The 55333-nt window shown below is 61.8% G+C and carries 58 protein-coding genes (2 of these 58 cut by a window edge); 32 read left to right on the forward strand and 26 right to left on the reverse strand.

The window, feature by feature from the left end; all coding sequences use genetic code 11:
• Positions 1–36 carry the beginning of a prolyl aminopeptidase gene (pip, locus tag PR017_RS02200; RefSeq protein WP_111217701.1) on the reverse strand. Its footprint begins 918 nt before the window's first position, so 36 of the gene's 954 nt are visible here — the first part of the coding sequence; it begins with the start codon at positions 34–36; its stop codon lies off the left edge, out of view.
• A gap of 87 nt (positions 37–123) precedes the next feature.
• Positions 124–732: a DUF6656 family protein gene (locus tag PR017_RS02205; protein WP_111217703.1), complete on the reverse strand. Its 609-nt coding sequence runs from the start codon at positions 730–732 to the stop codon at positions 124–126.
• Positions 733–1345: 613 nt separating this feature from the next.
• On the opposite strand from PR017_RS02205, the gene PR017_RS02210 reads away from it, so the two are divergent.
• Both PR017_RS02210 and PR017_RS02215 read left to right on the forward strand, forming a co-directional pair.
• Positions 1346–2590, forward strand: a complete 1245-nt coding sequence (locus tag PR017_RS02210) for an aromatic ring-hydroxylating oxygenase subunit alpha (protein ID WP_111217705.1) — start codon at positions 1346–1348, stop codon at positions 2588–2590.
• 2 nt (positions 2591–2592) lie between these two features.
• Positions 2593–3678, forward strand: coding sequence for an FAD-binding oxidoreductase (locus PR017_RS02215; RefSeq protein ID WP_111217707.1), 1086 nt, complete (start codon positions 2593–2595; stop codon positions 3676–3678).
• A 12-nt stretch (positions 3679–3690) separates the two neighbouring features.
• Here PR017_RS02215 and PR017_RS02220 read toward each other — a convergent pair whose 3' ends face one another.
• The gene (locus PR017_RS02220; RefSeq protein ID WP_111217709.1) at positions 3691–4623 is read right to left on the reverse strand and encodes a glycoside hydrolase family 25 protein; all 933 of its coding nucleotides are present in this window, start codon (positions 4621–4623) and stop codon (positions 3691–3693) included.
• Positions 4624–4759: 136 nt separating this feature from the next.
• Between PR017_RS02220 and PR017_RS02225 the strand changes: the two genes are divergently transcribed.
• Positions 4760–5239 carry a BA14K family protein gene (locus PR017_RS02225; RefSeq protein WP_111217711.1) on the forward strand — a complete coding sequence of 160 codons (480 nt, stop codon included), beginning with the start codon at positions 4760–4762 and terminating at the stop codon, positions 5237–5239.
• Between the two features lie 56 nt (positions 5240–5295).
• Here PR017_RS02225 and PR017_RS02230 read toward each other — a convergent pair whose 3' ends face one another.
• Positions 5296–6294 carry a transporter gene (locus tag PR017_RS02230; RefSeq protein ID WP_111217713.1) on the reverse strand — a complete coding sequence of 333 codons (999 nt, stop codon included), beginning with the start codon at positions 6292–6294 and terminating at the stop codon, positions 5296–5298.
• A gap of 136 nt (positions 6295–6430) precedes the next feature.
• Here PR017_RS02230 and PR017_RS02235 point away from each other — a divergent pair, with 136 nt between their 5' ends.
• Positions 6431–8206 (forward strand): acyl-CoA dehydrogenase family protein, encoded by a 1776-nt coding sequence (locus PR017_RS02235; RefSeq protein ID WP_111217715.1) that lies wholly within the window; start codon positions 6431–6433, stop codon positions 8204–8206.
• 22 nt (positions 8207–8228) lie between these two features.
• Positions 8229–8981, forward strand: a complete 753-nt coding sequence (locus PR017_RS02240; RefSeq protein ID WP_111217717.1) for a crotonase/enoyl-CoA hydratase family protein — start codon at positions 8229–8231, stop codon at positions 8979–8981.
• 18 nt (positions 8982–8999) lie between these two features.
• On the opposite strand, the gene PR017_RS02245 is transcribed toward PR017_RS02240, so the two are convergent.
• Both PR017_RS02245 and PR017_RS02250 read right to left on the reverse strand, forming a co-directional pair.
• On the reverse strand, positions 9000–10250 hold the full coding sequence (locus tag PR017_RS02245) for a class I SAM-dependent RNA methyltransferase (protein ID WP_111217719.1): 1251 nt from the start codon (positions 10248–10250) through the stop codon (positions 9000–9002).
• Entirely contained in the window at positions 10247–11002 is a 756-nt protein-coding gene (locus tag PR017_RS02250; RefSeq protein WP_111217721.1) for a TlyA family RNA methyltransferase, read from the reverse strand. The genes PR017_RS02245 and PR017_RS02250 overlap by 4 nt, the downstream gene beginning before the upstream one ends.
• A gap of 430 nt (positions 11003–11432) precedes the next feature.
• On the opposite strand from PR017_RS02250, the gene PR017_RS02255 reads away from it, so the two are divergent.
• Entirely contained in the window at positions 11433–13433 is a 2001-nt protein-coding gene (locus PR017_RS02255) for a methyl-accepting chemotaxis protein (RefSeq protein ID WP_111217723.1), read from the forward strand.
• Positions 13434–13490: 57 nt separating this feature from the next.
• On the opposite strand, the gene PR017_RS02260 is transcribed toward PR017_RS02255, so the two are convergent.
• Positions 13491–14381 (reverse strand): AraC family transcriptional regulator, encoded by an 891-nt coding sequence (locus tag PR017_RS02260; RefSeq protein ID WP_111217725.1) that lies wholly within the window; start codon positions 14379–14381, stop codon positions 13491–13493.
• 167 nt (positions 14382–14548) lie between these two features.
• On the opposite strand from PR017_RS02260, the gene PR017_RS02265 reads away from it, so the two are divergent.
• Both PR017_RS02265 and PR017_RS02270 read left to right on the forward strand, forming a co-directional pair.
• Positions 14549–15280, forward strand: coding sequence for an SDR family oxidoreductase (locus PR017_RS02265; RefSeq protein WP_111217727.1), 732 nt, complete (start codon positions 14549–14551; stop codon positions 15278–15280).
• Positions 15213–15551 (forward strand): Atu4866 domain-containing protein, encoded by a 339-nt coding sequence (locus tag PR017_RS02270; protein ID WP_425070012.1) that lies wholly within the window; start codon positions 15213–15215, stop codon positions 15549–15551. The genes PR017_RS02265 and PR017_RS02270 overlap by 68 nt, the downstream gene beginning before the upstream one ends.
• A gap of 20 nt (positions 15552–15571) precedes the next feature.
• On the opposite strand, the gene dxs is transcribed toward PR017_RS02270, so the two are convergent.
• The 4 genes from dxs to PR017_RS02290 all read right to left on the reverse strand — a co-directional run bounded on the left by dxs (position 15572) and on the right by PR017_RS02290 (position 19930).
• Positions 15572–17488, reverse strand: coding sequence for a 1-deoxy-D-xylulose-5-phosphate synthase (gene dxs / locus PR017_RS02275; RefSeq protein WP_111217923.1), 1917 nt, complete (start codon positions 17486–17488; stop codon positions 15572–15574).
• 150 nt (positions 17489–17638) lie between these two features.
• Positions 17639–18562: a pirin family protein gene (locus tag PR017_RS02280; protein ID WP_111217731.1), complete on the reverse strand. Its 924-nt coding sequence runs from the start codon at positions 18560–18562 to the stop codon at positions 17639–17641.
• A gap of 169 nt (positions 18563–18731) precedes the next feature.
• On the reverse strand, positions 18732–18983 hold the full coding sequence (locus tag PR017_RS02285; RefSeq protein ID WP_111217733.1) for an exodeoxyribonuclease VII small subunit: 252 nt from the start codon (positions 18981–18983) through the stop codon (positions 18732–18734).
• 2 nt (positions 18984–18985) lie between these two features.
• Complete coding sequence (locus PR017_RS02290; protein ID WP_111217735.1) at positions 18986–19930, reverse strand: histone deacetylase family protein; 945 nt, start codon at positions 19928–19930, stop codon at positions 18986–18988.
• A 164-nt stretch (positions 19931–20094) separates the two neighbouring features.
• Here PR017_RS02290 and PR017_RS02295 point away from each other — a divergent pair, with 164 nt between their 5' ends.
• Positions 20095–20496 (forward strand): acyl-CoA thioesterase, encoded by a 402-nt coding sequence (locus PR017_RS02295; RefSeq protein ID WP_111217737.1) that lies wholly within the window; start codon positions 20095–20097, stop codon positions 20494–20496.
• On the opposite strand, the gene PR017_RS02300 is transcribed toward PR017_RS02295, so the two are convergent.
• Genes PR017_RS02300 through PR017_RS02310 form a run of 3 tightly spaced genes read right to left on the reverse strand, consistent with a single transcriptional unit; the run spans position 20497 to position 22369 of the window.
• Positions 20497–21060 (reverse strand): biotin transporter BioY, encoded by a 564-nt coding sequence (locus PR017_RS02300; protein ID WP_111217739.1) that lies wholly within the window; start codon positions 21058–21060, stop codon positions 20497–20499.
• 29 nt (positions 21061–21089) lie between these two features.
• Positions 21090–21692, reverse strand: a complete 603-nt coding sequence (locus PR017_RS02305) for an energy-coupling factor transporter transmembrane component T family protein (protein ID WP_111217741.1) — start codon at positions 21690–21692, stop codon at positions 21090–21092.
• A complete protein-coding gene (locus PR017_RS02310) occupies positions 21692–22369 on the reverse strand; it encodes an energy-coupling factor ABC transporter ATP-binding protein (RefSeq protein ID WP_111217743.1) in 678 nt (225 codons plus the stop codon). The genes PR017_RS02305 and PR017_RS02310 overlap by 1 nt, the downstream gene beginning before the upstream one ends.
• 109 nt (positions 22370–22478) lie before the next feature.
• Here PR017_RS02310 and PR017_RS02315 point away from each other — a divergent pair, with 109 nt between their 5' ends.
• Complete coding sequence (locus PR017_RS02315) at positions 22479–23669, forward strand: winged helix-turn-helix domain-containing protein (protein WP_111217925.1); 1191 nt, start codon at positions 22479–22481, stop codon at positions 23667–23669.
• 69 nt (positions 23670–23738) lie between these two features.
• On the opposite strand, the gene ribB is transcribed toward PR017_RS02315, so the two are convergent.
• Both ribB and aroC read right to left on the reverse strand, forming a co-directional pair.
• Positions 23739–24839: a 3,4-dihydroxy-2-butanone-4-phosphate synthase gene (gene ribB, locus PR017_RS02320; RefSeq protein ID WP_111217745.1), complete on the reverse strand. Its 1101-nt coding sequence runs from the start codon at positions 24837–24839 to the stop codon at positions 23739–23741.
• 10 nt (positions 24840–24849) lie between these two features.
• Entirely contained in the window at positions 24850–25947 is a 1098-nt protein-coding gene (aroC, locus tag PR017_RS02325; RefSeq protein ID WP_111217747.1) for a chorismate synthase, read from the reverse strand.
• A 436-nt stretch (positions 25948–26383) separates the two neighbouring features.
• On the opposite strand from aroC, the gene PR017_RS02330 reads away from it, so the two are divergent.
• Positions 26384–26641, forward strand: a complete 258-nt coding sequence (locus PR017_RS02330; protein ID WP_111217749.1) for a DUF1344 domain-containing protein — start codon at positions 26384–26386, stop codon at positions 26639–26641.
• 15 nt (positions 26642–26656) lie between these two features.
• Here PR017_RS02330 and PR017_RS02335 read toward each other — a convergent pair whose 3' ends face one another.
• The 3 genes from PR017_RS02335 to PR017_RS02345 all read right to left on the reverse strand — a co-directional run bounded on the left by PR017_RS02335 (position 26657) and on the right by PR017_RS02345 (position 29386).
• Positions 26657–27250 (reverse strand): histidine phosphatase family protein, encoded by a 594-nt coding sequence (locus tag PR017_RS02335; RefSeq protein ID WP_111217751.1) that lies wholly within the window; start codon positions 27248–27250, stop codon positions 26657–26659.
• Positions 27251–27270: 20 nt separating this feature from the next.
• Positions 27271–28089 (reverse strand): enoyl-ACP reductase FabI, encoded by an 819-nt coding sequence (gene fabI / locus PR017_RS02340; RefSeq protein WP_111217753.1) that lies wholly within the window; start codon positions 28087–28089, stop codon positions 27271–27273.
• Between the two features lie 121 nt (positions 28090–28210).
• Entirely contained in the window at positions 28211–29386 is a 1176-nt protein-coding gene (locus tag PR017_RS02345; RefSeq protein WP_111217927.1) for a DnaJ C-terminal domain-containing protein, read from the reverse strand.
• 303 nt (positions 29387–29689) lie between these two features.
• Here PR017_RS02345 and PR017_RS02350 point away from each other — a divergent pair, with 303 nt between their 5' ends.
• From PR017_RS02350 to PR017_RS02360, 3 genes are all read left to right on the forward strand, one after another.
• Positions 29690–30694, forward strand: coding sequence for an ornithine cyclodeaminase family protein (locus PR017_RS02350; protein WP_111217755.1), 1005 nt, complete (start codon positions 29690–29692; stop codon positions 30692–30694).
• Positions 30695–30706: 12 nt separating this feature from the next.
• Positions 30707–32245 carry an HAL/PAL/TAL family ammonia-lyase gene (locus PR017_RS02355; RefSeq protein ID WP_111217757.1) on the forward strand — a complete coding sequence of 513 codons (1539 nt, stop codon included), beginning with the start codon at positions 30707–30709 and terminating at the stop codon, positions 32243–32245.
• A 97-nt stretch (positions 32246–32342) separates the two neighbouring features.
• Positions 32343–34901 (forward strand): DUF1217 domain-containing protein, encoded by a 2559-nt coding sequence (locus tag PR017_RS02360; protein ID WP_111217759.1) that lies wholly within the window; start codon positions 32343–32345, stop codon positions 34899–34901.
• Between the two features lie 78 nt (positions 34902–34979).
• Here PR017_RS02360 and PR017_RS02365 read toward each other — a convergent pair whose 3' ends face one another.
• Positions 34980–35438, reverse strand: coding sequence for an RT0821/Lpp0805 family surface protein (locus PR017_RS02365; RefSeq protein WP_111217761.1), 459 nt, complete (start codon positions 35436–35438; stop codon positions 34980–34982).
• Between the two features lie 61 nt (positions 35439–35499).
• Between PR017_RS02365 and pdxH the strand changes: the two genes are divergently transcribed.
• On the forward strand, positions 35500–36120 hold the full coding sequence (pdxH, locus tag PR017_RS02370) for a pyridoxamine 5'-phosphate oxidase (protein ID WP_111217763.1): 621 nt from the start codon (positions 35500–35502) through the stop codon (positions 36118–36120).
• Positions 36121–36124: 4 nt separating this feature from the next.
• On the opposite strand, the gene PR017_RS02375 is transcribed toward pdxH, so the two are convergent.
• On the reverse strand, positions 36125–37171 hold the full coding sequence (locus PR017_RS02375) for a polysaccharide deacetylase family protein (protein WP_111217929.1): 1047 nt from the start codon (positions 37169–37171) through the stop codon (positions 36125–36127).
• Positions 37172–37426: 255 nt separating this feature from the next.
• On the opposite strand from PR017_RS02375, the gene PR017_RS02380 reads away from it, so the two are divergent.
• Both PR017_RS02380 and PR017_RS02385 read left to right on the forward strand, forming a co-directional pair.
• Positions 37427–38740, forward strand: a complete 1314-nt coding sequence (locus tag PR017_RS02380) for a D-alanyl-D-alanine carboxypeptidase (protein WP_111217765.1) — start codon at positions 37427–37429, stop codon at positions 38738–38740.
• Between the two features lie 90 nt (positions 38741–38830).
• Positions 38831–39139 carry a MazG nucleotide pyrophosphohydrolase domain-containing protein gene (locus tag PR017_RS02385; protein WP_111217767.1) on the forward strand — a complete coding sequence of 103 codons (309 nt, stop codon included), beginning with the start codon at positions 38831–38833 and terminating at the stop codon, positions 39137–39139.
• A gap of 55 nt (positions 39140–39194) precedes the next feature.
• On the opposite strand, the gene tldD is transcribed toward PR017_RS02385, so the two are convergent.
• The 3 genes from tldD to PR017_RS02400 form a co-directional block, all read right to left on the reverse strand.
• The gene (gene tldD, locus PR017_RS02390; protein ID WP_111217769.1) at positions 39195–40610 is read right to left on the reverse strand and encodes a metalloprotease TldD; all 1416 of its coding nucleotides are present in this window, start codon (positions 40608–40610) and stop codon (positions 39195–39197) included.
• 61 nt (positions 40611–40671) lie between these two features.
• Positions 40672–41289 carry an invasion associated locus B family protein gene (locus PR017_RS02395; protein ID WP_111217771.1) on the reverse strand — a complete coding sequence of 206 codons (618 nt, stop codon included), beginning with the start codon at positions 41287–41289 and terminating at the stop codon, positions 40672–40674.
• Between the two features lie 82 nt (positions 41290–41371).
• Positions 41372–41986: an invasion associated locus B family protein gene (locus PR017_RS02400; protein WP_111217773.1), complete on the reverse strand. Its 615-nt coding sequence runs from the start codon at positions 41984–41986 to the stop codon at positions 41372–41374.
• A gap of 340 nt (positions 41987–42326) precedes the next feature.
• Between PR017_RS02400 and coxB the strand changes: the two genes are divergently transcribed.
• The 12 genes from coxB (at position 42327) to PR017_RS02460 (ending at position 51873) form a co-directional block, all read left to right on the forward strand.
• On the forward strand, positions 42327–43217 hold the full coding sequence (coxB, locus tag PR017_RS02405) for a cytochrome c oxidase subunit II (RefSeq protein WP_111217775.1): 891 nt from the start codon (positions 42327–42329) through the stop codon (positions 43215–43217).
• A 20-nt stretch (positions 43218–43237) separates the two neighbouring features.
• Entirely contained in the window at positions 43238–44938 is a 1701-nt protein-coding gene (gene ctaD / locus PR017_RS02410; protein ID WP_111217777.1) for a cytochrome c oxidase subunit I, read from the forward strand.
• A gap of 60 nt (positions 44939–44998) precedes the next feature.
• Complete coding sequence (locus PR017_RS02415) at positions 44999–45955, forward strand: heme o synthase (protein WP_111217779.1); 957 nt, start codon at positions 44999–45001, stop codon at positions 45953–45955.
• Positions 45955–46089 carry a hypothetical protein gene (locus tag PR017_RS02420; protein WP_111217781.1) on the forward strand — a complete coding sequence of 45 codons (135 nt, stop codon included), beginning with the start codon at positions 45955–45957 and terminating at the stop codon, positions 46087–46089. Before PR017_RS02415 ends, PR017_RS02420 begins: the two co-directional genes overlap by 1 nt.
• Positions 46090–46101: 12 nt before the next feature.
• Positions 46102–46713 carry a cytochrome c oxidase assembly protein gene (locus PR017_RS02425; protein ID WP_111217783.1) on the forward strand — a complete coding sequence of 204 codons (612 nt, stop codon included), beginning with the start codon at positions 46102–46104 and terminating at the stop codon, positions 46711–46713.
• Between the two features lie 60 nt (positions 46714–46773).
• Positions 46774–47649, forward strand: a complete 876-nt coding sequence (locus PR017_RS02430; RefSeq protein WP_111217785.1) for a cytochrome c oxidase subunit 3 — start codon at positions 46774–46776, stop codon at positions 47647–47649.
• Between the two features lie 119 nt (positions 47650–47768).
• A complete protein-coding gene (locus PR017_RS02435; protein ID WP_111217932.1) occupies positions 47769–48152 on the forward strand; it encodes a DUF983 domain-containing protein in 384 nt (127 codons plus the stop codon).
• The gene (locus tag PR017_RS02440) at positions 48145–48909 is read left to right on the forward strand and encodes an SURF1 family protein (protein WP_240538891.1); all 765 of its coding nucleotides are present in this window, start codon (positions 48145–48147) and stop codon (positions 48907–48909) included. The genes PR017_RS02435 and PR017_RS02440 overlap by 8 nt, the downstream gene beginning before the upstream one ends.
• Positions 48910–49035: 126 nt before the next feature.
• Positions 49036–50043 carry a 4-hydroxy-3-methylbut-2-enyl diphosphate reductase gene (ispH, locus tag PR017_RS02445; RefSeq protein ID WP_111217789.1) on the forward strand — a complete coding sequence of 336 codons (1008 nt, stop codon included), beginning with the start codon at positions 49036–49038 and terminating at the stop codon, positions 50041–50043.
• 33 nt (positions 50044–50076) lie between these two features.
• Positions 50077–51045: a homoserine kinase gene (locus PR017_RS02450; protein WP_111217792.1), complete on the forward strand. Its 969-nt coding sequence runs from the start codon at positions 50077–50079 to the stop codon at positions 51043–51045.
• Complete coding sequence (gene rnhA, locus PR017_RS02455; RefSeq protein ID WP_111217794.1) at positions 51042–51482, forward strand: ribonuclease HI; 441 nt, start codon at positions 51042–51044, stop codon at positions 51480–51482. Before PR017_RS02450 ends, rnhA begins: the two co-directional genes overlap by 4 nt.
• Positions 51483–51564: 82 nt before the next feature.
• Entirely contained in the window at positions 51565–51873 is a 309-nt protein-coding gene (locus PR017_RS02460) for a Dabb family protein (RefSeq protein ID WP_111217796.1), read from the forward strand.
• A 58-nt stretch (positions 51874–51931) separates the two neighbouring features.
• Here PR017_RS02460 and PR017_RS02465 read toward each other — a convergent pair whose 3' ends face one another.
• Positions 51932–52417, reverse strand: a complete 486-nt coding sequence (locus PR017_RS02465) for a peroxiredoxin (protein ID WP_111217798.1) — start codon at positions 52415–52417, stop codon at positions 51932–51934.
• A 61-nt stretch (positions 52418–52478) separates the two neighbouring features.
• Positions 52479–53282 carry a protein-disulfide reductase DsbD domain-containing protein gene (locus PR017_RS02470; protein ID WP_111217800.1) on the reverse strand — a complete coding sequence of 268 codons (804 nt, stop codon included), beginning with the start codon at positions 53280–53282 and terminating at the stop codon, positions 52479–52481.
• A gap of 166 nt (positions 53283–53448) precedes the next feature.
• Between PR017_RS02470 and PR017_RS02475 the strand changes: the two genes are divergently transcribed.
• From PR017_RS02475 to PR017_RS02485, 3 genes are all read left to right on the forward strand, one after another.
• Positions 53449–54054, forward strand: a complete 606-nt coding sequence (locus PR017_RS02475) for a YqgE/AlgH family protein (RefSeq protein ID WP_111217802.1) — start codon at positions 53449–53451, stop codon at positions 54052–54054.
• A gap of 104 nt (positions 54055–54158) precedes the next feature.
• Entirely contained in the window at positions 54159–54350 is a 192-nt protein-coding gene (locus PR017_RS02480) for a CsbD family protein (RefSeq protein WP_111217804.1), read from the forward strand.
• Between the two features lie 87 nt (positions 54351–54437).
• Positions 54438–55333, forward strand: partial view of a zinc-binding metallopeptidase family protein gene (locus tag PR017_RS02485; RefSeq protein WP_111217806.1) — the 5' portion only. Its footprint extends 190 nt past the window's final position; the window shows 896 of its 1086 coding nt (coding positions 1–896); its start codon is at positions 54438–54440; its stop codon lies beyond the right edge, outside the window.

The following is a 55333-nucleotide window of genomic DNA, read 5'->3' on the forward strand; positions in this document are numbered from 1 at the left end:
GCCGTGAGCCAGCATATTATCTATCGGGTCGCTCATAACTTAGTAGTCCAGGGTTTTGAAGGGCTGTTTCCAATGTGCATTGGACAGCGCTGTCGCCCGCCCGATGCACCCCATCGCCTCCGCTCAAAGCTGGCGGATGATGTCGCGCACTTGTTCGTTGCGGGCCCCAAGCAGTAGGACGTTGCGGATTGCCGTTTGCGGATCGACGGTGCGAAATAGTACGCCGTTGCCGCGCACGGCGCGGTTGATGCCAAGAGCCTTGTCATCGCTGCTCTGCATCTGCTCGACGGCGACCGCGAAGTACATGCGTGGATGCCGCTGGTCGATCTTGACGAAGCTGGCCTCGCTGTCGTCGATCTCGGCGTAGAAATTGGCGATGTAAAAGGCCCAGCTGACATTCTTGTATTCGGCGAACTGGGTTCGCGCCGCCGTCACGTGGCAGTAGCCGAGGTGCGGCCTTTCGGCGAGTGTCCGGTGAAAGACCAGTTTTGGAAACTGGATCGATCGATGGAAGCCGTTAAGCCGCTCGTGCGTCTTCTCGCCGGCGGCCTGCAGGCGGAGTGCGGTGCGCTCGGCGACAGCATCGTAGCTGAGATATCGCCTGTCCTTTTCCCGCCGGTCTTTTTCGCGCGTGATGCGGCCGGTCCGCAGGAACTCGCTGTGGACGGCAGCCGGGGCTGGCGGCTGGACTGCGGCTTCTGCCTTGGCATCGAAATATCTGAGCTTGGCCATGCTGCGCGCTCGCGGTTCAAAATCGTGTCCGCAGGCTACGCTATCATCGTTAAGAACGCATGAAATTGCCTTGCCCACGGTGCTCCACCGAATGCATCCGAGTGAAACGTATCTGCGGCGCGCCGGGTGCCATTATGTCGCAAACAGGCATTTGCCATGACGGCGTTCTGAACGTGGAAGGAGCGCGTGTCTTTCCGCTATCCTCTATTGGTCGTAAACGCTTGTTCTGCAATGCATGCGGTGCCGACACATGCGGATCCCGGGCAGCTTTTTCTCTGTCGTCAATTTCCGTGCTTATGTCGCATAGAAGCCACGTCGCAATCGGGCGCGATGTTTATATGGGAAGGCATCGCAGGAAACTGTCCCCAAGAGCGTTTTGCGGGCAGTGTGGTCGAAAACGACAAAGGGTCGGGGTGTGCAATACGCCTCTGGTCGCAAGTCCGGAAAGGCGGCATGATGTCTCGTCAGGCGAATCTCGTGCTGGCGCGGTGTTTGAGGCAATGCGTTTTGAAATGGGCCGCAGTCGGCGGTCGCAAGGTCACAGGGCAGGCCGGTCTCGGCTCGTTAAGTTCATTTTATCCCGCTGGTCGGCGATAGGCACGAGGACATCAGGATGGATATTCGCAACACGATGCTGCGTCAGCTGAAGAACCGCCGCGAAGGCTTCAGCCTCGAACAGCCTTTCTATATCGACAACGACTATTTCAAGATCGATATGGAGATGATCTATTATCGTGACTGGCTGTTCATGGGCCACGATTGCGAAGTGCCGCGCGCCGGCAACTACATCACCGCCCAGGTCGGCGAGTATCCGATCGTCATCGTCCGTGGCCGCGACAAGATCGTGCGCGCCTTTCACAACAGCTGCCGCCATCGTGGTTCGCGCGTCTGCTCGTCGGACCGTGGCTCCGCTGCCAAGCTGGTCTGTCCCTACCATCAGTGGACCTATGATCTCGACGGTTCGCTGCAGTTTGCCCGCCAGATGGCCGACAGTTTCGATAAGAGCCAGTACGGCCTTAAGCCGATCCATTGCGAAAGCGTCGGTGGCTATATCTTCATCTCGCTGGCCCAGACCGCGCCTGACTTCCAGCCCGTTCGCGACAGCATCGCGCCCTACATGATGCCGCACCGCCTGAGCGAAGCCAAGATCGCCTTCCAGAGCACCATCATCGAGAAGGGCAACTGGAAGCTGGTCTGGGAAAACAACCGCGAGTGCTACCACTGCGCCGCCAACCACCCCGAGCTTTGCCGCACCTATCCCGAAGCCCCGACGGCAACCGGCGTTCAGGGCGCCGGCGACGATCCGGTCATCGCTGCCCACTGGGCGCATTGCGAGGCCGGCGGCCTGCCGAGCGAGTTCAAGATGGACCCGACCGGTCAGTTCCGCGTGGCCCGCATGCCGCTGATCGAGGGTGCCGAGAGCTACACCATGTCCGGCCAGCGCGCCGTCAAGAAACCGCTGTCGGACGACGTCACCATGAGCAACATCGGCACTATGCTGCTGTTCCACTATCCGTCCACCTGGAACCACATGCTGGTCGACCACGCGATCTCCTTCCGCGTGCTGCCGCTCAACGCCGAGGAAACCGCCGTCACCACCAAGTGGCTGGTCCACAAGGATGCGGTCGAGGGCGTCGACTACAATCTCGAGGAACTGACCCACGTCTGGACCGAGACCAACGACCAGGACCGCCGCATCGTCGAGGAAAATGCCTTCGGCATCCACTCGCCGGCCTATGAGCCTGGTCCTTATTCGGAGTTGCATGAGGGCGGGGTGGCGCAGTTCGTCGAATGGTATGCAGACTTCATGACCGGCCGTCTGCAGGGCGAGCAGGCCAAGCTTTCGGTCGTGGCCTGAGCATGAGCGTAGCGGGAACAGGGCGTCACCTTCACCTTGACCAGATGCAGCCCTGGAGCGACAGGCAGCACCTTCTCGAATGCCTGTCGGTGACGCCGGAGGCGCCCGATGTGATGACCTTCACGTTCCGATCCGACAAGGACAACTGGTTCCGCTATCTGCCGGGCCAGTTTGTCACGCTGGAACTGCCGGTCGGGCCGGATCCGCTGATGCGGACCTACACGCTGTCGTCGACCCCGACGCGGCCGTTCTCGGTCGCCGTAACCGTCAAGGCGCAGAAGGACAGCATCGGCACCCGCTGGATGTTCGACAACCTCAAGCCCGGCATGCGTATCCGCGCCTTTGGACCGCTCGGCGATTTCACCCACATCAAGCATCCCGGCGAAAAATACCTGTTCATCTCGGCCGGTTCCGGCATAACGCCGATGATGTCGATGACGCGCTACATGAGCGATGTCGCGCCGCTTTCCGATATCTCGTTCATCAATTGCGCCCGTGGCCCGTCGGAAATCGTCTTCCGATCCGAGCTTGAATACCTCGCCCGCTTCATGCCCAACCTCAACCTCGGCTTCATCGTCGAGGAGCGCGGCCAGATGGAGCTGTGGTCCGGTCTGCGCGGCCGCATCGACAAGGCCAAGATAGCGCTGCTGGCCCATGATTTCCTCGACCGCACGGTGTTCTGCTGCGGCCCCGACATGTTCATGAATTTCGTCAGTTCCAGCCTCGAGGCCGCCGGCTTCGACATGAGCCGCTACCACCAGGAAAGCTTCCGCCCGGCCTCTGCCGATCTCGAGCCTGAACCCGCCGTGGGCGCGGATGGCGAGGTCGCCACTTCGATCCGCTTCACCATGGCCGGCAAGGATGTCGCCTGCGCGCCCGGCCAGACGATCCTGCAGGCAGCCCGTGGTGCCGGTATCCGCATCGGTGCCGCCTGCGAATCCGGCCTTTGTGGCACCTGCAAGGTGATGAAGCTCTCTGGCGATGTCGAGATGAACCACAATGGTGGTATCCTCGACGACGAGATCGACGAGGGCTATATCCTCGCCTGCTGCTCGCGCCCGAAGACAGACGTCCAGATCGAAGCCTGAGCGCAGGACTCGTCAGAAATCCTGATAGTTCAGCGCGGTGACCTGCATTTTCGCTGCCGGGCCCGGTGCCGATGCCAGCATCGACGGTGTATCGATGCGCGGCGGCACGAGGTCTCCCTGCGGCCATATCCTTGCCAGCTGCGTCTTGGTCATCGACGCCATGTTCACATCGATGTCCGGCAAAGTTCCGGCCACGCGGTACGGGCAGCGGCGCGACGAGCAATTGTCGGCGGAGGAGAACTGCCACATCGCATAGCCCGTCCAGTTGCCGAGTGGAAACGTGCCTTCGACGTCGGGCTTGTAGCGCGCATACCAGAGCGGCAGGCGCGACAGGATCTGGTAGTCGTTGCGGTGGTCGGCGATAAATCTCGCGACCACATCGTTGGCATAGAGGATCGGGTAGCGGCCTGTGCGCTCCTTGATATGGATCGAAAAGATCTGGGCGTCTGCCAGCGACATGAATTGCTGCGGGTCCAGACCGTCGATGTCGAGCACCATAAGCTCGTCTGCCTTCGGATCGGCATAGTCCAGGAAATGGTTTGCTTGGTCGATGGGGTTGCCGGGGCGGCCGAGGTGGTAGGCCCCCCACAATATCCCGTTCGATTTGGCAATGAGCCGCCGGGTGCGAAAGAGTTCGCGGCTGACGGCATATTTGCGCCACATCGTCTTGCAGTGGCCGACCGTATCACCGGAATGGTCGCTCGTTTTGCAGGCATAATCTTCCGGCAGCCCGTCGGAGGCCTTCGAGACGAAGCCGCTGATGCGCGTGTCCTGCAGCAGTGCATCCCAGTCGATGCTGTTCAGCTCGTAGGCGTCGATGATGAGCGCGTGTTCGGGATCGTTCCAGGGCTGGCGTTCGCCGGCCAGCGCCAGCCTGTTTTGCGCCGGGAGCGCCAGGATCAGAAGAGAACCGACAATCAGGGTGAGAAGTGTTCGCTTTCCCATGGTCTGTCGAGGGTAGGCGTATATGGTTAATGCGCCGTTAAGGGTTTTTGCGTTGGCTCTTCACGAGCGTCAGCGCTGGAACTTTGGAGGCGCTCGTTCGTTTGCCAGATACTCAATTTATGGAACGGAGACGACAATGTTCAACATGCGTACCAGAGCCGTCACGCTCGCGCTGACCGCGGCCGTTGCTCTGACGAGTTTCTCGCCCTCCTTCGCGATGCAGATGCCCGCCGCCCCGGCCACGCCAACGGCTGAGGCAACGCCGTTGCCCGGCGTCCAGCAGGTGCAGTACTGGCGCCACCGGGGTGGCGGATATTATCATGGCGGCGGATACGGCGGCCGTGGCTACTACGGCGGCTATCGGGGATACAACGGATACCGGCACGGCTACCGCTACCACGAAGGTTACTGGTTCCCGCTGGCGGCCTTCGGTGCCGGTGCCCTGATCGGGGGTGCGATTGCCAGTGAGCCACGCACCTATGCTCGCCCTTCGGCCGGCATTAATCCGCGTCACTACGAGTGGTGTGCAAACCGCTATCGCTCGTACCGCGGATACGACAACACCTTCCAGCCGAACAACGGTCCGCGCCAGCAGTGCCTGTCTCCCTTCTATTGATCGCCATGCGTTCTGACTGCAACGTGCCCGGCTGACAGCCGGGCATTTTTTATGCGCTAAAGAATGCGGACTCGCCGCAGCAGCCACCAGGCGAGCAGGATGGAAGCACCGATGATCGAGACCGCATAGGCAGTCCCGTGCTCGCTGCCGGCGAAGGGCAGGGCCGTCGTGTTCATGCCGAAAAAGCCGGTGACCAGCGTTGGCGGCAGCAGGAAGGCCGTCATCAGCGACAGTATGTAGAGATGCCGGTTCGTCTCGGAGGAAAGCTTCGAGTCAATTTCCTCGTGCAGCAGTCGAGCCCGCTCCTGCAGGGCGTAAACATCGTGATCGACAGTCTCCAGCCGCGTTGTCAGCCGCCCCGCCACATCGTCGAAACCATCGGGCATTTCGTCGTCGTCGGAAGCCGCTGCCCGGCGCATCAATGACAGGATGGTGCGCAGGTGCCTGTGGACGCGGACGATGGTGCGCCGTACCGGCGCCAGTCGCCGCCGCTCGTCGCGAAAAGTCGCATCGTAGACCACGTCTTCGATCTGGTTCATTTCCTCCGTGGTCTCGATGACCAGCGCGATCAGCGTCCGCTGGAACTCGACGACCAGCGCCTCGAAGATATCGAGAGGACGATGGAACCGGGCAGGGTTCTTCTCGATGGTGGCGCGCACCCGTTCGACGCTGCGCAAAGGCTGCAGGCGTGTCGTGACGATGAAGCGCTCGGAGATGGCAAAGTGCAGCCAGCCGATGTCGCGCGTGTCCTGGTCGAAATCGAGCTGGAAATCCACCAGCGTGCCGAAGATCACCTTCGCGTCGACGGTGATGGTGGCGTGCGTATCATGCGTGGTCAGCGCCTGGCGCATATCGTCGGTAAGGCCCGGGAAATCCTCCAGGAAAGCAGCGACACGGGCATCGACGAGATTGAGATGCAGCCAGACGAACCCTTCCAAAGACAGCAGGGAAGAGCGTTCGATGGTGTCGGGAAGGCGCTCGGATTGACCTCTATCGGGCGAAAGGTGGTGTGCCCAGACAAAGCCCGGAATGGTCGGATTGAATATTGTCGTCATGCTGCATCGCCGTTTAAGGTAAACATGTGCATAGGCCCTGCTTGTGACAGCTTCTTAGCAGCTGCGCGACCCACCTGCAGGAAAAAACGGCGGCCGGAGGTGGTCGGCAGCATAGGCATGATCGGGAGGAGACCGAATGTACAAGGCGCCTGTCGCGGAAATCGCATTCACGCTTCGCCACGTGGCCGGGTTGGACCAGGCCATCGACAGTGGCTCGCTTGGTGATCTTACTGCCGATGTCGCCGACGCCATCCTGGGGGAAGCAGCCCGCTTCACCGACAACGAAATCGTACCGATGGCGGCCATCGGCGACACCGAAGGCGCGCGACTGGTCGACGGCGCTGTCGTCCTCCCCGAAGGCTGGCCGAAACTCTATCGCGACTGGGCGGCGGGTGGCTGGAACGGCCTGACGGCGTCGCCGGATTTCGGCGGTCAGGGCCTGCCGCAAATGCTGAATGTCGCGACGCTGGAAATGTGGAACGGCGCATCGATGGCCTTCGGCCTGGCGCCGACGCTGACAATGGGCGCCATCGAGGCCCTGTCGGCCCATGGCAGTCCGGCGTTGAAGGATCGTTATCTTGCCCGCATGATCTCCGGCGAATGGACCGGCACCATGAACCTGACGGAGCCGCACGCCGGCTCCGACGTCGGGGCGCTGACCAGCCGTGCCGAACGCCACGAGGACGGCAGCTACCGTATTTTCGGCCAGAAGATCTACATCACCTGGGGCGATCACGACGCGGCAGACAACATCATCCATCTGGTACTCGCCCGATTGCCCGATGCTCCCCCGGGCACGCGGGGCATATCGCTGTTCCTGGTGCCGAAGTTCCTCGTCGGAGCGGACGGGTCGCTCGGTGCCCGCAACGATCTCTTCTGCCACTCGCTCGAGCACAAGGTCGGCATCCATGGCTCGCCGACCTGCACCATGATCTACGGCGATGGCAGGTTCGGCGAGACGCCCGGCTCCATCGGTTGGCTGGTCGGCGAGGAAAACCGCGGTCTAGCCTGCATGTTCACGATGATGAACAATGCGCGGCTCGCCGTCGCCATGCAGGGCGTCGGTGTCTGCGAAGCCGCCACGCAAAAAGCCGTCGCCTATGCCCGCGAGCGCCGGCAGGGGCGGGCGGCGGGACATAAGGGCGGATCGATGAGCCCGATCGTCGATCATCCCGATGTCGCCCGTATGCTGCTGACGATGAAGGTGCTGACACAGGGCTCCCGCGCCATCACCTATGCCTGCGCCCACGCGATCGATCTTTCCCATGCAGGCATCGACAAAAACCATTGGCGATCCCGTGCCGCGCTGCTCACCCCCATCGCCAAGGCCTTTGCCACCGATTGCGGGGTCGACGTCGCCTCGCTCGGCATCCAGGTGCATGGCGGCATGGGCTATATCGAGGAGACCGGCGCCGCGAGACTTTGGCGCGACGCCCGTATCGCGCCGATCTATGAGGGCACCAACGGCATCCAGGCGATTGACCTCGTCACCCGCAAGCTGCCGCTGGACGGCGGCCAGGCTGTGCACAGTCTGATCTGCGAACTGCAGGCAATTTGCGGGAGTGTCGCGGCGTCTGGATTGCCGGTCTTCGGCGCGACGGCGGACAGGTTGCGGATGGCGATTGCGGACCTCGATGCTGCAACCAAATGGCTGCTGGCAGCGCAGGCCGGAGACCGTGTCGAGGAGGCGCTTGCCGGGGCGACACCCTATCTGCGGCTGTTCGGGCTGGTGCTATCAGGCTGCTATCTCGCCAAGGGAGGGATGGCCGTCGCCGACGACGGGGAGGGTGAGGCGCGCATCGCACTTTGCCGCTTTGCTGCAGAAAACCTGCTCCCTGAGACCGCAGCGCTGAAAGATCAGGTGATGCGCGGTGCTGACAGCCTCATTGCCGCTCGCGCCCTGCTGACATGACCAGCTAAATGAGGAGCCATTCATGACGGACCATATCCTGATCGAAACCCCGGAAGCCATGCCGCATGTTAGGGTGCTGCGGTTCAACCGGCCGGAAAAGAAGAACGCCATCACCCGCGCCATGTATACCGCCATGACCGAGGCCCTGCAGGCGGCGAGCGCGGATACAAGCGTTCACGTCGTCGTCTTTCTCGGCCAACCCGGCTGCTTTTCCGCCGGCAACGACATGTCCGACTTCCTGGCTTTTGCCATGGGCGGAGCGATGGGCACGGAGGTTCTCGATTTCCTCAATGCGCTCGCCGGCTTCGACAAGCCGCTGGTTTCTGGCGTCGACGGTATGGCCATCGGCATAGGCACGACCATCCACATGCATTGCGACCTGACACTGGCATCCGGACGCAGCCTGTTCCGCACGCCCTTCGTCGATCTGGCGCTGGTGCCGGAGGCTGCTTCCAGCCTCATCGCGCCACGGCTGATGGGCTACCAGCATGCCTTCGCGCTGCTGGCCGCCGGAGAACCGCTGACGGCCGAGGAGGCGCGGCGCGACGGGTTGATCTGGAAGGTGACGACAGAGGAAGCTCTTGAGGAGGAGACTCTGGCGGTCGCCGCAAAACTGGCCGCCAAGCCGCCTGGCGCCCTGAAAATCGCCCGCGACCTGCTGCGCGGCCATCAGCAGGATATCACGGCGCGGATTGCAGAGGAGGCGGGCCATTTCGAAGCGCAACTGCGCACCGCAGAAGCCCGCGCCGCGTTCGAAGGCTTCTTCAAACGCTGAGTTAGGACGAAATCTCGCTTACTTCTCGAGCGAGACCACCACTTCGACGTGGGATGTCCAGAGGAACTGGTCGATCGGTGTCACCTTGGTGATGCGATAGCCGGCCTCGACGAGGATGGCGAGGTCGCGCGCAAGGGTCAGGGGATTGCAGGATACCGCGACGATCTTCTTGACCGCTGAACGCGCCAGTTCCTTGACCTGCGCTTCGGCGCCCGCGCGCGGCGGATCGAAGACGACGGCGTCAATATATTTGAACTCCGCCGTCATCAGCGGCCGGCGGAACAGGTCGCGACGCTCCGTGCTGACGGGCTTCAGGCCCTGCGTGGTGCGGGCGGCAAGATCGAGTGCCGCCAGCGCCTTGCCGTCGGATTCGGCGGCATGGACGCGGCCGAGACGGGCAAGCCGCAGCGCAAAGGTGCCGGAGCCGGCGAACAGATCGACGATGCGCTTGGCCTTGCCGATATGGGCGACAACCAGATCGGCCATGACGTCTTCGGCCTGCTTGGTCGCCTGGGTGAATGCACCGGGCGGTGGCGAGACCTGCACGCCGCTGAAATCGATCATCGGCTTGGTCTTCTCGAGGATGATCTCGTCGTTCAGCGAAATGCGGGCGATGCCGCGAAGCGACAGGATGGTTTCGATGGCGGCGCGGCGCTGCTCGTCCGAGAGCGCCTTGATGCCGTCGACGGAGATGTCGAGGCCGGCCGGCGTTTCCAGCACGCTGATGCGGAAAGCTTCTGCGTTGATCGACAGCGCCTTTGCCACCATGCGGATCGCCGGCAGCTTGCCGACGATATCCGGTGACGAGATGGGACATTCCTCGATGGCGACAATGTGATGGCTGTCAGCCTGGTTGAAGCCGATCAGCACGTCCTTCTCGGTGCGGCGTGCGGCAAACACAACGCGCCGGCGCTGGCCCGGATGGGCCGCCACGAGGTCGTCGACCTCAGGCGTCAGGCCCTTCGATTTCAACGCGTCGATTACCAGCTGCCGCTTGAACGCCCGGTATGGCACATCGGCGTAGTGCTGCAGCGTGCAGCCACCGCAGGTGCCGTTGATGCCATCGGGACCGAAGTGCCGGCACGGCGGCTCCTGCCGGTCGGGCGACGCCTTGAGGACCGACATCAACGTGCCCTTGTCCTTGATCCGGGCAATCGCGACGCTCTCGCCGGGCAGGGTGAAGGGCACGAAGATCGGGCCGTTGGCATCATGGGCGATACCATCGCCCTGGCCGCCAAGCTTGTTGATGGTAACTGTTTCGGCGCTCATGGCTTGCGTCCCGCCAATAGGAATTCGTGATTTCCGTCGCCGCCGGCAATCGGCGAGGGGATAAGGCCAAGCGTTTCCCAGCCCATTTCGTCCACCAGCCAGCGCTCGAGGTCGGCCGCCACATCGGGCGCCGTTTCCGGCAGTTTCAAAAGGCCCGCCTTGCTGACAGCTTCGCGCCCGGCCTCGAACTGCGGCTTGACCAGCAGCACGCAGAAGGCGCCGGCTTCGGTAAGCTCGAGGGCCGGCACCAGCGCCAGCTTCAGCGAGATGAACGATACATCCGAAACGATGAAGGTAATGGCGCGATTGTCGATATCGTCCGATGTCAGGTAGCGGGCGTTAAGGCCCTCGATGCTGGTGACGCGCTCGTCGCCGGCGACGCGCGGATGGATCTGGCCGTGGCCGACATCAATGGATGTGACATGTGCGGCGCCGCGCTGAAGCAGCACTTCGGTGAAGCCGCCGGCGGATGCGCCGACGTCCAGACAGTCGTGACCGGCCGGATCGAGCTTGAAATGGTCGAGCGCCGCGACCAGCTTCAGCGCCGCGCGCGAAACGTAGTCCTGTGCGGGATCGTCGATTTCGAGCACGACATCGTCGGCAAACGTCATGCTTGCCTTGGTGATGACCTTGCCGTCGACCTTGACGGTGCCGCGCTGGATGGCGTCACGGGCGCGCGACCGGCTGGCCACGAGGCCTCGCGACAGGACAAGCTGATCGAGACGGTGCTGGGGAGGGAATTGTTCTGACATGGCCTGTCCATGACCGCCAATGCCCTCAGTTGCAAGCTTTTTATATGTCTCAAGCCGATCTCAGCCTGTTTGCAACGCCTGCCGGCCTGGAATCCGCTTGCGTCACGAACTGACCGGCAGGGGATATAGGCGCAGGCATCACGAAGTCCGGGCGACGACCTCCCCAATGACCGCGATGGCTTTCGTGTCTGCCGGAATGCTCGGGGATCGTGCTGCGGCGCAACCGGTGCGCAACCGAAGTTAAACGATTGGAAAGCTATGAGCGTTAACGTTGCGGCCAATGCGATGGTCTCTTAAGGGCCAAGCCCGCCATGATGGCATCTGCCAGGTCGCGCCTATCCGATCATGTTTCATCAATTTGACCTTTCGTCGTGTCCCAGGGCGCAGCGAGGGATGTTCTCCGAGGACAGCGCTCAGGAGGCGCTTGGCGATGTCTGTTAAAAATCTTTCCCTGAATGGCAAGCTGGCGATTACTTTCGTCGCGCTCATTCTGCTTTTCGTTTCCGTCTCGGCCTTCGTCTATTCGAAGGCACGCGTCTCGGCCGCAGCCGCCATCGAACAGGCGCAGTCACAGAAATTCGTCAACCTCGTCGACGACTCCCTGCAGGCCATGCTGGAGCAGGCGGTCAATCTGCGCGGCTTTCTGCTGTTCCGCAGCAACAGCACCTATGGCGATCTCTTCGCCAACCGGGAGCGCATGCTGAAAAGCATCACGGCTGCCAAGGATGCCGCCGGCGGCCATGCCGATATGCAGCAGGCCCTCGATACCATGCAGAAGACGGCAGACCTCTATTTCCATCAGCTGGCCGAGCCCCAGGCGAAGGCCCGCAAGGAAACCGAGATGCCGGTCGACCAGATCGTCAAGATCGGTGTCAATGAAGCCAAGGGCCAGCTGGACGGTTTCCGCGATGCCGCAGCCAAGGTCAAGCAGATTGCCCGCACCCAGGCCGATGTACTGGCCGCGACGCAGGCGAAAGCCAACAGCGACCTGAGCTGGACGCTGATCCTCGGCGGTATCGTTGCCTCGCTTGCTGCCGCTATCCTCGCCTTTCTCCTGTCGCGCACCATCGTCAAGCCCATCGTCGGCATGACGGCGGCCATGGGTCGGCTGGCCGGCGGCGACAATAACGTCGAGGTCCCTGGCTCCGGACGCGGCGACGAGGTTGGCCGGATGGCCGAAGCGGTGCTGGTGTTCAAGGACGCCGCAATCGAGAAGCTGCGTCTTTCCGGCGAAACCGAGCGCATGCGCAGCGACGCCGAGCGCCGCCGCCACATGGACGACGACCAGAAGGCCCGCGAAGAGGCAGAACTGCGTTTCGCAATGGACGCGCTGGCCGCCGGCCTGTCGACATTGGCAAGCGGCGATGTCGCTGCCCGCCTCGAGCAGGTCTTCGCCCCGCAATTCGACAGCGTCCGCATCGACTTCAACAATGCCGCTGAAAAGCTCGACGTGACGCTGCAGTCGGTCGGCGACAATGCCTCGGCCATCAGTGCCGGTGCCGACGAGATCCGGACCGCCGCCGATGACCTTGCGCGCCGTACCGAGCAGCAGGCAGCCTCGGTAGAGGAGACGGCCGCAGCGCTGGAGCAGGTGGTGACGACCGTGCGCGACTCCGCCAAGCGCGCCGAAGACGTCGGCCATCTCGTCGAGCGCGCCCGCCTTGGCGCCGAGCGCTCCGGCGACGTCGTCCGCAAGGCGGTTTCGGCGATGCACGAAATCGAAAAATCATCGGGCGAAATCAGCAACATCATCAGCGTCATCGATGACATTGCCTTCCAGACCAACCTTCTGGCTCTCAACGCCGGTGTCGAGGCTGCGCGTGCCGGCGAGGCTGGCAAGGGCTTTGCCGTCGTCGCCCAGGAAGTCCGCGAACTCGCCCAGCGCTCGGCAAAAGCTGCCAAGGAGATCAAGGCGCTGATCAACACGTCGGGCACGCAGGTCAACGCCGGCGTTGCGCTCGTCGGAGAAACCGGCAAGGCGCTGGAGGCGATCGTTTCCGAAGTCCGCGAGATCAACCAGAACATCGCCGCGATCGTCATCTCGACCCGCGAACAGTCGACCGGCCTTCAGGAGATCAACCTCGCCGTCAACGCCATGGACCAGGGCACCCAGCAGAACGCGGCCATGGTCGAGGAGCAGACGGCTGCAAGCCATTCGCTCGCAAGCGAAGCCAGCGCCCTCGACGACCTCCTGCGCCAGTTTAAGCTGAGCAGGGGTCGTCTGCCACAGATATCGAAGCCCGCCGCCTTCGCCCCGAAGCCTGCAATGGCACCCCGGCCCGCTGCGTCCAGAATTACCGCCGCCACAGACCGCACCCGCGCGGTAACCTCGCCGGCACGGGCCCTTGGCCAGACCCTCGCCAAAGCCTTCAGCGGCGGCAAGCCATCCCCCGCCAGCGCCCCGGCCCAGGAAAACTGGGAAGAATTCTGAGAACTGGCTGATAAATCCGAGTTCAACGAAAAGGGCGGTGCAGCAGCATCGCCCTTTCTAGTTTGGCGCGGCGGGTGTGGCGGTGCCGCGCATCCGTGCCACGTCGCGCCGGGGCGTCTCCCGATGGGTGCGGCGATAGTCGCGGCTGAATTGCGATGGGCTGTCGTAGCCCACCCGAAAGCCAGCTTCCGCTGCCGTCAGTCCTTCGATCATCATCAGCCGCCGTGCCTCCTGAAGACGGATCTGCGTCCGGAATTGCAGCGGGCTCATCTCCGTCGTCGTTCGAAAATGCTCGTAGAAAGACGACGGGCTCATGCCGGCGATATTCGCGAGATCCTGGATCGCGAACGGTGCTTGAAAGTTCCGGCAGATGTAGTCGATAGCGCGGCCGATCTGGTTGAGGCGGCTTTCGCCATTGGCAATCTGCCGCAGCATGGCGCCCTGCGGCCCGCTCAGGAGGCGATAGAGGATTTCCCGTTCGACGAGCGGTGCCAGCGCCGCCGCTTCCTCCGGTTCGTCCAGCAGCATCAGCATCCTCGCGGCAGCATCGATGAGCTTCGGCGTCGTGGCGCTAAGGCGTGCCGCCGTGACACTGTCGGCACGCGCCGGTGTCATCGACACCATCTCGGTGAGGATGATGGCGTCGAACTCGAGCTTGAAACAGAGATACGGTTCGCAGGCGCTGGCCTCGATAACGGCGCCGATGACGGGCAGATCGATGCCGACGACCAGATAATGCGCCGCGTCGTAGACAAGACTGATCTCGCCGATCACGGCCCGTTTGCGACCTTGGGCGACTATGCAGCAGGAGGGTCGATAGAGCGTGTGGACGGGCTTCGTTTCGGCCGAAGAGCGGATCAGCCCGACCCGGGGGATAGCAGTATCGTAGCTGCCGTCTTCCGGTGCGTGGCGGTCGATCAATCCTGCGAGTTCGGCAATGCTCTCCATCGTCGCACTCTGTCCCGGCGAAAGCTTGTTGCCAAGACCATGGGGACGCTTTCGGAGGATCGTGCAAGAAATTCGGAAAAGCTATCTACCGCCATCTTGGTATTGAAGTCAGTTTGTGGCCAGCGAAGACGGCAATTCCGCCGTCTCATTGCTGGAAGGACATTCGAATGACAGGCATCAGGGACAAGGTGGTTCTGATCACCGGCGCAAGCAGCGGCATCGGCGCAGCCGTGGCCATAGAACTCGCAGCAGCGGGCGCACGCGTCGTTATCGGCGCAAGGCGCAAGGACCGGCTCGACGCGCTGAAGACAGAGATCGAAGCCAGCGGTGGAACCGTGCTTTCACAGGCTCTCGATGTCACCAGTCGAAGGAACATGGACGCTTTCGTGGCCGCCGCCATGGACGCATTCGGTCGTGTCGACGTGCTCGTCAACAATGCCGGGATCATGCCACTGTCGCCGATGGCGTTGCTTAAGGTTGAGGAATGGGACCGTATGATCGATGTCAACATCAAGGGCGTCCTATATGGTATCGCCGCCGTGCTGCCGATCATGAACCGGCAGGAGACAGGGCAGATCATCAATGTCTCGTCCATCGGTGGGCTCGCCGTGTCGCCGACAGCCGCCGTCTATTGCGCCACGAAATATGCCATCAGGGCCATTTCCGACGGCCTGCGGCAGGAAAACACCAAGCTGCGCGTCACCTGCGTCTATCCGGGCGTTGTCGAGTCGGAACTGGCGGATGCGATAACCGACCCAGCCACGGCCGAAGCCATGGTCGCCTATCGCAGCATTGCGTTGAAGCCTGAAGCCATCGCCCGGGCTATTCATCATGTCATCGCCCAGCCCGGGGATGTCGACACGAGCGAGATCGTCGTCCGCCCGACGGCCGCCGCATGACGCAGATCCTTCAGGAAACAAGGAGCTCCGGACAATGCCCCATCCCTATGTCGGCTTGTGGATGACTGCGGATGGCCTCATCCGACACCGTCTTCTCCCGGACAACCGCTACGATGAAGCCCGTGGACGGCGCGAAAGCGCCTATTGTGGCCGCTACGAGGTAAGCGGCAACCACATCGAATACTGGGACGATACCGGCTTCACGGCCGATGGCGATTTCATCGACGGCGTGTTGCATCACGCCGGGATGGTGCTCTACCGCACCGGCTGACGGAGCACTCGCCTTCCATATCAGCCGGCGATGCCGGCGATATTCGGACGTCCGAGCGCCTTGAAGACGGTCTGGACGATGTTGGCGCGGTCGAGGCCGGCATAGGCGAGCATCGCCTCGGGCTTGGCCTGCTCCATCCAGATGTCGGGCATGACGAGCGAGCGGATCTTCAGGCCGATATCGAGCAGGCCGTCTGTAGCGAGGAACTGCAGCACATGGCCTGCAAAGCCGCCGACGGATCCTTCCTCGATGAGGATCAGCACCTCGTGATGGCGGGCCAGCTGGCGGATCAGCTCGTGGTCCAGCGGTTTTGCAAAGCGGGCGTCGGCGACCGTCGTCGACAGGCCGGCGGCATCGAGGTCTTCGGCGGCCAGCAGGCTATCGGCCAGCCGCGTGCCGAACGACAGCAGCGCCACCTTCGAGCCCTGCTTGACGATGCGGCCCTTGCCGATCTGGAGGATCTCCCCACGCTCCGGCAATTCGATGCCGACACCTTCGCCGCGCGGGTAGCGGAACGAGATCGGACCGTCGTCATAAGCGGCGGCAGTGCGCACCATATGCTTGAGCTCCGCCTCGTCGGACGCGGCCATGACCACGAAGCCGGGCAGGGTCGCAAGGAAGGTGGTGTCGAACGAACCGGCATGGGTCGGCCCGTCGGCGCCGACGAAGCCGGCCCGGTCGATGGGGAAGCGCACAGGCAGCCCCTGGATCGCCACATCGTGCACCACTTGGTCGTAGGCCCGCTGCAGGAAGGTCGAATACAGCGCCGCAAACGGCTTGAAGCCTTCGGTGGCAAGACCTGCAGCAAAGGTCACAGCATGCTGCTCGGCGATGCCGACGTCGAAACAGCGCTTCGGAAAGATTTCCGCCAGCTTGTCGAGGCCGGTGCCGTTCGGCATGGCGGCGGTGATGCCGACGATCTTGTCGTCGAGCTTTGCCTCCTGAACGAGGGCGTCGGCAAAGACGCTGGTATAGCTCGGTGCGTTCGGCTTCACCTTGGCCTGCGTCCCGGTGATGACGTCGAACTTGTTGACGCCGTGATACTTGTCGGCAGCAGCTTCGGCTGGCGCATAGCCCTTGCCCTTCTGCGTCACGACATGGATCAGCACCGGCCCTTGCGCATTATCGCGGACATTGCGCAAGACCGGCAGCAGGTGCTCGAAGGAATGCCCGTCGATGGGGCCGATATGATAGAATCCCATCTCCTCGAACATCGTGCCACCCGTCACGTAACCGCGCGCGTGCTCGACGGCGCGGGTGATGGCGCGGTCGACGTTCTTGCCGAGATAGGCGGTCAACTTCTTGCCGATTTCGCGCATGCCCATATAGGTCCGGCCTGAGGCCAGACGCGCCAGATAGGCACTCATGGCGCCCGTCGGCGGCGCGATGGACATGTCGTTGTCGTTGAGGATGACGATCAGCCGTGCGTCCAGCGCGCCGGCGTTGTTCAGCGCCTCGTAGGCCATGCCGGCAGACATCGCGCCATCGCCGATGATGGCGATAACCTTACGGGCAGTGTCGTCGAGTTCTGCTGCCACCGCCATGCCGAGGCCGGCCGAGATCGACGTCGAGGAATGGGCCGCGCCGAAGGGATCGTATTCGCTCTCCGCCCGGCGGGTAAAGCCGGACAACCCGCCCTCCTGACGCAACGTGCGGATACGGTCGCGGCGCCCGGTGAGGATCTTGTGGGGATAGCACTGGTGGCCGACGTCGAAGATCAGCCGGTCGTTCGGCGTATCGAATACCTTGTGGATGGCAATCGTCAACTCGACAACCCCGAGGCCCGCACCGAGATGGCCGCCGGTGCGCGACACCGCGTCGATCATCTCGTCGCGCACTTCGCGCGCAAGCTGCGGCATGTCTCTGTCTTCCAGCTTGCGGAGGTCGGCGGGAAAGTCGACCTGATCCAGCAGCGGCGTCTTTGGCGATGATGTCACAGGCTGGAGCCTCTTCTTATGTTCTTGGACGGGCGGCCCGCCATATCCCAAAATAGATCGTTGCGAAAGAAGGCGTTTCAAGGGGCTGCGGCAAGTTGGTCCCTTTCAGCCTTCGGGCATGGGCCTAGTCAGTTTCCGGCCGCGGCCTCATCAGCCTTCCGGCAGTGGAATGAATTCTTCCTCGTCGCCAGGGACGATATCGAAGCGGCCGGTGCGCCACTCTTCCTTCGCCTGTTCGATGCGTTCCTTCGAGGAGGATACGAAATTCCACCAGATATAGCGTTTCGAACTGAGTGCCGCACCCCCGAAAAGCATCAGGTGACAGCCTTTTTCAGTGGCCGTCAACGTGATCGCGTCTCCCGGGCGAAAGACCAGCAGTTGATCCGCCTCGAAACGGTCGCCAGCCACCATCAGCGCGCCCGACAGAATGTAGACGGCGCGCTCCTCGTGGTCGGCGCCAAAGGGAAACGAACGGCCGGGTTCGAGCGCGAGATCGACATAGAGTGTGTCGGAAAACACCTTCACCGGCGATGCCAGGCCGTCGAAGTTGCCGATGATCACCCGCCCGGTGGCGCCGTCGCTGTCGATGACAGGCATGGCGCTCTTGTCGGTGTGGGAGAAGGAAGGGTCGATCTCTTCCTTGTCTTCAGGCAAAGCGAGCCAGGTTTGTACGCCCGAGATCGACAGCGGGTGGCCGCGCAGGTTGTCGGGCGTCCGCTCGGAGTGGACGATGCCCCGGCCTGATGTCATCAGGTTGAGATCGCCGGGCCGGACAATCTTCTCCGTACCGAGGCTGTCGAGATGGCGGATTTCGCCATCGAACAGGTAGGTCACTGTGGACAGCCCGATATGGGGATGCGGTCGGACGTCCATCGCCTGATCAGCCCGCAATACGGCAGGTCCCATCCGGTCGAAAAATATGAACGGCCCGACCAGTCGGCGTCGGCTTGTCGGCAGAGCCCGCCGCACGGAAAAACCGCCGATATCCGCCGTACGCGGAATGATCAGCTGTTCAATGGCGTTCGAGGCACGGGCATCGCCGGGAAGAGGGTCTTTGCCGGGGAAAAAGGACATTGGGATCTCCTGTCGGTGACGGCAGATTACCCGCACATCCGTTGCACGCCCAGCAGAACTTTGCCGCACTTACCGCGCCTGTCGTAAAAGGCAGTGTTCGGGCTCGCCGACAGATCTGCAATTTGCAGCGCTGCGTTAGCGGAGGCCGGGTGGGATATCGTGGGAAGCGTTACTGGCTGTCCAGCGGCTCGACGCCGACAGGCTTGCCGGCTCGGTCCAGGCGGATTTTTTCTATGCGATTTTCAGCGGCCGATAACAGCGCTTCGCAATGCTTCTTCAGGGCTTCGCCGCGCTCGTAGATCTCGATGGATTCATTCAGCGCCACGTCGCCGCGTTCCAGCCGCGCGACAATGCTTTCGAGTTCGGCAACGGCCTTTTCGAACGAGTAGTCGGACACATCCGGCTTGGCACTGTCAGTCATCGTCAACCCTTCATCATACGCAGAATATGCAGGCCCGCCGATTCGGCCAGCCCCTCCAGATCATATCCGCCTTCGAGCAGGCTGACGACCCGGTTCTTGGCGCTCTTGTCGGCCATTTCGAGAACACGCCCGGTCGCCCAGTCGAAATCCTCGCCAGTCAGGTTGATCTGCGCCAATGGATCGCGGTGGTGGGCATCGAAGCCGGCCGAGATGATGATGAGGTCCGGCCGGAAGTCGTCGAGCGCTGGCAGCACGCGCGACTTGAACGCCTCGCGGAAATGGTCGCTGCCGCTGTTTGGCGACAGGGGCGCATTGACGATGGTGCCTTTGCCGCCGGTTTCCGTCTTGGCACCGGAGCCCGGATAGAGCGGCATCTGGTGCGTCGAGCAGAACAGCACGGATGGGTCGTCCCAGAAGATGTCCTGCGTCCCGTTGCCGTGATGCACGTCCCAGTCGACGATGGCAACGCGCTCGGCACCGTAGGTCCGCTGCGCATGGCGCGCGGCAATGGCGGCGTTGTTGAAGAAACAGAACCCCATCGCCTTGTTCTTCTCGGCATGGTGGCCGGGCGGGCGCGATGCCACGAAGACATTGTCGGCAGCCCCGGTAAACACGTCGTCCACCGCAGCCATGGCACCGCCGACCCCGGTCAGCGCCGCCTGCAGGCTTTTCGGGCTGGCATAGGTGTCCGCCTCAAGCTGGTTGATTTGGCCTTCGCCGTCTTCAGCATCGGGAATTGAGCGCATGACGAAGGCCAAGTGCTCCTCCGGATGCGCCAGCAGGATGGCATCCTCGTTCGCCTGCGGCGCATCGCGCCGTTCCAACCGGGCGAAATTGGGATGCTCCAGGGCGATGTTAATCGACCGCAGCCTGTCGGATCGCTCCGGATGGCCGTCAGGCGTGATATGCTCCAGGAAAATCGGATGTTCGTAAAGACGTGTGCCCATGCGGTCAGCCTAACTATGAAACATCTCATCTAGCACGGCAGATGGGAGCGATCACCACAATGTCAACAAATGCGCTTAACCACGAGCGGGCAAGGCCCGTTTACTTTCGGCCGAGGCGGTGCTTAAGCTTTCATTAAGGACAGCGTGTCCGTCAAGGTTGTGTAATGAGTAGAGCCCAGCGAGCAGACATCACCGAAATGCGCGTACCACCGCGCGATGTCGACAGGTTCGGCCAGATGTTCATGGCCTCCTACATTTCGGAGGCGGAAACCGCGCTGTCGAACTTCTGGCGTGAGCGTCCCGAAGTCCGCGACGAGCCGATATACATCCCCACCCGCGCCTCATGCTCGCTACACAGGGGGCTCAGATACGACGAGTTTGCACGCTTCTCGGTGACCGTCAACAAGATCGGCGGCAAGTCGGTCGGCTTCATGGTGATGGTCGAGGCGGGCAACGAACTGGCGGCCGAGGTGGAAATCCTCTGGCTCGCCGTCCGCGGCGAAGAGCACGAGCCGTCGCAACTGCCGGAAGACACCCGCGACTGGCTGTACAGATATCTCGATTGATCAGTTCCTCTGTGGCAGCAGCGGATAGCCGGCCATGACTGCACGACCGACCAGCGCTGCGACGACCGCCTTGACGATATCGCCGGGCACGAAGGCCAGCGAGCCGAAGAAGGCCTTGCTGAAGCCGATATTGGCGGCAATGGCGAGATAGGCGATCCCGAAGGCATAGAGCACCACCACGCCGCCAGCGACGGCGGCGATGAAGAAGCCGATGCCCTGGGCGATACCCGATTGCTCAGCCTTGACAAGTCGCTCGGAGAGCATGCCGGTCACGAACGCTGCGAAAATCCACCCGACGAGGAAGCCCGCTGTCGGTGCCACGAAGACCGCGAGGCCACCACGCCCGCCCGACAGCACCGGCAGGCCGATGGCCACCAGCAGCACGACGATCAGCGCGGCGATTGCCCCCCGCTTGGCCCCCAGCACGACGCCGGCCATCATCACGCCCAGCGACTGCGCGGTGATCGGCACCGGAATGACGCCGAGCGAAATGGGCGGCAGAAGTCCGAGCGCCACGATAATTGCTGCGAAAAGGGCGGAGAGGACGAGGTCGCGGGTGTTCATGGGGGGCTCCAAAATCAGCTGTTACTTTTTCAATGCCGCCGAATGCCGCGCGCGTCAATCGCTGCGGCGATGGCGTCTGCGTCCCGTAGTGTCAGAATGATCAGGGGCACCAGCGTTGTCCGCACCCGGATCGTCAGCCCGCGCGCCTGATGCGCCTCCCGGATCGCCGCATAGCGACCGACGATCTCAGGCACGAAGCGGACCACAAGACCGACCGCAAGACCGATATCGGCAGCCTTCACCAGCCCTGTCCGTTCAAGCGGCATCGCCGCCCAGGTGATTTCGTCCATGAAGTCGGCAATGGTGGTCGTCGCCGTCACCGTGGCGGCAAACAACGTCAGCGTCACCAGCCTGAGAATGGTAACCAGTGCCTGTTCCCACGGATTGAACAGCAGGCTGAACAGGCTGACGAAGGCAATCGTCAGCAGCACCGGCCGCAAGCGCTGCAGCGCCTCCCGCCATCTCATTCCGCAGGTGAAATAGAGAGTTGCACTTGTCAGCAGCGCCACGCCCAGCACGCCGAGGTGACCGGTCGCAAACAATGCGATACCGAGCAACGCCATCATGATCAGCTTCAGCCGTGCGGAGAGGCGATGCATCCAGCTGTCGGCATCGACATAGAGCGATTGCATCAGCGGGCGATCTCCCGGTAGAGCGCAATGCTGTCGCCGGGCGATCCATCGGCGACGAGCCGTCCCTTGTCGAACAGCAGCACGCGCTCGAAATTCTCGATCAGTTCGAGGTCGTGGCTGATGACGATGACGTTTTCCGGCAGTTCGCCGATCATTCTCTCGACCCGCCCACGGTTTCTGAGGTCGAGCTGGTTGGTCGGCTCGTCGAGGATCAGGATGTCGGGCCCGGTGACCAGCACCGAGCAAAGCGCCGCCAGCTGCAGTTCGCCACCGGAAAGCTCGTGGGCGCGCCGGTCGGCCAGGTGCCGGGCGTCAAGGCGGTCGAGCACGGCATCGACGGCAGCCGCAATCTCCGGCTTGCCGAGCCCCCGATTTTTGAGGCCCAGCGCGATATCGTCACGCACCACCGGCAGGATGATCTGGTTCTGCGGCGACTGGAAGATGAAGCCCACCTTGCCGAGCACCGCCTTGGCATCGGCGGCGGTATCGAGCCCATCGACCACCACGCGGCCCGTCGTCGGCTTGGCGAGACCGTTGATCATCCGGGCGAAACTGCTCTTGCCGGAGCCATTGAGGCCGATAATGCCGATGCGCCGCTCGATCAGCGTCACGCTGAAAGGCTGAAGCGCGACCTGCTGGCCGAACCGCAGTCCCGCCTGCTCGAAGCGAATATCCAATGTAGGCCCTCGTGGAACAGAGACGCTGTCCTATAGCCGGTAAATGCGGGGTGGCAAATATAGAAGGCTGCCGTTTGATATGCCGCCGATAAAGGGCCATCCTCTTCGCATGACGATTCTGATTTCAAACAGCGACGCCCGCCGCGTCTTCCTGGCCCGTCAGGGGCTGGCGACGCCACCCAACCGCGCGCTCGACAAAGCCGGGCTGCTGCAACTGATCAAGGACATCGGCTTCGTCCAGGTCGACAGCATCGGCACCGTCGAGCGGGCTCATCACCAGATCCTGTTTTCCCGCAACCAGACCTATCGCCGCGAGCACCTGACGGAGCTTCTGGAAAAGGACGGTGCGCTGTTCGAGCACTGGACCCACGATGCATCCATCCTGCCGAGCGATTTCTTCGTCTACTGGAAGCACAAGTTTCGCCGCGAGGATGCCGTGATCATCGAGCGTTGGCGCAAGTGGCGGGGCGAGGGGTTCGAGGCTGCGTTCGAGGAAACTTACGAGCGTGTCGCCAATGGCGGCGCGATCATGGCGCGCGAGATCAAGGCGGACGGCCATGTCTCGGGCGGCTGGTGGAATTGGCATCCGAACAAGACGGCGCTGGAATATCACTGGCGCACCGGCAAGTTCGCCATCGCTGGCCGCCGCAATTTCCAGAAGATCTACGATCTCGTCGAGCGCGTCATCCCCGCCGAATTCCTGGCTGGAGAGGTCGACAACGAGGCCTTCGTCGACTGGGCTTGCCGCAGCGCGCTGCAGCGCCTCGGCTTTGCCACGTCAGGCGAGATTGCCGCCTTCTGGAACCTGCTGACGCCCCAGGAGGCCAAGGCCTGGGTCGATGCCCACGGCCAGGAACTCTGCGAGGTGCTGATCGAACCGGCGCTCGGCGGCAAGCCGCGTCCTTCGGTTGCTTTCGCCGGTTTCGAAGAGACCCTCAACGACCATCCGGAGCCGCCGGCCCGCCTGCGCGTGCTCAGCCCCTTCGATCCGGCTCTTCGCGACCGTGATCGCACGCAGCGCCTGTTCGGTTTCTTCTATCGTATCGAGATCTTCGTACCAGAGGCCAAGCGCGAATATGGCTACTACGTCTTTCCGCTGCTCGAAGGCGACCGGCTGATCGGCCGCATCGACATGAAGGCCGATCGCAAGGCCGGTACACTGGAGGTCAGGCGCCTATGGCTCGAGCCTGGCGTGCGCGCCTCCAGCGGCCGGCTCGAAAAGCTCGCGTCTGAACTGGAGCGCATCGCCCGGTTTACCGGCGTCGAGCGCGTGGTGCTGCTCGACGGCTGGCGCGGCTGACGCTGTCCGTCCCTCTCTTGCTCATACGCCTGGGCGCGCAGAAGCGCGCCGCAGTCTTGTCAGGTGACCTCAGCAGATCTCGGTTTGGGCGATCTTGATGCCGAAACCTTCGAGCCCGACATAGTGGCGCGAGCGCGTCGTCAGCAGCTTGATCGAGGTGACGCCAAGATCTTTCAGGATCTGCGCGCCCAGTCCGATTTCCAGCCATTCGCTGTCGCGGGTCTGGGCTTCGGCATGGGCCTCGCGATCTTGACGTGCCTTGCGGCCATTGTCGTGATGACCGACGCCGACGGAGCCTTCGCGCAGGTAGACGATGATGCCGCGGCCCTCGTCAGCGATCTTCTTCATATAGTGCTCGACCGGGCGGCCCTTGCCGAAGACATCGCTGGCAACATTCTCCGGATGCAGGCGCACGGGCACATCCACGCCGTCCCGGATATCTCCGAACACGACGGCGAGATGCTGCATGGTATCCCATGGCAGCGAATAGGTGTGGGCGCGCGCCTTTCCGAAGGCGGTCTCGATGTCGAAGCTAGAGCCGAGTTCGATCAGCGTTTCCTTGCGCTGGCGATAAGCGATGAGGTCGGCGACCGAGATCGACTTGAAGCCATGGGTTTCGGCAAAGGTCGACACCTGCGGGCCACGCATCACGGTGCCGTCGTCGTTGACGAGTTCGCTGATGACGCCGATGGGTGGCAAGTTCGCCAGCCGGCATAGATCGACGGCAGCTTCCGTATGGCCGGAGCGCATCAGCACGCCGCCTTCGCGGGCGATCAGCGGGAAGATGTGGCCGGGGCGGACGAAATCTCCGGGGCCAACATTCGGGTTGGCGAGGTTGCGGACCGTCAGGTTGCGGTCATCGGCCGAGATACCCGTCGTCGTGCCGTGCTTGAAATCGACGGACACGGTGAACGCGGTGGTGTGGGCCGAGTCGTTTTCCGCCACCATGGCGTTGAGGTTGAGCCGCTTTGCTTCCTCGCGCGGCATCGGCGTGCAGACGATACCGGAGGTATGACGGACGATGAAGGCCATCTTTTCCGGCGTGCAGTGGACAGCGGCGACGATCAGGTCGCCTTCGTTCTCGCGGTCGTCGTCATCCATGACGACGACGATTTCGCCGGCTTCGAAAGCTCTGATGGCATCGACGACGCGCTTCTGGTCGTAGGGCATGGAAACGTCCTTATGTCAGCCGGCCGGTCTGGCCTCGGTCTCTCAGATAATGATCGGCGATTGCACAGGCAACCATCGCCTCGCCGATCGGCACTGCGCGGATACCGACGCAAGGGTCATGGCGGCCCTTGGTGCGCAGGTCGACATTGCGTCCGTCCTTGTCGATCGTCTGGCGTTCGGTGAGGATCGACGAGGTCGGCTTGATGGCGAAGCGGGCAATCAGCGGCTCGCCTGTCGAAATGCCACCCAGCACGCCGCCGGCGTGGTTGGAGAGGAAGATCGGCTTGCCGTCATTGCCCATCCGCATCTCGTCGGCATTTTCCTCGCCGCTGAGTTCCGCTGCCGCAAAGCCATTGCCGATCTCGACGCCCTTGACGGCATTGATCGACATCAGCAGCGAGGCGACATCCTGGTCGAGCTTGCCATAGATCGGCGCGCCGAGGCCGGCCGGAACGCCTTCGGCGATGACCTCGACGACGGCGCCGATAGACGAGCCGGCCTTGCGGATGGCGTCGAGATAGTCTTCCCAGACGGGCACGATCTCCGGGTCGGGCGCAAAGAACGGGTTCTGGTCAACCTGTGCCCAGTCCCAGTTGTCCCGGTTGATCTTGTGCTTGCCGATCTGCACCAGTGCGGCGCGCACGGTGACGCCGGGCACGACGAGGCGGGCAATGCCGCCGGCCGCAACCCGTGCTGCCGTCTCGCGGGCAGAAGAGCGGCCGCCGCCGCGATAGTCGCGGATGCCGTATTTCAGGTCGTAGGTATAGTCGGCATGGCCGGGACGATACTGGTTGGCGATCTCGCCATAATCCTTGGAGCGCTGGTCGGTGTTCTCGATCAGCATCGAGATCGGCGTGCCCGTGGTCGTCATGGTGACACCGTCATCGTCCAGCATCACGCCGGAGAGCACCTTGACGATGTCGTCCTCGCGCCTCTGGGTCACGAACCGCGATTGGCCGGGCTTGCGCTTGTCCATCCAGACTTGAAGTTCGGCCAGCGTGAAGCGCAGCCCCGGAGGGCAGCCGTCGACGACGCAGCCGAGCGAGGGCCCGTGGCTTTCGCCCCAGGTGGTAACGCGGAACAGGTGACCAAACGTATTATGCGACATGGGGAACGACCGGATTGCCTTTGGGCCTGCCTGTCAGTGCGACGGGCGCGGCTTGATCTTTGAATTGCGGCACACTCTTAGGACAAAATCATGCCGAGGCAAAAGGCTTTCTTTGCCAGAGAACTGTTGGAGAAATACAATCTCGAGCACTTGCGGAGGGGCATGCCACTTGTTGCAGCATGCCATCATCGTCGCAAGCCAGGCGCTGCAATCATAGTTTGAAGTGCCGTGGCCGTGACCGATTGCGAAATTGCCTTACCCGTCGTCGTTTGACGTTTGTCGACAAAGCCTGCCGCTGGTTAATCCGAACTTAATGAAATGCTTAAAGACGATTCATCATTAAGGCGGTAAAAGCCTTTGTTACGAGCAACTTCAGCCATATTCGGAAGGCTATTGGTCAACATCAGAACGACCGAATTTGGAAGAGGTTGGTAAAATGCGATTCTTTGTTGCCACATTATTGGCCACAGCCAGCTTTCTTGCGCCGGTTGCAGGCTTTGCCGAAAGCGCCGACGTCGAGGCCATCATCCGGAAGGTCGATCTGAAGAACCGCAGCCTGACGCTGGACGACGGCAAGACCTACCAGGCCCCGCCCAGTTTCGACTTCAACGGTCTCGAGGTCGGGCTCAAGGTTATCGTCTTTTATACCGAAGTCGACGGCAGGCGCGTTATCAACGATTTGGATATCGTCTAGCGACAGGCGGCAGGATCAGTCGATCCAGCCGATGGTCCTGTCCTGCAGTTCGATCCTCAGGATCTTGTCCTGGGGTATCTCGCCCTCGGCCGCTTCTTCCTTCGGAATCTCGGCGACGAGGCGGAACAGCGAGCGTATGACGCCGCCATGGGCGACGCAGACGGTCGGTTTGTCGACGGATTGCAGCCACGAGCCGACCCGCCATGACAGGATCTCGTAGCTCTCGGCATTTTCGCCCGGCGGGATGAAGTCCCATTTGCTGGTATTGCGCTCGACAAGTCGCTCGGGCTGGGTGATCTTCAGTTCTTTGAGGGTGGAGCCTTCCCAGGCGCCGAACGACACCTCGACCAGCCGCTCGTCGGTGCGATAATCCTCGGGCGGGAGCCCCATTGCCGCACGAGCGATTTCCATCGTTGCCCTCGTCCGGGCAAGCGGGCTTGCCACGTAGTCGAAATTCAACGCTTCATCACCGAGCAGGGCAGCCAGCGTCAAACCGTTGACGCGGGCCTGCTCGCGGCCGATATCGTTGAGATCGATGTCGCGCTGGCCCTGAAGCCGGCGCTCGGCGTTCCAGTCCGTCTGGCCGTGGCGGATGACGTAAAGCGTCAAAAATGCATTCCTGTCTGAAATCAGTCCTTGATGACGGAAATATCCGGCGCATCGACGGCCTTCATGCCGACGACATGATATCCGCTGTCGGCGTGATGGATTTCGCCGGTGACGGAGCGCGACAGGTCGGAAAGCAGGTAGAGGCCGACATCCCCGACTTCCTCGATGGTCACGGTGCGACGCAGCGGTGCATTGTACTCGTTCCACTTGAGGATATAGCGGAAGTCACCGATGCCCGACGCGGCCAGCGTCTTGATCGGTCCGGCCGAAACGGCGTTGACGCGGATGTTCTTCGGTCCGAGATCGACGGCCAGGTACTTGACGCTGGCTTCGAGTGCCGCTTTGGCAACGCCCATGACGTTGTAGTTCGGCATGACCTTTTCGGCGCCGTAATAGGTGAGTGTCAGCATGGCGCCGCCATCGGTCATCAGCTTTTCGGCGCGACGGGCAATCGAGGTGAACGAAAACACCGAAATCTGCATGGTCTTGGCAAAGTTGTCGGCAGACGTATCGACGTAGCGGCCGGTCAGTTCGTCCTTGTCGGAAAAGCCGATGGCGTGCACCACGAAATCGATCTTGCCCCAGAGCTGTTCGACATTTTCGAACACGGCGTCGATGGTGGCTTCGTCGGAAACATCGCAATGGCCAGCCAGATGACCGCCGATTTCGGCTGCCAACGGCTCGACACGCTTCTTCAGCGCATCGCCCTGATAGGTCAAAGCAACCTCGCCGCCCTGCGCATGGATTGCCTTGGCAATTCCCCATGCGATAGAGCGGTTATTTGCCACGCCAAAGATGACGCCGCGTTTGCCTGCCATCAGGCCTGTTGCTTGAGCCATAGTCTGCTCCCTTGAACTTCAATCGACCCTGCCTATGGCATAGGCGGTTCGAGGGTTCAAGCTAGGCTAGCATCATCAACTGTTAGGGAACGTAATAAAGGGTGCTCGCGCTACCGAAATGTTACAGAAACAATCCATCCTTCATGCTGCGCATCAGATCCGTCATCTTGTGATCGGGTTTTTCCCAAAGCATCAACCGCAATTCGACCACCAGATCGCCTTTGCCGCCCTCGTCATTGGCAAGGCCTTCGCCCGGAATGCGGATGGTGTGATCTGAGCCGGACCATGGGGGCACGCTGACGGCAAGCCTGCCGCGCGGGCCCTCGATCGAAGTTTCCCATCCGAGTACGGCGTTTTCGATCGTCACGGGCAGGGTGGTGTGCAGATCGAAGCCCTTGACGCTGAACCGCTCGTGCGGTTCGAGATGCACGGTAACCGCCACGTCGCCCCGCAGCATGCCTTGCAGCTTCAGCCCTTGCCCCTTGAGGTGGACGACCTGGCCGTCGCTCATGCCGGCAACCGCCTGGAACCGCACTTCCTTGCCGTCGGCAAGCGGCACGGTGATCCACTGCGCCTTGATAATGTCGTCGAGCGTGATTCCGGCTTCGGCAGCAATCTCGGGGGCTTTTTCCTGAATCGGGGGAGCAGCTCCGGTGATGCGCCGGACGAGCGATGTCAGCATGCCGAAAGGCGGCAGGGCGATGATGGCTGCGAGGGTGCTTGTCGCAACCGCCGGCTCGGTCTCGGGGGGGACCGGCTCTGTAGTCTCCGGCTCGGGAGCGTCCGCCGCCTTCTGTGCCGTCGTCGGCTTTTCCGTCTGGGCTGCGGCGCGGGCACCAAAAATGCGTTCGACCATATCCTCAGCTGTCTCCGGGGCAGCGGTGCTATCGGCAGCCGGAGGCGGGGAGGCGGATGGCTGGGCGGCAGAGGCAGTCGCTGCTTTCTGAGCCTTCTGGGCGTTGGCGCGCTCCAGTTCTTCCATCAGCCGTTCGGCTTTGGCGCGGGCCACCTTGGCGCGTTCGTCGGCTTCGCGCGCGGCCTGGCGCTGCTGCATGATGGTCGGACCGTTGCCCTTGGCTGCTGACGACATATTGATCACCTGATCGTAGCGGCTGCGTTTCTTCGGATCCTTGAGGGTCTCGTAGGCGCGGCCGACCTCGGCGAACCGGGCCGTCGCCGTCGGGTCGTCGCGGTTGTGATCCGGATGGATGGCCTTGGCCATGGACCGCCAGGCTGCCTTGATCTCGTCCACGTCGGCGTCCTGTCTGACGCCTAAAGTCTTGTAAGGATCACGCATGTGTTCGATCGCCGCTTTTTGCTGGTACGCCACGTCAGACATGCCGTTCCCACTTCATTGACGCCTCGGTCGCTCCCGCCGAAGCGGAATCCGTGGCGTATATATTGTGATCCTGCGGGACAGTTGCTAATCAGGTGTTACGGTGGACGGTTAGCGGCCTGCGATCTCCGGCAATGGTTATTCATTCACTAAAAATTGGGGTAATAACGCACCGGACTGTTAAGGATGCGGGCGTGATTTGCCGATTTGACGCATTCGGCGCCTCTCGCGCGGGGTCCGGTCAACTCTTGAGCAGGACGGCCTATGCAGGAAATCTGGATCGACTATCTCAACGCCTTTGACGTCAAGGCGCTGGCCCTCACCGACGACGATATCCTCAGTGCCGTCTCGAAAGCCCTGGACGCGCAGGGGCGCGGCGACACCGTCATCGAACCGCGCGTCCATCTCGTGCCGGAAAGCTCCGACAAGGGGCACTTCAATGTGCTGCGCGGCTACGTCAAGGCGCTCGGCTATGCCGGCGTCAAGGTGGTCGGGGATTTCGTCCACAACTACAAGGTCGGGCTTCCCTCGGAGATGGCGGTGCTCAATCTCTTCGACCCGCAGACCGGCGTGCCCAAGGCCATTGTCGATGCTACCGCCATTACCGACATGCGCACCGGCGCCGTGACCGCCATCGGTGCGCGGCACCTGGCCCGCAAGGATAGCAAGATCCTCGGCCACATCGGCGCCCGCGGGACATCCTACTGGAACGTCCGTCTGCTGGACCACATCTTCGATTTCGACGAAATCCGCATCCATTCCCGCCGCCCGGAGAGCCGCGATGCCTTTGCCGCGCGTCTCGAGCAAGATCTCGGCAAGAAGATCGTCGTCACCGACACCTGGGAAGATTGCCTTGACGGTGCCGACATCATGATCGAGGCGAGCCGCCTGCCGGAACCGACACCGCTGTTCAAGACCGCCTGGGTCAAGAAGGGCGCCTTCGTCGTGCCCTACGGAACGATGAGCGCGCTGGAGTTCGATCTCACCGACATCATGGACAAGGTCGTCGTCGACGACTGGGGCCAGTGCGGTCCGGGCCGGCCCTATGGCGCGTTGCGCCGCCATGTCGACGAGGGCAAGGTCACGGCGGAAAACCTGCATGCCGAAATCGGCCAGATCGTCTGCGGCGCAAAGCCCGGCCGCGAAAGCGACGACGAAACCATCCTGTTCTGGCATCGCGGCCTGTCGACCACCGACATTGCGCTGGGGGCTGCCATGGTCGACAAGGCGCGGCGGCTTGGCATCGGCCAGCGCCTGCGCTTTGCCTGAGGATTGGAAGACATGGAGGTTGGCAAAGGCCAGGCAGGCGTGATCTTTGACCGCAGCGGCGGCAGTGTCGATGCCGTCTGCGCCATCGCCCGTCGGGAGGCCGCCGTCTCGGTCGAGAGCGGCGCCATCTCCGGCATCGACGCCGCCTATGCCTGCCTCGTGCGTCATGCCGCGCACGGCGAGGCCATCTACGGTGTCAGCACCGGCCTTGGTGCCGCCGTCGATACGCGCGTCGATCCGTCGGAGGGCTCCGGCCAGTGGGCTATAGCGCGCCCGCGGGCAGTCGGCGTCGGCCGGCTCGCAGAGGTCGCGGAAGTCCGGGTAATGATGGCGACCCGGCTTGCCCGCTTCTGCCTCGGCTATTCCGGCGTCTCGTCTCCTGTCGCCCTGACGCTCGCCGAAATGCTCAACCGGGGCATCCATCCCTGCGTGCCGATGACCGGCTCCATCGGCGAGGCGGATCTCGCGCCGCTCGCCCATATCGCCTTGACGATGTCGGGGGAGGGTGTCGTCCTCTCCGGCGAGGGCAAGCTCCAGTCGGGTGCCGAGGCCTTTGCGTCGGCCGGCCTGGATCTGCCCGCATTCGGCATCAAGGACGGCCTGTCGCTGGTTTCGTCGAATGCTGCATCTGTCGGGCTCGCCTGCCTGCTGCTTGAAGACATCAGGTACGTCTTCGATGCCCATGTCGGCGCAGTGGCGCTGTCATTCGAGGGTTTTCGCGCCAGCATTGATCCGCTCCATCCCCTTTCGGACCGTCTGCGGCCGGGCCCCTGCCAGGGCGAGGTGGGCGCCGCGATCCGCGCGCTGCTCGAAGGCGGCGATCTCGTTGCCGGCACCGGCGCAAGGCGACTGCAGGACCCCCTCAGCCTGCGCTGCGCACCCGCCGTTTCGGGCACGGCGCTGCATGCCTTCCGGGCGGCCTTTGCCGCCACCGAACTCGAACTTCGCTCCAGCGACGACAATCCGTCGGTCATCGCCGATCAGGACATCGTGCTCCCGACCGGCAATTTCGATCCGACCCACATGGTTCTCGCCTTCGATACGCTGGGCCTCGCACTTGCGCGTCTGGCGGCGATGGCGGCGGAGCGGATGATGAAGCTGCTATCGCCCGGCTTCTCCGACCTGCCGCGCTTTCTCGCCCCGGCGCAACCTGGCGCCAACGGCTTTGGCGCGCTGCAAAAGACCATCGCCGCGCTGACTGCGGAGATCGGCCATCTCGCCATGCCGATGCCATTCGTAGTGACGCCGGTGGCGGACCGCGTCGAAGACTATGCCTCAATGTCGATGTCTGTCATCGACAAGACGAGGCAACTGGTGGCGAAGTGGCGCTATCTGACCGCCATAGAGCTGATCGTCGCCGCCCGTGCCGTCGATCTCAGGGACGGCATCGTGCTTGGACACGGCGCGCAATCGCTGTTTGAAAACATTCGCGCCGTCGTGCCCCCGCTCGTCGCGGATCGCTCCTCGAGCGACGATATCCATGCGCTCGCCGACGCCATAGAGGCGGCCAAGCTTCTTCCGCAACAGGCACCAGGTAACGCAACAGCTTAGTTACAAAAGAAACGCCGCCGTAAAGTCTCGGGTAAGCTTACGCTGCTACAATAAACAATCCTATTCGATCTGACGCAAGCTGTGGGGCCACGCGATCATGACATCGACCTATCAGAGCTTTACGCTCGATACCCGTAATATGACGTCGACGTTGTCGCGAGTTTCCTCGCAGACGACGACCAAGCGCGACATCGACTATTACAATGCCCATATCGGCAATGTGAAGACGCTCGACGATCTCATGGGCGACTACCAGCTCTACAGCTACGCCATGAAAGCCTATGGCCTGGAAGACTTCACCTATGCCAAGGGCTTCATGAAGAAGGTCTTCTCCAGCGACCTCAGTGATGCCACCAGCTTTGCCAACCGCCTGAACGACCCAAAATACAAGCAGATTGCCGCCGCCTTCAACTTCGGTGCATCGGGCACGCCGGCGGCGCAGACGGCAGCGACCTCGACGAAGATGTTCGGGGCAGCTGCCACCAAAACGACCGATGCTTCGATCGGCCTCTACCAACAGTCCTTTGCCACGGAAGAGGCCGCGGCGAAGACCGAGACGGACTATTACGACGCCAATATCGGCTCCGTCAAAACAGTCGACGACTTGCTGAAAAACACCCGCCTCAGGGACTACGTGCTGAAGGGCTACGGCATCGATCCGACCAACGTCTCGAACAGCTTCCTAAAGTCGATGCTGACGAGCGACCTCAGCGATCCCGCGAGCTTCGTCAACGTCAGCGGCAGCGCGGCGGGCAAGGCGATCACCGCGCAGTTCAACTTCAATGCCGACGGCACCATCGCCACCACGACGGCCGATGCGGACAAGGCCTACTACGAGGCAAATATCGGTGCGGTGAAGTCGGCGACCGATTTCGTCTCCGACCGTCGGCTTTTCGACTATGCCAAGGCAGCCTTCGGCGTCGCCTCGAAAGTCACGGACGTGCAGTTCGCGGCATCGGTAGCCGACGCTGCCACGGCGGAACGATACGGTCTGACCTCGACGCTGGCGCAATTCAACTTCCAGGCGGATGGAAAGGTGGCCGATGGCGCAGTGATCCAGACCGCCGACCAGATCAGCACGACATCTGCAAACTATGTCGCCCAGTATAAAAGCCAGGCCCAGACCCTCGGCCAGCGCTCGGCGGTCATGGACGCCTACAACGACACGGTCCCCACCTTCGTTACAGGCGCCGGTGCGGCCGACGATGCCGCTTATTACAAGGCCAACATCGGTTCGGTGACGTCTGTCGAGGAACTGACACACAACAAGCGGCTTTTCGACTATGTCAAGATTGCCTACAATCTAGAGGGGCTCGACGGGCAGGCGACGGAAAATACACTGCGCTATGACTTCGAGACGGCTATGGAAGACCCGACCTATGCCAAGCTAATCGGCTTTTCCGATGTGGTCGCGCAGTTCAACTTCCAGTCCGACGGCACCGTCGCAGCCGGCACACAGGCCCAGACGGCCACCCAGCTCGCAGCCGCGACAAAATCCTACACCACCAACTACAAGGCGGAACAGGCGGCAATCACCGTCGATGCCGTGGCCAACTACAAGACCCGCATTGCGGCTGTGAAGACCATCGACCAGTTCTTTGCGAGCAACGCCACCGCCGACAAGAGCAAGACGAACGACAATCTTCCCGAGCTCTACCAGATGGCTTTGCGCTCCTACGGGATCGGCGAGACCGAAATCTCCAAGGGCCAGATGAAGAAGATCATGGAGAGCGATCCCTATGATCCGAAAAGCTATGTGAATACCCTGAAAGACGACCGCTTCGTCAATCTGGCAAAAGCATTCAATTTCGACAGCGACGGCAAACTGAAACTGCCAGTCACGGCTCTCTCGACGACGCAGATCAACGCCTACATCTCGGAATATTCCAAGGATACAAAGCGTGGACTGACTGGCCCCGCTCTCACCAAGGCGGTCGCCCAGATTAAGACCGACGCCACCTATTTTGCGACAAAGATGGCCGATGTCACCAACCTGTCCGACTTCCTGAAGGACAGCAAGCTGACGAACTTCGTGCTGACGGCCAACGGCCTCGATCCGAAGAAGATCACTGCCGACACACTCAAAAAGGCATTCACCTCGGATCCCGCCAAAGCCAACAGCTTCATCAATACTGCGGCGGGCGCGCAATTGAAGCCCATCGTCGATGCGTTCAACTTCGGCATCGACGGCAAGCTGGTCGACACCAAGCTGGGCTCGGCGCAGAACAAGGGCGCCCTGGATTCGACGAACGACCTCTATCTTCATCAGACCCTGGAAAAGCAGGAGGGCGAAACCAATGACGGCATCCGGCTCGCGCTCTATTTCCAGCGGCAGGCGCCTGCCATCAATTCCGTTTACGACATCATGGCCGACAGTGCGCTGTATTCGGTGATCACCACCACCTACAGCCTGCCAAGCGCCATTTCATCCATGGATGTCGATGCGCAGGCTAAGCTCCTGAAGAAATTCATCAACATCGACGACCTGCACGACGGAAAGAAATTGAACAAGCTGCTGCAGCGCTTCTCGGTGGAATACGATCTGAAGAACAACAACACCGGATCGTCGTCGGCGCTCTCCATCCTGCAGCCGTCCGGATCCTTCGGCGTCAGCGCAGACACGTTGCTGTCGATCGCACAGCTCAAGCGCGGCTAGTCTTATCAAGGGATAGGCGGTCGCGGTCCACAATCCGCAAGGGCTCGGCCGCGCCGTTGCGTGGCTCGACCCGGTCGGCTAGCCCTGTGGCTGGAAAGCCAGAACCTGCCACTCGTTGTCGCCGACAAGGCATGTCTTGCCGTAGAAGTTCGCGATCCCGTCATAGGCATGGCGAGTTGTGCGGAATTGCCGGCAGACCTGGCCGGTCGCATTGTTTTCGACGATCGTGTCGATCACGCCGGCGCTGCCGGTCGAGGCATTGGCCCAGGCCAGAGGCTGGCCCTTGAGCTTGCTGAGATCCGCCGATGTCACGGCGTTGCGCACAGTGACTTCGTCGGACACCGTATCGGATGCAGGCGGCGTCTTCGAAACGGCACCTGTGGTCACCGACCTATCCACCTTGGCGGAGCTGAAAACATCCATTCCGCCGGTGGTGCATCCGGTAAGCGACAGAAGAGCTACGCCCGCAGCAGCGATGATGCCGCGCTTTGACAGCAGGCCCTTTGTATAGACTGTCGATCTTGCTATGACTTCCACCGTATATTGCTAGCCAGACAAAACTGGACACTTTGATTAAAATCCGGAGCGCTTAACCAATATGTCGGAAAACGAGTTAACAAGCAGTGACTTCACCCTGCAAAACGAGCCTTTTGTGCTGTTTTCGAGCTGGTTGGAAGAGGCGCACGCCTCTGAGTTGAATGATCCGAATGCGGTTGCGCTGGCAACGGTGGATGAAGATGGTCTGCCAAACGTCCGCATGGTCCTCCTGAAGGGTTTCGATCACCAAGGATTCGTATTCTATACAAATTTCGAAAGTCAGAAAGGCCAAGAACTGCTTTCGGCGAAAAAAGCGGCCATGTGCTTTCACTGGAAATCGCTGCGACGCCAGGTGCGGTTGCGCGGTCCCGTCGAGGTGGTGACCAACGAAGAGGCCGACGAGTATTTCAAATCCCGGCCGCGCGGAAGCCGAATCGGCGCCTGGGCGTCGAAACAGTCACGGCCGCTGGAAAGCCGGTTCGCGCTGGAAAAGGCTGTCGCGGAATTTACGGCGCGCTACGCCATCGGCGAAATCCCGCGTCCCGAAAACTGGTCCGGCTTCCGCATCCGCCCGCAGTCGATCGAGTTCTGGAAAGACGGAAAGTTCCGGCTTCACGACCGTATTGAGTTCCGCCGAACGGCCGAGGATGCGGCCTGGGACAAGGTACGCATGTATCCCTGACCGGTCATCCCTTTCCGATCATCCGCATGGGAATGCCGGAAGCCAGAGCCTCGACGTAACGGGGCTTCTGGTAATATCCGTTCAGGGAAATCCGCGGCAACAGCGTCATCGGCGCTGCTGCCGTTGAAGGCACGGTCCCCGGTCGCGTCGTCACGCCGACGGTAAAGCCAAGGCTCGCCGCGATCTGTCCCTCGCGCGCCGATACCGCGCTGGCTGTGCCGTAGGGGTAGGCAACCGTGGTCGGGCGTCGGCCGGTGATGGCCGCCACATAGTCTGCCGATTCGCGGATCTCGAAGGCGACTTCCGCGGGGCTGAGCCTTGCGAGCGCCCGATGGCTGACCGTATGGGCGCCGAGCGACACCAGCGGGTGGCGTGCCAGCGTCTGAAGCGCGCCAAAATCCATGATCAGCGCGCGCACGATCTCCAGCGGCTGGATGCCTTCATCCTCTGCCAGCCAGTCGATGGCCGATACTGCCTCCATCTCGTCTGTTCCCTGCACGAAAGCTGCAAACCGCTCGAAGGCCAGTTGCTTTTGCGCGAGGTCGCCGAGGTCAAGCCGTTCTAGGCCCCGGCCGAAATCGAAGGCCAGCGTCTCGCGCTCCCTGAGGAGAATGGAAAGCGTCTCCCACCACATGCTGTGGGTTCGTTCGGAAAGCCCCTTGGCAACGAAGATCGTCACCGGCACGCCGTGCCGCTCGAACACGGGCAAAGCATGCTCGACATTGTTGCGGTTGCCATCGTCCAGCGTGAATGCGGCAAAGCGGGTGGCCCCGCCAGCGGCTATGCGTTGCGGCAGTTCGTCGAGGGCCACGAAGATCCGACCCTCGGCCTTCAGTTCGCGGATTGTCCGGTCGAGAAACTGCGGTGTGATTTCAAGGTGCCGGTTCGGCGCGAAGGGGAGGGGACTGTACGGTCGCACGTGGTGAAGGGTGAAGATCGCGCCGACACCGGCGGCCGCCTTCATCGCCCCGAGCGATTTCAGCAGCAGGGCAACATCCAGACCTGCGCCGACAGCCGTCCGCTTGAGCCGGCGTCGGAGCTCTAAGCTGATGAGGTTTGCCATGATGTCGGTCCGGCTCTGGGGTCATGGCCAGGTTCGGCCGCGTCCAGAATAGGCCGATGCCACTTAACCCTTGCTAAATTATGCTTAAATTCCTCGATATTAACCTGCCCTTTACCGTGACACGTAAAATTAGACGTCAAGCGCGATCAATGCCTCGATATCGCGCCAAAATCACGCTTTTGTCGCATAATTGCACAGCGGGCCGTCGCGGCGAGCTGGCATTTGTTTCGGTTGGGGACAGGTATGAAGAAAATTTGGGTGGCTCTCTCGGCAGCGGTCGTGCTGGCGAACTCGTCTATTGCCGCCTATGCCGGCAGTGCCTACTTCATCATGGATGCGAAAAACGGCAAGGTTCTGGCGTCGCAGAGTGCCGACGAACTTAACCACCCGGCATCGCTCACCAAGATGATGACCCTCTATCTGGCCTTCGAGGCGCTGCATCGCGGCAAGCTCGGCTGGAATTCCGAACTGAAGGTTTCCGGCAACGCCGCCGGCAAGAGCCCCACCAAGCTCGGCCTGCGCCCCGGCAGCACCGTCACCGTCCGCGAAGCCGTCAACGGTATGATCATCAAGTCCGCCAACGACGCAGCCACCGTCATGGCCGAAGCTCTCGGCGGCAGCGAAAGCGGTTTTGGACGGATGATGACGGCCAAGGCGCGTCAGCTCGGCATGAGCCGGACTACCTTCGTCAATCCATCGGGTCTCCCCGATCCCCGCCAGATCACCACTGCCCGCGACATGTCGACGCTCGCGGTCGCGCTGATCAACGACTATCCGACCGAGTATCGCCTGTTTTCGCAGACCGGCTTCGTCTATCGCGGCCGGCCGATCCGTGGCCACAACAACCTGATGTACCGCTACAAGGGCATGGACGGCATCAAGACCGGCTACACCAATGCCTCCGGCTTCAACATCGTCAGCACGGTGCGCGACGGCAATCGCCGCCTCATCGGCGTCGTCCTCGGCGGCCCCACGGCACGTGCCCGCGACGACAGGATGGCCGGATTGCTCAATCGCTACATGAGCCAGGCATCGTCCGGCGGCAGCAGCCGTCTGGTGGCCAGTATCGGCGGTCGCAGCAATATCAGCCGTACGCCCGAAGTCGAAGTCGCATCCGCATCGCCTGACATCGATGTCCCGGCTCCCCTGGCACCGCGCCGTACCACCGTCATCACCCGCACGGTCGCCACGGCGACCGGTCTTGCCGTGCCGATCGAACGGCCGCAAGCGATGCAGGAAATAGTCAACAGGGCCGAGGCTGAGGACGATGCGCCGTCGGCTGAGATGACGGCATCGACCGCCTCGTCTGGTGGTGCCTGGCAGGTGCAGATCGCCGCCACGCCTTCTGCCAAGGCGGCCAAGGATCTGCTGGCGACAGCACAGGCGAAGACCGGCGGTGCGCTGCTCAACGCCTTTGCCTATACGGAAGAAGCCGGCAAGGGCTCGAAGAAGGTCTACCGCGCCCGCTTCGTCGGCTTCGAAAGCCGCGCCGCCGCCGACAATGCCTGCAGCGCGCTGAAGAAACACGATTTCAAATGCATGGCGATGCCGGGCTGACTTAGGCTACGTCCGCTGTCGTCTCACCCGTCGGGATAGACGCCGACGGGTGAATCATGCATCTCTTCATCAGAACGTATGGAGAACACAATGCTTGGCGATCTGTCTGCGAAATTCGAAGAAGCGTCACGGTCTTACGCCGAGCAGAACGGCATCATCCGCGACCCTGAGTGGTTCTTGCTGAAGCTGCAGGAAGAGGTCGGGGAACTGACGCAGGCCTTCAACCGCAAGACCGGCAGGGGCCGTCGAAAAGGCCTGTCGGACCAGCAGCTCGCAGAAGCCATGGAAGATGAAGCCGCCGACGTGCTGGGCCACATCCTGCTCTTTGCAAAAGCCCACAATCTTGACATTGCAGCAGCTGTCGAGCGGAAGTGGCGGTTCAAGCCCGATGTTCTCTGAAAGCCGTCACGGCTAGACCACATCCGACATCGCCCACCGGATCGATTTCCAAGCCTTAAGCCTTCGTCCCGCCCACAGTCACCTGATCCATCCTGAGATGGGGCTGGCCGACGCCGACGGGGACCCATTGGCCGCCTTTGCCGCAATTGCCGATGCCGGTGTCGAGGCTGGTGTCGTTGCCGATCATAGAGACGCGCTTCATCGCATCCGGGCCGTTGCCGATCAGCATGGCGCCCTTGATCGGCGCGCCGATTTTGCCGTTTTCGATCATGTAGGCCTCGGTGCATCCAAACACGAATTTGCCGGAGGTAATGTCGACCTGGCCGCCGCCGAAGGAAACCGCGTAGATGCCCTTCTTCACGGAGGCGATGATTTCTTCCGGTGTCTTGTCGCCGGACAGCATGAAGGTGTTGGTCATGCGCGGCATCGGCACGTGGGCGTAGCCCTGCCGGCGGCCGTTGCCGGTCGGCTGCATGCCCATCAGCCGGGCGTTCTGGCGGTCCTGCATGTAGTTGACCAGCTTGCCGTTCTCGATCAGCACGTTGTAGGCCGACGGCGTGCCTTCGTCGTCTATGGTGATCGAGCCGCGACGGTTTTCGATGGTGCCGTCGTCGACCACAGTGACTCCCGGCGCGGCGACCATCTCGCCCATCAGGCCTGCGAAGGCCGAGGTCTTCTTGCGGTTGAAATCGCCCTCCAGCCCGTGCCCGACGGCCTCGTGCAGCATGACGCCCGGCCAGCCATTGCCGAGCACGACATCCATCGTACCAGCCGGTGCTTCCAGCGCGTCAAGGTTCACAAGCGCCTGGCGCAGCGCCTCGTCGGCGCCGTGGTGCCAACTGTCCTCGGTGATGAAGTCGCCAAAGCCGACTCGACCGCCGGTGCCGTAAGAGCCGGATTCCTGCCGGTCGCCGTCGCCAACCATCACTGAAATATTGATGCGCGTCATCGGCCGGATATCGCGGACGCGGTGGCCGTCGGCGCGCAGGATGTCGACCACCTGCCAGGAGGCGGCGACCGATGCGGTGACCTGGCGAACCTTGCCGTCCTTGTCGCGCAGATAGCTGTCGATCTGCTGCAGGAGCTTGGCCTTCTCCTCGAAGCTCGGGCTGCCGATCGGGTTCTCGTCGCTGTAGAGCCGAGTGTTGGTGCGCTGCGGGGCCGCGGCGTAGGAGCCGGCATAGCCGCGCGTCACGGCGCCGACGGCATCGGCCGCGCGCTTCAGGGCGGCTTCCGAGAGATCGCCGGCATGGGCATAGCCGACCGCTTCGCCGGCGACGCTGCGCAGGCCAAAGCCCTGTTCGGTGTTGAAGCTGCCGCCCTTCATCCGTCCGTTGTCGAATGTCAGCGATTCCGACTGGACGTGTTCGACGAAGAGTTCGCCATCGTCGGCGCCGTTGAGCGCATCGGAGACGATGCTGCGCAGCTTGGTTTCGTCGGCGTCAAACAGGGTAAGCAGATCGGTGTTCATGAAATTGGTACTCCGTTCATGCCGATGTAGGTCCGGCGCGCAGGCAGAGCAAGCCCGGCGATCAGGGAAGGGCCGTATAACCTTCGGCAAAGCCTTTCAGGTCGACGGGAATGCCGATGCCTTCTTCCTGCGTCTGGAAGACGGTGAAGGTCGCGGTCGTGCCCTTGCGCAGGGTGCCGAGCAACTGCTCCTCGAGCACGACTTCTGCATAGCAGCCATCCGAGAAGCAGCGGGCGAAATAGGCGTTGCCGATGTCGGCGCCATCGATGTAGAGGCCGAGACCGTTCGGCAGCAGCACGCTCAGCGGCGCCTGTACCCTGAGCAGCCCGGTCTTGCCGCCCGGCGCCTTGGAAACGGCGACGGAAATCTGCATCTCCGGCCGCTCCTGCGACACGACGCTCTGCATCAGCACGCATTTCTTGTCGGGGCTGTTGTCCGCAGTGCCGCAGACTTCCGTCCAGGCACCGAAGGTGGTCTTCGCCTGGCTGGAAGCGGGTGGAGGCGTGGCGGGTGCGGGAGCCGGCTGTGCGGGCGATGCTTCAGGGGCGGGGGCAGGCGCTGCCGGTTGCGGGGCGGGCGTCGTCTGCGCCGTGGCGGGTACGGTGGCGACCGCCCATGCAAGAAGCGCCGCGGCGACAGTGCGGTGTACCCAAAAGCCGGCAAGTGAACCAAACCGCATTGAAGCCTCTTCCAAGAAGGTCGCGCGCCCCGCAGAACGGGACGCCATGAACCGTTAAGTCCCTGCAATCAAGCCGGAGACATCACGGCAGGACATCGTAGCCTTCGCCAAATCCCTTGAGATCGACGGGGATACCGATCTTATCCTTATCCGCAGCCTCGCGTACGGAAAAGACCGCAGTTGATCCGGAGCGCAGCATTTTCAGAAGATTATCGTCCAAAGCGACTTCCGCATAGCAACCATCGGCAAAACAGCGCACGAATTGCGTCTTGCCGAGGTCTTTTCCGTCAACGATCAGCCCGAGGCCGCCGTCGGTCGGCTGGAACGGATTGAGCAGAACGCCGAGCGGCGCCAGCACGCGCAGGATCTTCGCCTTGCGGTCTGCGGTTTTCAGCACCACGACGGAAAGCCCGACTTCCGGCCGGTCCTCGGCGATCACATTCTGCATCAGCGCGCACTGGTTGGTCTGCGCGCCGGCAGGCTTGTCGCAGATCACAGACCATGCGCCGTGCATCGACTGGACGGTGCCGGGCGGCTGCTGTCCGCCCTGCGGCACAGGCACTTGTTGTACAGGCACCTGCGCCGGCGCCGGTGTCGGCGTGGCGGTCTGCGGCTGCTGGGCGAATGCGGGCAGTGAAGCCGAAACGGCGATGCCTGCCGCCAGCAACCCAAGCCGCGCGAGGGAACGAAAACCCATGGAAACCCCTAGTTTCGAATCATTGCGGCCATTCTTGCGGGTGCACCCGTCAAATGAAAGCCCTGGACGCTGGATTCCATTTTCACTGCGGCGGAAATAGGACCTGCAGGCGCTTTTGTCCAAGGCTCCTGCATTGCAGGTCGGTGATTTTTCGTAGAGTTGCACAATAGTTCGCGCATCTTAGCCCTGCCGAAAGATTAGACCGAGCAAAAATGCCGCACAGGCAAACACTCGGGAATTGTTGCTGCCACCGTGAAACTGTGGTTTGAAGAAGATGAGGAATGGTGGGATTCTGCGTTTGAACGGAGAGGGTTCAGGCGCTTTAGGGAGATACATCGTCATGAAGAGGACCAATGCAGTTCTGGCGTCGCTCGCCTGTCTGCTCTTTACGACCCGTAGTTTCGCCGATCAACCGACGCCGTGGCAGATGGGGATGCAGCCCTCGGCAACGCCGATCATGAGCCAGGTGCGATGGTTCGAGCAATATACGCTCTGGTTTATCGTGCCGATTACGCTGTTCGTGCTGGCCCTCCTCATCATCGTCATGGTCAAGTTTCGCGCCAGCAAGAACCCCGTGCCATCGCGCACCAGCCACAACACGCTGATCGAAGTTGCATGGACGATCGGACCGGTGCTGGTGCTGCTGTTCCTGGCCGTCCCATCCTTCGACCTTCTGACCGCGCAGCTGACATTCCCGAAAAATCCTGACGTCACTGTCAAGGTGACGGGGACGCAGTGGCAGTGGAACTACGAATATGAGAACACCGGCGATACGCCGCTGGCCTTCGACTCCTATATGCTGAAGGATCCCGACCGCGCCGCATCCGGCAAGACTGACAAGGCGCTCTATCCGCGCCTGCTTGCCGTCGACAACGAACTCGTGCTGCCGGTCAATAAGGTCGTCCGCGTGTTGGTGACGGCGGCGCCGACCGATGTCATCCATTCCTTTTCCATGCCGTCATTCGCCATCAAGACCGACGCCGTGCCCGGCCGCTTGAACGAGACCTGGTTCAAGGCCGAGCGTGAAGGGATGTTCTACGGCCAGTGTTCGGAGCTCTGCGGCAAGGACCATGCGTTCATGCCGATTGCCATCCGGATCGTCTCCGAGGACAGATACAAGCAATGGCTGACCGTCGCTTCCAGCGACCTGGGCAAGGCCAACAAGGCGCTGATGGCCGAGGTCGATACGCCGTCCAAGACGGTCGATGTCGCCGCGAACGTCGCGCAGTAATCCGGGGGGAGATGATTAACATGGCTGGTTCTGCCACACACGATAAGCTGTCCGATGCTCACGGTCACGACGACGCCCATGCGCATGGCGAACAACACGCGCACAAGCCGAGCTTTGCCAATCGGTGGCTGTTCTCGACCAACCACAAGGACATCGGCACTCTCTACCTGATCTTCGCGATCATCGCAGGCGTCATCGGCGGTATCCTGTCGGTCCTCATGCGCATGGAGTTGCAGCAGCCAGGCATCCAGATCTTCAACGGCCTGGCCGCCATGGTCTATGGTTACTCCGGCGATGCCGCCATTGATGGCGGCAAGCAGATGTACAACGTCTTCACGACCGCGCACGCGCTGATCATGATCTTTTTCATGGTCATGCCGGCGATGATCGGCGGTTTTGCCAATTGGATGGTGCCGATCATGATCGGCGCGCCGGACATGGCTTTCCCACGCCTCAACAACATCTCCTTCTGGCTGATCGTACCTGCCTTCATCCTGCTCCTGATGTCGATGTTCGTCGAAGGCCCGGCGGGCGCCTATGGGGCGGGCGGCGGCTGGACGCTCTATCCGCCGTTGTCTTCCACCGTCGGCCATCCCGGACCGGCAGTCGATCTGGTTATCTTCGCGCTGCACATCGCCGGTGCCTCGTCGATCCTCGGCGCCATCAACTTCATCACCACCATCCTCAACATGCGCGCGCCCGGCATGACGCTGCACAAGATGCCGCTGTTTGCCTGGGCCGTGCTGATCACCGCATTCCTGCTGCTGCTGTCGCTGCCGGTTCTGGCCGGTGCGATCACCATGCTGCTGACGGACCGCAATTTCGGCACGACCTTCTTTGCGCCTGAAGGCGGCGGCGATCCGGTGCTGTTCCAGCACCTGTTCTGGTTCTTCGGCCACCCGGAAGTCTATATCCTGATCCTGCCCGGGTTCGGAATGATCAGCCACATCGTTTCGACCTTCTCGAAGAAGCCGATCTTCGGCTATCTCGGCATGGCCTATGCGATGGTCGCCATCGGGGCCGTCGGCTTCGTTGTCTGGGCGCATCACATGTACGCTGTCGGCCTGTCGCTCGATACGCAGCGTTATTTCGTGTTTGCCACCATGGTCATCGCGGTGCCGACCGGGGTTAAGATCTTCTCCTGGATCGCCACCATGTGGGGCGGCTCGATCTCGTTCCGCACGCCGATGATCTGGGCTATCGGCTTCATCTTCCTGTTCACCGTCGGTGGCGTCACCGGCGTGCAGCTTGCCAATGCCGGTTTCGACCGTCCGGTCCACGATACCTACTACGTTGTCGCCCACTTCCACTATGTCCTGTCGCTCGGCGCCGTGTTTGCAATCTTTGCGGCCTGGTACTATTGGTTGCCGAAGATGTGCGGCTACATGTACAATGAGAAGATTGGCAACCTGCACTTCTGGGTGATGTTCGTCGGCGTCAACATGGTGTTCTTCCCACAGCACTTCCTCGGCCTTGCCGGCATGCCGCGCCGCTACATCGATTATCCGGACGCCTTTGCCGGCTGGAATTTCGTGTCCTCGATCGGCTCCTATATCTCCGGCGTCGGCGTGTTGATCTTCCTTTACGGCGTCTACGACACGTTTGCGAAAAAGCGGGTTGCCGGCGACAATCCCTGGGGCGAGGGCGCAACCACACTCGAATGGCAGCTTTCGTCGCCGCCGCCGTACCACCAGTGGGAAGAACTCCCGCGCATCAAATAATCGCTTTCGGAGCGCCGCCAGACGGGCGGCGTTTTGATCGAGACAAAACTGGACTGTGTAATGACCGTTATCGACAACCACGAGATCCTGGCTTCCGAAAGCGACCTCGGCCTGTCACAGGCCAGTGCGCGCGATTACTTCGAGCTTCTGAAGCCGCGCGTGATGCAGCTCGTGGTTTTCACCGCGCTGGCCGGCCTGGTGCTGGCGCCAGGTCATATCAATCCGTTCATTGCCGTCATATCGATCCTCTGCATCGCCGTTGGCGCCGGTGCCTCCGGCTCGCTCAATATGTGGTATGATGCAGACATCGACGCCATCATGACCCGCACCGCGAAGCGGCCCATCCCGTCCGGCCGCGTGACCGGCTCGGAAGCACTCGGCTTCGGACTGGTGCTGTCCGGCTTCTCGATCACCATTCTGGCGCTCGCTGTCGGCTGGCTGCCGGCCGCAATCCTCGCCTTCACGATCTTCTTCTACGCCGTCGTCTACACGATGTGGCTGAAGCGCTCGACGCCGCAGAACATCGTCATCGGGGGCGCCGCCGGCGCTTTTCCGCCAGTTATCGGCTGGGCTTGCGTCACCGGCACCGTACCGATGGAAAGCATCGTCCTGTTCCTCATCATCTTCCTCTGGACACCGGCCCACTTCTGGGCGCTGGCGCTGTTCAAGATGAAGGATTACGGCTCCGTCGGCGTTCCCATGCTGCCGAATGTCTCGGGTATCCCCACAACGAAGAACCAGATCGTCGTCTACGCCGTGCTGGCCGCCGTTGTCGGGGTCGTGCCGACGCTGATGGGTTCGGCATCTATCGGCTACGGCGTCGTTGCCGGCGTGCTTGGTGCCATCTTCGTCTACTGTTCGATCACCGTCTGGCGGATGCCGGAGACCGATGTGAAGATGGTCCCGGCCAAGCGGATGTTCGCCTATTCGATCTTCTACCTCTTTGCCATCTTCTCGGCCCTGATGATCGACCGTCTGGTGACGGTGCTGGCTGCGGGCACCGGAGGCTGGTTCTGATGGAAACCGTCAAGCTGAGCGATGCCCAGAAGAAATCGAGACGCGGGCGCAATGTCGCTCTTGGGCTGGTGCTTGCGGGGCTGGTGGTGATTTTCTACGTGATGACGATCATCAAGATCGGCACGGGACATTAAGGGAGAGGCTCTTTGGAGGAGGAGACGTCTGGGAGAGCAAGGTCGGTCGGGCGCAACAACGGCCTGATCGTGCTGATGTGCCTGAGCTTCGTGGTCGGCATGGGCGCGATGAGCTATGCCGCCGTGCCGCTCTATCGCATGTTCTGCCAGGTTACCGGCTTCAACGGCACGACGCAGCGCGTCGAGCAGGCCTCGACTGTCGTGCTCGACAAACGCATCCGCGTCACCTTCGATGCCAATGTCGCCTCGGGCGTGCCCTGGGATTTCAAGTCGATGCAGCGCGAGGTCGATCCGAAGATCGGCGAGACGATCATGATCAAGTTCGTCGCCGAGAACAAATCAGACCAGCCGACCCGTGCGCAGGCCATCTTCAACGTCTCGCCGATCGAGGCGGGCGCCTATTTCAACAAGGTGCAGTGTTTCTGCTTTAACGAGACGGATCTCGCGCCGGGGGAAAAGCGCGAGATGCCTGTGGTTTTCTACGTCGATCCGGAAATTACCAAGGCAGCGGAAACCAAGGACATCGGTACGCTGACGCTGTCCTATACGTTCTATCCGCGGGATGACGCCAAGCCCGTGGCATCGAACGATGCTGCGGCCAAGGCCGGGGTAAAGAAGCTTTAGGGAGGAGGGCGTCCGATTTACCGGCCGCCTTAAGGGAAAAGTTACTCGGGGATTGCTGATATGGCTGACGTACACCGGAAGAACCACGATTATCACATCATCGATCCGAGCCCTTGGCCGATCCTTGCAGCGATCGGCGCGCTCGTCATCACCTTCGGTGGCGTGGCCTATATGCGCTATCTCAACAACAGCCCGTTCAAGCTGTTCGGCGTCGATTTCGCTAGCCCCTGGCTGTTCTTCATCGGCCTCGCCGTCATCCTCTACGTCATGTACGCCTGGTGGGCAGATACGGTGAAGGAGGCCCATGAGGGCGCTCACACCCGCGTCGTGTCGCTGCACCTGCGCTATGGCATGATCATGTTCATCGCCTCGGAGGTGATGTTCTTCGTGGCCTGGTTCTGGGCCTATTTCGACGTCAGCCTGTTTCCGAACGAAGCCATCCAGGCCTCGCGCGTCATATTCACCGGCGGACAATGGCCACCGAAGGGTGTCGCGGTGCTCGATCCCTGGCATCTGCCGATCTACAACACCATTATTCTCCTGCTGTCGGGCACGACCGTCACGTGGGCCCATCATGCGCTGCTGCATAACGACCGCAAGGGCATGATCACCGGCCTGGCGCTTACCGTCGCCTTGGGCGTGCTGTTCTCCAGCGTCCAGGCCTATGAATATGCCCATGCGCCGTTTGCCTTTAAAAGCTCGATCTATGGCGCCACATTTTTCATGGCCACGGGTTTCCATGGCTTTCACGTGCTGATCGGCACCATCTTCTTGGCTGTCTGCCTGATCAGGGCGATGCGTGGCGACTTCACGCCGACCCAGCATTTCGGCTTCGAGGCCGCCGCCTGGTACTGGCATTTCGTCGACGTGGTCTGGCTGTTCCTGTTCTTCGCTATCTACATTTGGGGCGGCTGGGGCGCACCCGTCGCCGGGTGACGAAGGCGACGCGGCACGTCCTCGACGCTAGTGACTGTTGGATGTCGCCCTAAGGCGAGTAGAGTTTTGCGGGCTGCGGGAGCAAGGCTTTTCGTATCCCGCCTGGAAGGCATGACATCATGGTCAACGACACTGCCCACTTCCCGCCGGTCGATCCCATCAGGGTCGGCCTCCGGGGTCGCTGCCCGCGATGCGGACAGGGTGCGTTATTCGATGGTGTCCTGGCGCTGAAGCCTCGTTGCGCTGCCTGCAACCTCGATTTCTCCTTCGCCGACAGTGGCGATGGCCCGGCTGTTTTCGTCATCCTCATCGTCGGCTTCATCATCATCGGCCTGGTGCTCTGGCTGCAGGTCAATTACGGCCCGCCGATCTGGGTCCACGGGATATTGTTCGGCCCTCTGACCATTCTCCTGTCGCTTTTGTCTCTGCGCTGGAGCAAGGGCATCTTCGTGGCCCTTCAATACCGTCACGATGCCAGCGAAGGACAAATCGAACGTGACTGACGTGTCGATCCAAAAGCCGAGGGCAAATGTCGCCTGGCAGGTTTTCAAGGTCCTGCTGCTTCTCTCGGTTCTTGCCGTGCTGCTTGCACTCGGCACCTGGCAGGTCCAGCGTCTCAAATGGAAGGAAGGCCTGATTGCCGATATTACCGAAAGGCAGGCCGCAGCGCCGGTCCCGCTAGGCGATATCGAGGCGATGGCTGCCCGCGGCGGCGATATCGAATACCGCCGCGTGACGACGTCCGGTCGTTATCTCAACGACAAGGAGCGCCATTTCTTCGCCACCTATAACGGCTTGTCGGGCTTCTACATCTACACGCCGCTCGAACTCGATGGCGGTCGGCTGCTCTTCGTCAACCGGGGCTTTGTTCCCTACGACCAGAAGGAGGCGAAGACCCGCGAACAAGGCCAACTCTCCGGCATGCAGGCCGTGGCCGGCCTTGCCCGCGCCAAATTGCCCTCCAAGCCGTCTTCGCTGCTGCCGGACAACGACACTGCCAAGAACATCTTCTACTGGAAGGACTTGGACGTGATGGCCTCCAGCGTCGGGCTGGATGCCGTCAAGTTGCTTCCGTTCTTCGTCGATGCCGATGCAACGCCCAATCCCGGTGGCCTGCCGGTCGGCGGCGTCACCATTGTCGACCTGCCCAACGACCATCTGCAATACGCCGTAACCTGGTATGGCCTGGCGGCTGCACTGGTCGCCATCGTCGCGATTTCCTGGCTGCGCAAACGCCATCCGGATGCGCCGGCGCAGTAGGCACGTTTCGCGCACCCTGTGCGGATGCAATAGAATTGCTTCAATTCATCGGCACTTTAGGCTAGATGGGCGGGCAGGGCGCACCTATCTGTGGTTTGCCCCTGTCCCCGGGCTTTTGGAAAAGACATGAACATCGCCGTTTCGAAACCTGCCCTGACCATTCGCCTCTGCGGTCCCCGCGGCTTCTGCGCCGGCGTCGACCGGGCCATCCAGATCGTCGTGCTGGCGCTCAAGGCCTATGGCGCGCCGGTCTATGTCCGCCACGAGATCGTCCATAATCGCTACGTCGTCGAAGGCCTTGAGGCCAAGGGCGCGATCTTCGTCGAGGAACTCGGCGAAATCCCACTGGAGCACCGCAAGCAGCCGGTCGTCTTCTCTGCCCATGGCGTGCCGAAATCCGTGCCGGCCGATGCCGATAGCCGCAACCTCTTCTATCTCGATGCCACATGCCCGCTGGTCTCCAAGGTCCACAAGCAGGCCATGCGCCACAACCGGCTCGGCCGCCATGTGGTCCTCATCGGCCATGCCGGCCACCCGGAAGTGATCGGCACGATGGGGCAACTGCCGGAAGGCACGGTATCGCTGGTCGAGACGATTGCCGATGTCGATGCCTATGTGCCGGTCGATCCCGACAATCTCGGCTACGTCACGCAGACGACGCTGTCGGTGGACGACACGGCCGGCGTCATTGCCCGGCTGCAGGAGCGCTTTCCGAACCTGACCGCGCCGTCTGCCGATTCGATCTGCTATGCCACCACCAACCGCCAGGAAGTGGTGAAGCAGGCAGCACCTGGCTGCGATCTCTTCATCATTGTCGGCGCGCCGAATTCCTCCAATTCCAAACGCCTTGTCGAGGTGGCTTTGAGGGCGGGTGCAAAACAGTCCGTTCTGGTCCAGCGCGCGTCGGAAATCGACTGGGACAATATCGGCGATATCGCTACGGTGGGCCTGTCCGCCGGCGCCTCCGCCCCGGAGGTAATCGTCAACGAGATCATCGAGGCTTTCCGGCAGCGCTACGATGCGGCGGTCGAACTTGCCGAGACGGTCAAGGAAACCGAGAACTTCCTGGTCAATCGCGAGCTGCGGGATGTCGAATTGACGACGGCCGACATGGCTTTCGTCAACGGCGAATAAACAACATCAGCGACGCCAACCCAGGAATAATCCGTGGCCGTTTACACCGACATTACCGAAGACGATCTCAAGACCTTTTTGACCCAGTATGATTGCGGCGAACTCACCTCCTACAAGGGGATCGCCGAGGGCGTCGAGAATTCGAATTTCCTGCTGCACACGACGCGCGAGCCGCTGATCCTGACGCTCTATGAAAAGCGTGTCGAAAAGGACGACTTGCCTTTCTTCCTGGGCCTGATGCAGCATCTTTCGGCGCGTGGCCTGTCGTGCCCGCTTCCCCTGCCGCGCCGCGATGGCGCCCTTCTCGGCGAACTCTCTGGCCGCGCTGCCGCATTGATTTCGTTTCTCGAGGGCATGTGGCTGCGCAAGCCCGAGGCGCGCCATTGCCGCGAGGTCGGCATCGCGATTGCAAAGATGCATGTCGCCGGCGAGGGCTTTGCCATCGCCCGGCCGAACGCGCTCTCCTGCGCCGGGTGGCAGCCGCTGTGGGACAAGTCCGAAGCCCGCGCCGACGAGGTCGAGCCCGGCCTGCGGGATGAAATCCGGTCGGAGTTGGCTTTCTTCGATGCAAACTGGCCGAAGGGTCTTCCCACGGGCGTCATCCATGCCGACCTGTTTCCCGATAATGTCTTCTTCCTCGGCGACCAGCTTTCGGGCCTGATCGATTTCTACTTCGCCTGCAACGACATGCTGGCCTATGACGTGTCGATCTGCCTCAATGCCTGGTGCTTCGAAAAGGACGGCGCTTACAACGTCACCAAGGGTCTGGCCATGCTCGACGGCTACCAGAGCATCCGGCCGCTCAGCGACGCCGAGATCGAGGCGCTGCCGACGCTGGCAAGGGGCTCGGCGCTGCGCTTCTTCCTGACGCGGCTCTACGATTGGCTGATGACGCCGGCCGGAGCCATGGTCACCAAGAAGGACCCGCTGGAATATCTGCGCAAGCTGCGCTTTCATCGCACGGTTGCCACGGGCGCCGAATATGGGTTGGCCAAAGCATGAAACATGTCGATATCTTCACCGACGGCGCCTGCTCGGGAAATCCTGGGCCGGGCGGCTGGGGCGCCGTCCTTCGCTACGGCGATACCGAGAAGGACCTCTGCGGCGGCGAGGCGGATACCACCAACAATCGCATGGAACTGATGGCGGCGATCTCGTCGCTGGGTGCGCTCAAGGATGCCTGCGAGGTCGATCTCTACACGGACTCGAAATACGTCATGGACGGCATTTCGAAGTGGATCCATGGCTGGAAAAAGAACGGCTGGAAGACCGCCGACAAGAAGCCTGTGAAGAACGCCGAACTCTGGCAGGCGCTGGACGCAGCCTATAACCGCCACAAGGTCACCCTGCATTGGGTCAAGGGCCATGCCGGCCACATCGAGAACGAGCGCGCCGACGAACTCGCCCGCAAGGGCATGGAGCCGTTCAAGAAACGCTGACGCTGGGAGCGAGAAGGACAACAACGATATTGCCGCCAGTCGTATTCCCGGTATGGTGCGGCTGTCACCCGGGAGGTTTCACATGATCCTGCACTGCGTTTTTCTGCGCTTCAAGGCCGCTGTCACGGCGCCGGAAAAGCAATCCATATTTGAAGCGATCGTCGCATTGAAGCAGGTTATTCCAGGCATTCTCGACGTAAAATATGGCCCGAATGTCTCGCCGGAAGGCTTGCATGGCGGCTTCGTCGATGGCTTCGCCGTGACCTTCGAAAGCGGCGCTGCCCGCGATGCCTATCTTGTCCACCCCGAGCATGTCGCCGTCGGCGAGCGCATCGTCTCGTCCACCGATGGCGGCCTGGCCGGATTGCTGGTGTTCGATCTCAATATCTGAAAATGGTTCAGGCAGAAGGAACTGGAGGGATGTCCGGCATCCCTCCAGCTGTGCCTGATCAGAGCTGCCCGATCATCGTTGCTGCGGCCGAGACCGTCGCTTCGCCGGGGTTTTCCTCGACGTTCAGTGTCTTGACGACGCCATCTTCCACCAGCATCGAGTAGCGCTTCGAGCGCACGCCAAGACCGCCGCCCGAGAGGTCGGCGTCGAGGCCGAGTGCCTTGGTGAAGGCGGCATCCCAGTCGGCGAGGAAATGGATCTTGCCCATGCCGCCCGATTGCTGTGCCCAGGCGCCCATGACATGCCAGTCATTGACAGAAACGACGGCAACCTCATCGACGCCCTTCGCGAGTATGGCATCGAGGTTTTCGAGGTAGCCCGGCAGATGGTTCAGCGAGCAGGTTGGCGTGAAAGCGCCGGGGACGGCAAAAAGCACGACGCGCTTGCCCGAAAACAGCGTGTCCGTCGAGATCTCGGTCGGGCCGTCGGTCGTCTTTTCCTTGAACGTGGCGGCGGGAATTTTCTCGCCGATGGCAATAGTCATGAGGCTCTCCTGGTTTTTTCTGTCGCGTGCGTCCGAACGCCCGTCGATATCTATGATCGCTCTACTCCATGGCAAGCGTCGTTTCCATCGCGCGGCTGCCGTTCACGACCAGTATGCCCCAACTCTTGCCGTGTACAACATAGGTCTTCGGCAATTTGCCGATTGTCAGTGCGACCTCGACATCGCGACCGCTGCGGCTGGCGCTGGCCTGCTTGAAGAACACATAGCCGCTGGGCCCGGTCACGTAGATCTGGGGAATAGCGTCGCCGGCGTCCGGGAGCGTCAGATGCAAGGACAATGTCTTGCCGTCGGGCGCTAGGCTGTGGCTCTTGACGCCGAAATCGGCCGAAGGTTTCTGTGGAAGCGCTGCCTCGGCCGCCGTGACGATGGCTGCATCCCCGGCATCGGCGGACGAACCCGGCGGCGGCAATGCGACGCTCATGGTTGCCTGGAAGGGAACGCAGATATCCTTGCAGACGCCGATAAAGGCCGTGATGTCGAGTTTTCCCTCGCCTGCGGCATCGATATCGAGCGGCATGCTGATGGGTGCATCGTAGCCAACCTCGTCGACATTGCCGAGCGAGATGACCTTTGGCACCGGATAGCCGATAGTGTCGATTGTCGCCTTGCTTCCCGCGGGCAGTGTAAGTTGCGGCGGGATGCCGCTTTCGCCAGGCTCGCGCCAGTAGGTGATCCATCCGGGACCCGGCTCTATCTGCAGCGCAGCCTTCACATGGCCGCTGGCGTCGGCGGGCATTGCCACCAACCGCATCCGGCCGCCATCGCTGGTGGCCCAGCCGCTTGTCGTCGCATGGGCAGCGGACGAAAGCATCACGGATACCGCAAAAATGGCTACGGCCGGCATCGGTATTCGGAAAGGTCTGGGATAGGAAATCATGAAAACAGCGTTAGACGAAGGCAGCCGCACACGCACCATGCGATTTTAAGCAATCGATCATTTTCAGTTGATTGATCACCTGCATTACCCCATCTTTATCCGGGGGCATGATCAAGAGCAGTGAGGAGACAGGATGTCGTTATCGACGCTTAAGTACAAAGGTGCACGCGGCTTTCTCGACGGTCAGTTTCTGATCGCAATGCCGGGGATGGCGGACAGTAACTTCGCCCGGACGGTTGTTTATATCTGTGCCCATTCGGATGCCGGAGCGATGGGTTTCATTATCAACCGGTCGCAGAACCTCAGCTTCACCGACGTTCTTCTGCATCTTGACATGATCAAGACTGACGATGCCATCATGCTGCCGGATCGTGCCCGCAGTTTCCCGATCCAGACCGGCGGCCCGGTCGAGAGCGGTCGAGGCTTCGTTCTGCACTCCGACGACTACAAGAGCGAGAGCAGCATCGCTGTCACCGACGAAATCAACCTGACGGCAACACTCGATATCATCCGCGCCATTTCCAACGGCAACGGCCCGAAAAAGGCGACGATGCTGCTCGGCTATGCCGGCTGGAGCGCCGGGCAGCTTGAGGCCGAAGTCACCAACAACGGCTGGCTGAATTGCGCGCCGAGTGAAGACCTCATTTTCGACCGCAGCCTGGATGATAAATACGAGAGGGCGCTGGCGCTGCTTGGCGTCACGCCGGCGATGTTGTCGAGCGAAGCAGGCCATGCCTGACCCATGACTGATAAACCAACCCCGCAATTGGAACGAAATCAAATAGCTGACGTTTTTCCTGCACGACGTACGCATCGTTCGTCGCCAACCAGGGAGTGAGACACATGGGTAGCACCAGCGACAAGATTTCCGGTAAGGCCAACGAATTGACCGGGAAGGCAAAGGAAGCCGTCGGCAAGGCCACTGGCGACAACGAGACGCGTGCCAAGGGCGCCGTTCAGGAAGCCAAGGGCAAGGCACAGGTTGCAGAGGGCAAGGCCAAGGACAAGCTCAAAGACGCCGTAGACCGCGCCTGAGCGAATTGAATAAAGACCTCAAGCCTGCCGCGCCAAAGCGTGGCGGGCTTTTCGATATTTAGACCGTCGTCGAAAAGGACCGGGCCCATGCGATTGTTTGACTGCGATTCCTGTGGACAGTCGGTGCATTTCGACAACCGCCAGTGCGTCCGCTGCGGCCACCGCCTGGGTTTCGTTCCAGACCGGCTGAAGATGTATGCCCTGGAACCCGACCAGGAGCCGCACTGGCACATCGTTTCGGAACCGGCTCGATCGCTGCGCTTTTGCTCGAATGCCGCTTTGGACCTCTGCAACTGGATGGTCGATTCGGACGATCCGCAAGGCTACTGCGCGGCCTGCCGCCATAACAGGCTGGTGCCGAATACCGGGACATCCGAGGGTGTGGACCGCTGGCGTCGCATCGGCCAGGCACAGCGCCATCTGTTTTATTCCCTGTTGCGCCTCGAACTGCCGCACCCCGATCGCAACGAAGATCCGCAGGGCGGGCTGGTGTTCGATTTCCTCGAGGACAAGATCAACAGCGCCGGCTTCGTCGTGCCCGCCATGACCGGCCACGACGACGGCCTGATTGCCATCCGTGCCGCCGAGGCGGACGACGTGACGCGCGAAATGGCGCGCATGTCGATGCATGAGCCATATCGAACTCTGCTCGGACATTTCCGCCACGAGACCGGTCATTTCATCTGGAACAAGCTTGTCCGCGACGTCAATAATTTCGATGGCTTCCGCGAGGTGTTCGGCGACGAGCGCGAGGACTACGGCGCAGCGCTGCAGCGTCATTACGAGAACGGAGTCCGTCCGGACTGGCAACGGAGTTTCATCAGCGCCTATGCCAGCTCCCACCCCTGGGAAGATTTCGCCGAGTGTTTCGCGCACTACCTCCACATCGTCGATACGCTGGAGACAGCCCGTGCCTTCGGCATCGCGGTCGATCCACGCGGTCATGAGGAGATGGCGTCGGAAGTGGATTTCAATCCCTACAG

The organism is Rhizobium tumorigenes, assembly GCF_003240565.2.
GTDB classification, from domain to species: Bacteria; Pseudomonadota; Alphaproteobacteria; order Rhizobiales; family Rhizobiaceae; genus Rhizobium; species Rhizobium tumorigenes.

Bases quoted from the DNA above. Each gene is read 5' to 3' on its own strand.
- PR017_RS02395 (WP_111217771.1), bottom strand. From the start codon at position 41,289: ATGCGGTTTGGTTCACTTGCCGGCTTTTGGGTACACCGCACTGTCGCC.
- PR017_RS02270 (WP_425070012.1), top strand. From the start codon at position 15,213: ATGTCATCGCCCAGCCCGGGGATGTCGACACGAGCGAGATCGTCGTCC.
- PR017_RS02240 (WP_111217717.1), top strand. From the start codon at position 8,229: ATGACGGACCATATCCTGATCGAAACCCCGGAAGCCATGCCGCATGTT.
- pdxH (WP_111217763.1), top strand. From the start codon at position 35,500: ATGTCGGAAAACGAGTTAACAAGCAGTGACTTCACCCTGCAAAACGAG.
- ctaD (WP_111217777.1), top strand. From the start codon at position 43,238: ATGGCTGGTTCTGCCACACACGATAAGCTGTCCGATGCTCACGGTCAC.
- tldD (WP_111217769.1), bottom strand. From the start codon at position 40,610: ATGAACACCGATCTGCTTACCCTGTTTGACGCCGACGAAACCAAGCTG.
- PR017_RS02305 (WP_111217741.1), bottom strand. From the start codon at position 21,692: ATGCAATCGCTCTATGTCGATGCCGACAGCTGGATGCATCGCCTCTCC.
- PR017_RS02265 (WP_111217727.1), top strand. From the start codon at position 14,549: ATGACAGGCATCAGGGACAAGGTGGTTCTGATCACCGGCGCAAGCAGC.
- PR017_RS02225 (WP_111217711.1), top strand. From the start codon at position 4,760: ATGTTCAACATGCGTACCAGAGCCGTCACGCTCGCGCTGACCGCGGCC.
- PR017_RS02210 (WP_111217705.1), top strand. From the start codon at position 1,346: ATGGATATTCGCAACACGATGCTGCGTCAGCTGAAGAACCGCCGCGAA.
- PR017_RS02300 (WP_111217739.1), bottom strand. From the start codon at position 21,060: ATGAACACCCGCGACCTCGTCCTCTCCGCCCTTTTCGCAGCAATTATC.
- PR017_RS02285 (WP_111217733.1), bottom strand. From the start codon at position 18,983: ATGACTGACAGTGCCAAGCCGGATGTGTCCGACTACTCGTTCGAAAAG.
- PR017_RS02360 (WP_111217759.1), top strand. From the start codon at position 32,343: ATGACATCGACCTATCAGAGCTTTACGCTCGATACCCGTAATATGACG.
- PR017_RS02315 (WP_111217925.1), top strand. From the start codon at position 22,479: ATGACGATTCTGATTTCAAACAGCGACGCCCGCCGCGTCTTCCTGGCC.
- coxB (WP_111217775.1), top strand. From the start codon at position 42,327: ATGAAGAGGACCAATGCAGTTCTGGCGTCGCTCGCCTGTCTGCTCTTT.
- aroC (WP_111217747.1), bottom strand. From the start codon at position 25,947: ATGTCGCATAATACGTTTGGTCACCTGTTCCGCGTTACCACCTGGGGC.
- PR017_RS02280 (WP_111217731.1), bottom strand. From the start codon at position 18,562: ATGTCCTTTTTCCCCGGCAAAGACCCTCTTCCCGGCGATGCCCGTGCC.
- PR017_RS02260 (WP_111217725.1), bottom strand. From the start codon at position 14,381: ATGGAGAGCATTGCCGAACTCGCAGGATTGATCGACCGCCACGCACCG.
- PR017_RS02255 (WP_111217723.1), top strand. From the start codon at position 11,433: ATGTCTGTTAAAAATCTTTCCCTGAATGGCAAGCTGGCGATTACTTTC.
- PR017_RS02420 (WP_111217781.1), top strand. From the start codon at position 45,955: ATGGAAACCGTCAAGCTGAGCGATGCCCAGAAGAAATCGAGACGCGGG.
- PR017_RS02415 (WP_111217779.1), top strand. From the start codon at position 44,999: ATGACCGTTATCGACAACCACGAGATCCTGGCTTCCGAAAGCGACCTC.
- PR017_RS02235 (WP_111217715.1), top strand. From the start codon at position 6,431: ATGTACAAGGCGCCTGTCGCGGAAATCGCATTCACGCTTCGCCACGTG.
- PR017_RS02215 (WP_111217707.1), top strand. From the start codon at position 2,593: ATGAGCGTAGCGGGAACAGGGCGTCACCTTCACCTTGACCAGATGCAG.
- PR017_RS02400 (WP_111217773.1), bottom strand. From the start codon at position 41,986: ATGGGTTTTCGTTCCCTCGCGCGGCTTGGGTTGCTGGCGGCAGGCATC.
- PR017_RS02475 (WP_111217802.1), top strand. From the start codon at position 53,449: ATGTCGTTATCGACGCTTAAGTACAAAGGTGCACGCGGCTTTCTCGAC.
- PR017_RS02480 (WP_111217804.1), top strand. From the start codon at position 54,159: ATGGGTAGCACCAGCGACAAGATTTCCGGTAAGGCCAACGAATTGACC.
- PR017_RS02290 (WP_111217735.1), bottom strand. From the start codon at position 19,930: ATGGGCACACGTCTTTACGAACATCCGATTTTCCTGGAGCATATCACG.
- PR017_RS02250 (WP_111217721.1), bottom strand. From the start codon at position 11,002: ATGTCAGAACAATTCCCTCCCCAGCACCGTCTCGATCAGCTTGTCCTG.
- rnhA (WP_111217794.1), top strand. From the start codon at position 51,042: ATGAAACATGTCGATATCTTCACCGACGGCGCCTGCTCGGGAAATCCT.
- PR017_RS02350 (WP_111217755.1), top strand. From the start codon at position 29,690: ATGCAGGAAATCTGGATCGACTATCTCAACGCCTTTGACGTCAAGGCG.
- ispH (WP_111217789.1), top strand. From the start codon at position 49,036: ATGAACATCGCCGTTTCGAAACCTGCCCTGACCATTCGCCTCTGCGGT.
- PR017_RS02465 (WP_111217798.1), bottom strand. From the start codon at position 52,417: ATGACTATTGCCATCGGCGAGAAAATTCCCGCCGCCACGTTCAAGGAA.
- PR017_RS02430 (WP_111217785.1), top strand. From the start codon at position 46,774: ATGGCTGACGTACACCGGAAGAACCACGATTATCACATCATCGATCCG.
- PR017_RS02205 (WP_111217703.1), bottom strand. From the start codon at position 732: ATGGCCAAGCTCAGATATTTCGATGCCAAGGCAGAAGCCGCAGTCCAG.
- PR017_RS02220 (WP_111217709.1), bottom strand. From the start codon at position 4,623: ATGGGAAAGCGAACACTTCTCACCCTGATTGTCGGTTCTCTTCTGATC.
- PR017_RS02230 (WP_111217713.1), bottom strand. From the start codon at position 6,294: ATGACGACAATATTCAATCCGACCATTCCGGGCTTTGTCTGGGCACAC.
- fabI (WP_111217753.1), bottom strand. From the start codon at position 28,089: ATGGCTCAAGCAACAGGCCTGATGGCAGGCAAACGCGGCGTCATCTTT.
- PR017_RS02460 (WP_111217796.1), top strand. From the start codon at position 51,565: ATGATCCTGCACTGCGTTTTTCTGCGCTTCAAGGCCGCTGTCACGGCG.
- PR017_RS02295 (WP_111217737.1), top strand. From the start codon at position 20,095: ATGAGTAGAGCCCAGCGAGCAGACATCACCGAAATGCGCGTACCACCG.
- PR017_RS02245 (WP_111217719.1), bottom strand. From the start codon at position 10,250: ATGAGCGCCGAAACAGTTACCATCAACAAGCTTGGCGGCCAGGGCGAT.
- PR017_RS02380 (WP_111217765.1), top strand. From the start codon at position 37,427: ATGAAGAAAATTTGGGTGGCTCTCTCGGCAGCGGTCGTGCTGGCGAAC.
- PR017_RS02385 (WP_111217767.1), top strand. From the start codon at position 38,831: ATGCTTGGCGATCTGTCTGCGAAATTCGAAGAAGCGTCACGGTCTTAC.
- PR017_RS02330 (WP_111217749.1), top strand. From the start codon at position 26,384: ATGCGATTCTTTGTTGCCACATTATTGGCCACAGCCAGCTTTCTTGCG.
- PR017_RS02355 (WP_111217757.1), top strand. From the start codon at position 30,707: ATGGAGGTTGGCAAAGGCCAGGCAGGCGTGATCTTTGACCGCAGCGGC.
- PR017_RS02470 (WP_111217800.1), bottom strand. From the start codon at position 53,282: ATGCCGGCCGTAGCCATTTTTGCGGTATCCGTGATGCTTTCGTCCGCT.
- ribB (WP_111217745.1), bottom strand. From the start codon at position 24,839: ATGCCCTACGACCAGAAGCGCGTCGTCGATGCCATCAGAGCTTTCGAA.
- PR017_RS02345 (WP_111217927.1), bottom strand. From the start codon at position 29,386: ATGCGTGATCCTTACAAGACTTTAGGCGTCAGACAGGACGCCGACGTG.
- PR017_RS02435 (WP_111217932.1), top strand. From the start codon at position 47,769: ATGGTCAACGACACTGCCCACTTCCCGCCGGTCGATCCCATCAGGGTC.